Annotated in this window: 54 protein-coding genes; 32 read left to right on the top strand and 22 right to left on the bottom strand. The window is 74.9% G+C overall.

All coding sequences use genetic code 11. The features are described 5' to 3' along the window. The first annotated feature begins 225 nt into the window (after positions 1-225). Complete coding sequence (locus tag ACGFZL_RS31025; protein ID WP_393696756.1) at positions 226-756, top strand: GNAT family N-acetyltransferase; 531 nt, start codon at positions 226-228, stop codon at positions 754-756. A 5-nt stretch (positions 757-761) separates the two neighbouring features. On the opposite strand, the gene ACGFZL_RS31020 is transcribed toward ACGFZL_RS31025, so the two are convergent. From ACGFZL_RS31020 to ACGFZL_RS31000, 5 genes are all read right to left on the bottom strand, one after another. Beyond that, entirely contained in the window at positions 762-1,205 is a 444-nt protein-coding gene (locus ACGFZL_RS31020; RefSeq protein WP_393696754.1) for an ATP-binding protein, read from the bottom strand. A gap of 115 nt (positions 1,206-1,320) precedes the next feature. Next, complete coding sequence (gene pgm, locus ACGFZL_RS31015; protein WP_393696752.1) at positions 1,321-2,961, bottom strand: phosphoglucomutase (alpha-D-glucose-1,6-bisphosphate-dependent); 1,641 nt, start codon at positions 2,959-2,961, stop codon at positions 1,321-1,323. A 251-nt stretch (positions 2,962-3,212) separates the two neighbouring features. Further along, positions 3,213-3,638 carry a hypothetical protein gene (locus ACGFZL_RS31010; protein ID WP_393696750.1) on the bottom strand — a complete coding sequence of 142 codons (426 nt, stop codon included), beginning with the start codon at positions 3,636-3,638 and terminating at the stop codon, positions 3,213-3,215. A 121-nt stretch (positions 3,639-3,759) separates the two neighbouring features. After that, positions 3,760-4,509: a PepSY domain-containing protein gene (locus ACGFZL_RS31005; RefSeq protein ID WP_355171962.1), complete on the bottom strand. Its 750-nt coding sequence runs from the start codon at positions 4,507-4,509 to the stop codon at positions 3,760-3,762. Between the two features lie 30 nt (positions 4,510-4,539). Beyond that, complete coding sequence (locus ACGFZL_RS31000) at positions 4,540-5,532, bottom strand: LysR substrate-binding domain-containing protein (protein ID WP_393696748.1); 993 nt, start codon at positions 5,530-5,532, stop codon at positions 4,540-4,542. A gap of 203 nt (positions 5,533-5,735) precedes the next feature. On the opposite strand from ACGFZL_RS31000, the gene snpA reads away from it, so the two are divergent. The 6 genes from snpA to ACGFZL_RS30970 all read left to right on the top strand — a co-directional run bounded on the left by snpA (position 5,736) and on the right by ACGFZL_RS30970 (position 9,491). Further along, on the top strand, positions 5,736-6,422 hold the full coding sequence (snpA, locus tag ACGFZL_RS30995; RefSeq protein ID WP_355171966.1) for a snapalysin: 687 nt from the start codon (positions 5,736-5,738) through the stop codon (positions 6,420-6,422). 123 nt (positions 6,423-6,545) lie between these two features. Then, complete coding sequence (locus tag ACGFZL_RS30990) at positions 6,546-6,803, top strand: hypothetical protein (RefSeq protein ID WP_393696746.1); 258 nt, start codon at positions 6,546-6,548, stop codon at positions 6,801-6,803. Between the two features lie 107 nt (positions 6,804-6,910). Next, positions 6,911-7,261, top strand: a complete 351-nt coding sequence (locus tag ACGFZL_RS30985; protein WP_355171970.1) for a hypothetical protein — start codon at positions 6,911-6,913, stop codon at positions 7,259-7,261. 96 nt (positions 7,262-7,357) lie between these two features. Continuing rightward, positions 7,358-7,759 carry a hypothetical protein gene (locus tag ACGFZL_RS30980; protein WP_393696744.1) on the top strand — a complete coding sequence of 134 codons (402 nt, stop codon included), beginning with the start codon at positions 7,358-7,360 and terminating at the stop codon, positions 7,757-7,759. A 19-nt stretch (positions 7,760-7,778) separates the two neighbouring features. After that, positions 7,779-8,576: a ribonuclease BN gene (locus ACGFZL_RS30975; protein ID WP_355171974.1), complete on the top strand. Its 798-nt coding sequence runs from the start codon at positions 7,779-7,781 to the stop codon at positions 8,574-8,576. 123 nt (positions 8,577-8,699) lie between these two features. Further along, on the top strand, positions 8,700-9,491 hold the full coding sequence (locus tag ACGFZL_RS30970) for an SAM-dependent methyltransferase (RefSeq protein ID WP_355171976.1): 792 nt from the start codon (positions 8,700-8,702) through the stop codon (positions 9,489-9,491). A 25-nt stretch (positions 9,492-9,516) separates the two neighbouring features. Here the strand turns inward: ACGFZL_RS30970 and ACGFZL_RS30965 are convergent, their stop codons facing one another. Then, positions 9,517-9,693 carry a hypothetical protein gene (locus ACGFZL_RS30965; protein WP_355171978.1) on the bottom strand — a complete coding sequence of 59 codons (177 nt, stop codon included), beginning with the start codon at positions 9,691-9,693 and terminating at the stop codon, positions 9,517-9,519. Positions 9,694-9,849: 156 nt separating this feature from the next. Between ACGFZL_RS30965 and ACGFZL_RS30960 the strand changes: the two genes are divergently transcribed. The 6 genes from ACGFZL_RS30960 (at position 9,850) to ACGFZL_RS30935 (ending at position 17,390) form a co-directional block, all read left to right on the top strand. After that, positions 9,850-11,046: a spore photoproduct lyase family protein gene (locus ACGFZL_RS30960; protein WP_393696741.1), complete on the top strand. Its 1,197-nt coding sequence runs from the start codon at positions 9,850-9,852 to the stop codon at positions 11,044-11,046. Positions 11,047-11,158: 112 nt separating this feature from the next. Then, positions 11,159-11,683 carry an MSMEG_1061 family FMN-dependent PPOX-type flavoprotein gene (locus ACGFZL_RS30955; protein WP_393696739.1) on the top strand — a complete coding sequence of 175 codons (525 nt, stop codon included), beginning with the start codon at positions 11,159-11,161 and terminating at the stop codon, positions 11,681-11,683. Positions 11,684-11,730: 47 nt separating this feature from the next. Beyond that, positions 11,731-12,600 carry an ABC transporter ATP-binding protein gene (locus tag ACGFZL_RS30950; protein WP_393696737.1) on the top strand — a complete coding sequence of 290 codons (870 nt, stop codon included), beginning with the start codon at positions 11,731-11,733 and terminating at the stop codon, positions 12,598-12,600. Then, a complete protein-coding gene (locus ACGFZL_RS30945; protein ID WP_355171986.1) occupies positions 12,597-13,583 on the top strand; it encodes an iron-siderophore ABC transporter substrate-binding protein in 987 nt (328 codons plus the stop codon). The genes ACGFZL_RS30950 and ACGFZL_RS30945 overlap by 4 nt, the downstream gene beginning before the upstream one ends. Before the next feature lie 8 nt (positions 13,584-13,591). Next, positions 13,592-15,661 (top strand): iron ABC transporter permease, encoded by a 2,070-nt coding sequence (locus tag ACGFZL_RS30940; RefSeq protein WP_393696735.1) that lies wholly within the window; start codon positions 13,592-13,594, stop codon positions 15,659-15,661. A 220-nt stretch (positions 15,662-15,881) separates the two neighbouring features. Beyond that, complete coding sequence (locus tag ACGFZL_RS30935; RefSeq protein ID WP_355172148.1) at positions 15,882-17,390, top strand: MFS transporter; 1,509 nt, start codon at positions 15,882-15,884, stop codon at positions 17,388-17,390. Here ACGFZL_RS30935 and ACGFZL_RS30930 read toward each other — a convergent pair. Next, a complete protein-coding gene (locus ACGFZL_RS30930; RefSeq protein WP_393696733.1) occupies positions 17,333-18,289 on the bottom strand; it encodes a DMT family transporter in 957 nt (318 codons plus the stop codon). The two genes, ACGFZL_RS30935 and ACGFZL_RS30930, sit on opposite strands and share 58 nt — an antisense overlap. A 205-nt stretch (positions 18,290-18,494) precedes the next feature. On the opposite strand from ACGFZL_RS30930, the gene ACGFZL_RS30925 reads away from it, so the two are divergent. Next, positions 18,495-19,241 carry a hypothetical protein gene (locus tag ACGFZL_RS30925; protein ID WP_393696731.1) on the top strand — a complete coding sequence of 249 codons (747 nt, stop codon included), beginning with the start codon at positions 18,495-18,497 and terminating at the stop codon, positions 19,239-19,241. A 4-nt stretch (positions 19,242-19,245) separates the two neighbouring features. Here ACGFZL_RS30925 and ACGFZL_RS30920 read toward each other — a convergent pair whose 3' ends face one another. Genes ACGFZL_RS30920 through crtI form a run of 4 tightly spaced genes read right to left on the bottom strand, consistent with a single transcriptional unit; the run spans position 19,246 to position 23,258 of the window. Beyond that, complete coding sequence (locus ACGFZL_RS30920; protein WP_393696729.1) at positions 19,246-19,725, bottom strand: MSMEG_6728 family protein; 480 nt, start codon at positions 19,723-19,725, stop codon at positions 19,246-19,248. Between the two features lie 16 nt (positions 19,726-19,741). Further along, positions 19,742-20,764, bottom strand: a complete 1,023-nt coding sequence (locus tag ACGFZL_RS30915) for a DUF5914 domain-containing protein (RefSeq protein ID WP_393696727.1) — start codon at positions 20,762-20,764, stop codon at positions 19,742-19,744. Then, on the bottom strand, positions 20,761-21,771 hold the full coding sequence (locus tag ACGFZL_RS30910; protein WP_393696725.1) for a phytoene/squalene synthase family protein: 1,011 nt from the start codon (positions 21,769-21,771) through the stop codon (positions 20,761-20,763). Before ACGFZL_RS30910 ends, ACGFZL_RS30915 begins: the two co-directional genes overlap by 4 nt. Beyond that, the gene (gene crtI / locus ACGFZL_RS30905; protein ID WP_393696723.1) at positions 21,768-23,258 is read right to left on the bottom strand and encodes a phytoene desaturase family protein; all 1,491 of its coding nucleotides are present in this window, start codon (positions 23,256-23,258) and stop codon (positions 21,768-21,770) included. The genes ACGFZL_RS30910 and crtI overlap by 4 nt, the downstream gene beginning before the upstream one ends. Before the next feature lie 369 nt (positions 23,259-23,627). Here crtI and ACGFZL_RS30900 point away from each other — a divergent pair, with 369 nt between their 5' ends. From ACGFZL_RS30900 to ACGFZL_RS30890, 3 genes are read left to right on the top strand one after another with little or no spacing between them, the layout of a single operon-like run. Continuing rightward, entirely contained in the window at positions 23,628-24,830 is a 1,203-nt protein-coding gene (locus ACGFZL_RS30900) for a lycopene cyclase family protein (protein WP_393696721.1), read from the top strand. Positions 24,831-24,875: 45 nt separating this feature from the next. After that, positions 24,876-25,598: a methyltransferase domain-containing protein gene (locus ACGFZL_RS30895; RefSeq protein WP_393696719.1), complete on the top strand. Its 723-nt coding sequence runs from the start codon at positions 24,876-24,878 to the stop codon at positions 25,596-25,598. Positions 25,599-25,621: 23 nt separating this feature from the next. Beyond that, the gene (locus tag ACGFZL_RS30890) at positions 25,622-27,166 is read left to right on the top strand and encodes an FAD-dependent oxidoreductase (RefSeq protein WP_393696758.1); all 1,545 of its coding nucleotides are present in this window, start codon (positions 25,622-25,624) and stop codon (positions 27,164-27,166) included. 172 nt (positions 27,167-27,338) lie between these two features. Here ACGFZL_RS30890 and ACGFZL_RS30885 read toward each other — a convergent pair whose 3' ends face one another. The 3 genes from ACGFZL_RS30885 to ACGFZL_RS30875 all read right to left on the bottom strand — a co-directional run bounded on the left by ACGFZL_RS30885 (position 27,339) and on the right by ACGFZL_RS30875 (position 30,424). Next, entirely contained in the window at positions 27,339-28,232 is an 894-nt protein-coding gene (locus ACGFZL_RS30885; protein WP_393696717.1) for an SDR family oxidoreductase, read from the bottom strand. A gap of 79 nt (positions 28,233-28,311) precedes the next feature. Further along, positions 28,312-29,931, bottom strand: coding sequence for a phytoene desaturase family protein (locus ACGFZL_RS30880; RefSeq protein WP_393696715.1), 1,620 nt, complete (start codon positions 29,929-29,931; stop codon positions 28,312-28,314). Next, positions 29,924-30,424, bottom strand: a complete 501-nt coding sequence (locus ACGFZL_RS30875) for an SRPBCC domain-containing protein (RefSeq protein WP_393696713.1) — start codon at positions 30,422-30,424, stop codon at positions 29,924-29,926. Before ACGFZL_RS30875 ends, ACGFZL_RS30880 begins: the two co-directional genes overlap by 8 nt. 213 nt (positions 30,425-30,637) lie before the next feature. Here ACGFZL_RS30875 and ACGFZL_RS30870 point away from each other — a divergent pair, with 213 nt between their 5' ends. Further along, a complete protein-coding gene (locus tag ACGFZL_RS30870) occupies positions 30,638-31,819 on the top strand; it encodes a S1 family peptidase (protein WP_355172013.1) in 1,182 nt (393 codons plus the stop codon). A gap of 42 nt (positions 31,820-31,861) precedes the next feature. Here the strand turns inward: ACGFZL_RS30870 and ACGFZL_RS30865 are convergent, their stop codons facing one another. Together ACGFZL_RS30865 and ACGFZL_RS30860 are read right to left on the bottom strand one after the other, a co-directional pair. Beyond that, a complete protein-coding gene (locus tag ACGFZL_RS30865; RefSeq protein ID WP_393696711.1) occupies positions 31,862-32,290 on the bottom strand; it encodes a hypothetical protein in 429 nt (142 codons plus the stop codon). Positions 32,291-32,392: 102 nt separating this feature from the next. Further along, on the bottom strand, positions 32,393-33,217 hold the full coding sequence (locus ACGFZL_RS30860; protein WP_355172017.1) for an HAD family acid phosphatase: 825 nt from the start codon (positions 33,215-33,217) through the stop codon (positions 32,393-32,395). A 241-nt stretch (positions 33,218-33,458) separates the two neighbouring features. Between ACGFZL_RS30860 and ACGFZL_RS30855 the strand changes: the two genes are divergently transcribed. After that, on the top strand, positions 33,459-34,415 hold the full coding sequence (locus ACGFZL_RS30855) for a hypothetical protein (protein WP_393696709.1): 957 nt from the start codon (positions 33,459-33,461) through the stop codon (positions 34,413-34,415). A 247-nt stretch (positions 34,416-34,662) separates the two neighbouring features. Here the strand turns inward: ACGFZL_RS30855 and ACGFZL_RS30850 are convergent, their stop codons facing one another. Next, positions 34,663-35,706, bottom strand: a complete 1,044-nt coding sequence (locus ACGFZL_RS30850) for a polyprenyl synthetase family protein (protein ID WP_393696707.1) — start codon at positions 35,704-35,706, stop codon at positions 34,663-34,665. 184 nt (positions 35,707-35,890) lie between these two features. Further along, entirely contained in the window at positions 35,891-36,085 is a 195-nt protein-coding gene (locus ACGFZL_RS30845; RefSeq protein ID WP_355172023.1) for a hypothetical protein, read from the bottom strand. 231 nt (positions 36,086-36,316) lie between these two features. Between ACGFZL_RS30845 and ctaD the strand changes: the two genes are divergently transcribed. Beyond that, positions 36,317-38,032 carry a cytochrome c oxidase subunit I gene (gene ctaD, locus ACGFZL_RS30840; RefSeq protein WP_393696705.1) on the top strand — a complete coding sequence of 572 codons (1,716 nt, stop codon included), beginning with the start codon at positions 36,317-36,319 and terminating at the stop codon, positions 38,030-38,032. A gap of 83 nt (positions 38,033-38,115) precedes the next feature. Next, entirely contained in the window at positions 38,116-39,327 is a 1,212-nt protein-coding gene (locus ACGFZL_RS30835) for a SpoIIE family protein phosphatase (RefSeq protein WP_355172027.1), read from the top strand. Between the two features lie 178 nt (positions 39,328-39,505). On the opposite strand, the gene ACGFZL_RS30830 is transcribed toward ACGFZL_RS30835, so the two are convergent. Further along, the gene (locus ACGFZL_RS30830) at positions 39,506-39,685 is read right to left on the bottom strand and encodes a hypothetical protein (RefSeq protein ID WP_393696702.1); all 180 of its coding nucleotides are present in this window, start codon (positions 39,683-39,685) and stop codon (positions 39,506-39,508) included. A 182-nt stretch (positions 39,686-39,867) separates the two neighbouring features. On the opposite strand from ACGFZL_RS30830, the gene ACGFZL_RS30825 reads away from it, so the two are divergent. Genes ACGFZL_RS30825 through ACGFZL_RS30815 form a run of 3 tightly spaced genes read left to right on the top strand, consistent with a single transcriptional unit; the run spans position 39,868 to position 41,563 of the window. Continuing rightward, positions 39,868-40,587 (top strand): nucleotidyltransferase domain-containing protein, encoded by a 720-nt coding sequence (locus ACGFZL_RS30825; protein ID WP_393696700.1) that lies wholly within the window; start codon positions 39,868-39,870, stop codon positions 40,585-40,587. Beyond that, positions 40,584-40,838 (top strand): BON domain-containing protein, encoded by a 255-nt coding sequence (locus ACGFZL_RS30820; protein ID WP_393696698.1) that lies wholly within the window; start codon positions 40,584-40,586, stop codon positions 40,836-40,838. Before ACGFZL_RS30825 ends, ACGFZL_RS30820 begins: the two co-directional genes overlap by 4 nt. Further along, positions 40,838-41,563 (top strand): metallophosphoesterase, encoded by a 726-nt coding sequence (locus ACGFZL_RS30815; protein ID WP_355172035.1) that lies wholly within the window; start codon positions 40,838-40,840, stop codon positions 41,561-41,563. The genes ACGFZL_RS30820 and ACGFZL_RS30815 overlap by 1 nt, the downstream gene beginning before the upstream one ends. Here the strand turns inward: ACGFZL_RS30815 and ACGFZL_RS30810 are convergent. Continuing rightward, on the bottom strand, positions 41,553-42,230 hold the full coding sequence (locus tag ACGFZL_RS30810) for a GNAT family N-acetyltransferase (RefSeq protein ID WP_393696696.1): 678 nt from the start codon (positions 42,228-42,230) through the stop codon (positions 41,553-41,555). The two genes, ACGFZL_RS30815 and ACGFZL_RS30810, sit on opposite strands and share 11 nt — an antisense overlap. Positions 42,231-42,373: 143 nt before the next feature. On the opposite strand from ACGFZL_RS30810, the gene ACGFZL_RS30805 reads away from it, so the two are divergent. Together ACGFZL_RS30805 and ACGFZL_RS30800 are read left to right on the top strand one after the other, a co-directional pair. Continuing rightward, entirely contained in the window at positions 42,374-42,907 is a 534-nt protein-coding gene (locus ACGFZL_RS30805) for a DoxX family protein (protein WP_393696694.1), read from the top strand. A gap of 323 nt (positions 42,908-43,230) precedes the next feature. Beyond that, entirely contained in the window at positions 43,231-44,514 is a 1,284-nt protein-coding gene (locus tag ACGFZL_RS30800; protein ID WP_393696692.1) for an MFS transporter, read from the top strand. Positions 44,515-44,552: 38 nt separating this feature from the next. Here the strand turns inward: ACGFZL_RS30800 and ACGFZL_RS30795 are convergent, their stop codons facing one another. Next, the gene (locus ACGFZL_RS30795; RefSeq protein ID WP_393696690.1) at positions 44,553-44,870 is read right to left on the bottom strand and encodes a hypothetical protein; all 318 of its coding nucleotides are present in this window, start codon (positions 44,868-44,870) and stop codon (positions 44,553-44,555) included. 102 nt (positions 44,871-44,972) lie between these two features. On the opposite strand from ACGFZL_RS30795, the gene ACGFZL_RS30790 reads away from it, so the two are divergent. The 4 genes from ACGFZL_RS30790 (at position 44,973) to ACGFZL_RS30775 (ending at position 48,472) form a co-directional block, all read left to right on the top strand. Continuing rightward, positions 44,973-45,854 (top strand): fructosamine kinase family protein, encoded by an 882-nt coding sequence (locus tag ACGFZL_RS30790; protein WP_393696688.1) that lies wholly within the window; start codon positions 44,973-44,975, stop codon positions 45,852-45,854. A 92-nt stretch (positions 45,855-45,946) separates the two neighbouring features. Next, positions 45,947-46,624 carry a TetR/AcrR family transcriptional regulator gene (locus ACGFZL_RS30785; RefSeq protein ID WP_393696686.1) on the top strand — a complete coding sequence of 226 codons (678 nt, stop codon included), beginning with the start codon at positions 45,947-45,949 and terminating at the stop codon, positions 46,622-46,624. A gap of 7 nt (positions 46,625-46,631) precedes the next feature. Further along, complete coding sequence (locus tag ACGFZL_RS30780; protein WP_393696684.1) at positions 46,632-47,423, top strand: SDR family NAD(P)-dependent oxidoreductase; 792 nt, start codon at positions 46,632-46,634, stop codon at positions 47,421-47,423. Between the two features lie 11 nt (positions 47,424-47,434). After that, entirely contained in the window at positions 47,435-48,472 is a 1,038-nt protein-coding gene (locus ACGFZL_RS30775; RefSeq protein WP_393696682.1) for an NAD(P)-dependent alcohol dehydrogenase, read from the top strand. A 133-nt stretch (positions 48,473-48,605) separates the two neighbouring features. Here the strand turns inward: ACGFZL_RS30775 and ACGFZL_RS30770 are convergent, their stop codons facing one another. Next, a complete protein-coding gene (locus tag ACGFZL_RS30770; protein WP_393696680.1) occupies positions 48,606-50,132 on the bottom strand; it encodes a helix-turn-helix domain-containing protein in 1,527 nt (508 codons plus the stop codon). 115 nt (positions 50,133-50,247) lie between these two features. On the opposite strand from ACGFZL_RS30770, the gene ACGFZL_RS30765 reads away from it, so the two are divergent. Continuing rightward, positions 50,248-50,868 (top strand): L-threonylcarbamoyladenylate synthase, encoded by a 621-nt coding sequence (locus ACGFZL_RS30765; protein WP_393696678.1) that lies wholly within the window; start codon positions 50,248-50,250, stop codon positions 50,866-50,868. A gap of 100 nt (positions 50,869-50,968) precedes the next feature. Then, positions 50,969-51,724 carry a dienelactone hydrolase family protein gene (locus ACGFZL_RS30760; protein ID WP_355172057.1) on the top strand — a complete coding sequence of 252 codons (756 nt, stop codon included), beginning with the start codon at positions 50,969-50,971 and terminating at the stop codon, positions 51,722-51,724. Positions 51,725-51,897 lie beyond the last annotated feature (173 nt).

Genomic DNA, 51,897 nt, shown 5'->3' with positions numbered 1-51,897 from the left:
CCCGCCCACGACCGGGCATCAGACAGTTCCCCACCCATGACCAGACCAACGAACCACCTGCCCAACCGTCACGACAAAGACCGTTGCAGTACTAGCGGGGTGCGGGGCCGCAGGAGCCGTGGGCGGCAGGGGCGGCGGCGCCGGGGGCCGCCGGCGTCGGCGGAGCCGGGCTCACCGGGGGAAACGCGGTCGACCGGGGGCGGGGAGGCGGCCTACGTTGACGCGATGACGGAGATACGTACCGAACGGCTGCTGCTGCGCTCCTGGCGGGACTCCGACCTGGCTCCGTGGGCGGCCCTGAACGCCGACCCGGTGGTGCGCGAGTACTTCCCGGGAGTACTCACCCGGGAGCAGAGCGATGCCTCGGCGGCCCGCTTCCAGGCGGACCTGGACCGGCGGGGCTGGGGGTGGTGGGCGGTGGAGGTGCGCGACACCGGGACGTTCGTCGGGTTCGCCGGGCTCGATCCCGTCGAGCCGGGCATGCCGTTCACCGGGGTGGAGGCCGGCTGGCGGCTTGCCCGGGCGGCCTGGGGCCGCGGCTACGCCACCGAGGCCGGGCGCGCCGCGGTCGGCCACGCCTTCGGGGAGCTGGACCTGCCTGAGGTGCTGGCGGTGACGGCGGCCGGCAACCTCCGTTCGCAGGCGGTGATGCGCCGCCTCGGCATGACCCGCGACCCGGCCGACGACTTCGACGACCCGACGGTGCCGGCGGGGCCCCTGCGCCTCAGCGTGCTCTTCCGGCTGCGGGCCGAGTGACGCGCTCAGGCGTCGTCGGCCAGGCGGATCCGGGCGGTCGTGCGCTTGCCGACCGCCTCCCGGCGCACCTCGAAGTGGTGGCAGACGGCCTTGACGATCTCCAGACCGTGCCGGCCGATCCGGGCCGGGTCCGCGGGCTGGGCCACCGGCAGCGCCGGCGCGGTGTCCCAGACCGTCACCTCCACCTGGCCCCCGGAAAGCTCCAGGTCGACCAGGGCGGGGCCCGGCGCGTACTTGCAGGCGTTGGTCAGCAGCTCGCTGACCACCAGCTGCACCAGGTCTCCCGCCCGGCGCGACACCGGCGTGCCCTGCCGCGCGCCCACGCGCGCGAGGAAGTCACGGGCCAGTTCCCGGCCCCTGGCGATGTCACCGGGTCGCCCCTCGTACTGCGCCGACGTCCTGATCAGCGCCATTTCCAGTCGGTACCCGTTGCGGGCAGCCTCGTTCATCCGATCCGCCCTCTTCCTGAGCCTCGACCGTCACGCCAGCCCGTCTACCCCGTTTGGCACGAAAACACCAGCGGGGCACCCCCGGGCCTCATCGAGGGTGCCCCCGCTCGGCAGGTCAGCCGCCGAGGGCCGCCAGGACGACGCCCTTGGCCTCCTCCTGGACCTGCCTGAGGTGGTCCGGGCCCCGGAAGGACTCGCCGTAGATCTTGTAGACGTCCTCGGTGCCGGACGGCCGCGCCGCGAACCAGGCGTTCTCCGTGCTCACCTTGATGCCGCCGATGGCCGCGCCGTTGCCCGGGGCCTCGGTGAGCACGCCGGTGACGGGCTCGCCGGCGAGCGTGTCGGCGGTGACCTGGGCCGGGGAGAGCTTCGCCAGGCGGGCCTTCTCCTCGCGGGTGGCCGGCGCGTCGATGCGGGCGTAGGCGGGCTCGCCGAAGCGGGCGGTGAGGTCGGCGTAGTGCTCGGAGGGCGTGCGGTCGGTGACGGCGGTGATCTCGGAGGCCAGCAGGGCCAGCAGGATGCCGTCCTTGTCGGTGGTCCACACCGAGCCGTCCCGGCGCAGGAAGGACGCGCCGGCGGACTCCTCGCCGCCGAAGCCGATCGTGCCGCCGATCAGGCCGTCCACGAACCACTTGAAGCCGACGGGCACCTCCACGAGCGGGCGCCCGAGGTCGGCGGCGACCCGGTCGATCATGCCGGAGGACACCAGTGTCTTGCCCACGCCCGCGTCGGCGGGCCACTCGGTGCGGTGGGCGTACAGGTAGGCGATGGCGGTGGCCAGGTAGTGGTTGGGGTTCATCAGGCCGGCGTCCGGGGTGACGATGCCGTGCCGGTCGGCGTCGGCGTCGTTGCCCGTGGCGATCTGGAAACGGTCGCGCTGGGCGATGAGCGAGGCCATGGCGTGCGGGGAGGAGCAGTCCATGCGGATCTTGCCGTCCCAGTCCAGCGTCATGAACCGCCAGGTGGGGTCGGCCAGCGGATTGACCACGGTGAGGTCGAGGCGGTGCTGCTCGGCGATCCGGCCCCAGTACCCCACCGAGGCGCCGCCCAGCGGGTCCGCGCCGATCCGCACGCCGGCCGCGCGGACGGCGTCGAGGTCGAGGACGTTCGGCAGGTCGGCGACGTACGCGCCGAGGAAGTCGTGGCGGCCGGTGCCGGGGGCGGCGAGGGCGCGCGCGTAGGGCACGCGGCGGACGTCCTTCAGGCCGGCGGCGATGATCTCGTTGGCCCGGTCCTGGATCCAGGAGGTGGCCTCGGAGCCGGCCGGGCCGCCGCTGGGCGGGTTGTACTTGAAGCCGCCGTCGGCCGGCGGGTTGTGCGAGGGGGTGACGACCACGCCGTCCGCGAGGCCGGTGGTGCGGCCGCGGTTGTGCGTGAGGATGGCGAGCGAGACCGCCGGGGTGGGGGTGTAGCCGTCGGCGCTGTCGATGAGGACGGCCACGTCGTTGGCCGCGAACACCTCCAGCGCGGTGACGCGCGCTGGCTCGGACAGGGCGTGGGTGTCCGCGCCGAGGAAGAGCGGCCCGTCGGTGCCCTGGGCGGCGCGATACTCGCAGATGGCCTGGCTGGTCGCGGCGATGTGGTCCTCGTTGAACGCCGCCGCCAGGGCCGAGCCGCGGTGTCCTGAGGTGCCGAAGGCCACGCGCTGCCCGGGCTCGGCGGGGTCCGGGTGCAGCGCGTAGTACGCCGTCACCAGCCGGGCGACGTCGATCAGGTCCTCGGGGCCGGCCGGCTCGCCGGCTCGGTCATGCTGCATGCGCGCACTCCTCCACTTGGGTCAGGCATGGACTCGCGGTCCCATCTTCCCCCGTCGGGGGGAGTGCTACCTGGAGATCCGTGCGGGGTCGTGGAGGAGGTGCGGGACGGGGTGCTCGCGGGTGACCGGGCTTCAGGCGGCCCGGACGTGGCCCGTACGCGCCCGGGCCCGACCGCGCGCGACGTGGTGCGGTCGGCGTGCCGGGCCCGGGGGCGTGGCGGGTGCGCGCGGTGCGGGCACCGCGGCGGTACTCAGATGCGGCCGCTGGTCAGCCGGGTCAGGGGACCCTGCGCCTGGCGGCCCGAGCGGCGTCCCACCGCGTAGGACGCGGCGGTCAGTCCGGCGAGGCCGGCGGCCGCGCCCGCGGCGACGAGCTTGCGGTTCGCGATGATGGTCCAGGCCGTCTTGGCGGTGGCCGCGACATGGCCCGAGGCGGTGATGACCGCCTGGCGGCCCGCCTCGACGCCCTGAGCCGCAGACTGCACGGCTCCCGTGGCGACCTGGGCCGAGCGCTCCACGCCGGACTTGGCGGCCGACGCCGCGTCACCGGCCTTGTCCGCAGCGGCCTGTCCGGCCTTGGAGGCCGGCGCGGTCGCCTTGGCGGCGGTCTCGCGGGCCTTGGTCTCGGCCGCCCGCGTGCCGGCGGCCTTCTTCGTGTCGTTGTTCGGATCGCTCATGGACACCGCTTTGCCCCTCGCTCCGCCGCCAAACACGCGCCGGACCGCCGGACTTCACCCGGACGTACGGCGGGAGCGGCGGGGTCGTGGCGCCCGCCGCTCCCGGGGTCCGCACGCGGTGTCAGTCGGTGTCGACGTCCTCGCGGAGCACCTTGCCGTTGGTGGCGTCGACGTCGACGGTCGCCTTGTCCCAGGTGTCGGTGGAGACGATGTCCACGGCCCACATGAGCTGCTGGTCGTCCTCGTCGAGCTTGGCCGCCGTGACGGTGCCCTTGGCCCGGCCCATGGCGGCCTGCACGGCCTGCTGGGGCGTCTGCTTGGCCTTGGACAGCCGGTCGGACCACTCGCTCTTGTCGTCGGCGTCCTGGTCGGGGTCGGTCTGGCTGCGCAGGACCTTGCCGCTGACCGCGTCCACCCAGACCAGGTGCAGGGTGCCGTCGGAGGTGGCGACCTTGTTCTCCCAGACCGGGGAGCCCTGGCTCGGCATGGGGCTCGCCATGGAGGGGCTGGCGGAACCGGCCGACGCGCTGGCCATGGCGGGGGCGCGCTTCAGCTCCATCTCCACGAGCTTGCCGCCCGACACCTCCTTCACGGCGGTGCCGGCGGCCTTGTCCCAGCTCACCTTCGCCATCGGGACCAGGGCCTTGCGGTCGGCCTGGTCCTCGGTCAGCGACTGGGACGCCGAGGGCGAGGTGGAGCCGGAGGGGGAGGCGGACGCGGATCCCGAGGGGGACTCGGTCTGCGCGGCCTCGGCGACACTGGAGCGTGTCGTGTCGGCGTTGGTGCAGGCGGTCAGCAGCAGCGCGGAGCTGCCCAGGGCGCAGGACACCGCCAGCGAACGAAGAGTCGTAAGACGTCGCACAGAGCTCATGGTGCTCTCGTTAACCCTGCAAGCCTTTTGTCATACCGGATGCGCGGACACATCATCCCGATGGCCGACAAAACGGGCGACGGGGGCGGGGGCTGCGGCGGGTTGCGGTGCGGTGCCCTCCAGCCAGATCCGGTACGCGGGCGACTGGCGGGCCGCCTCCCAGTACGCCTCGGCCAGCGCCGGGTACACGGCGTCCAGTTCGGCCCGGGTCCGCGCGGCCAGCAGCAGGCGGACGCCGAGCGGGTCCCCGGACAGGCGCCGTACGGCCGTGTCGGGGCGGGAGGGGGAGCTGGGCTGGCAGACGGTCACGACCTCGCCGGTGGCGACCAGCGAGGCGGCCGTGTGGTAGTCGCCGTGCAGCACCCGGGGGTCGAGGCCGGCGGCGCGCAGCATGCGGTGCACGCCGTCCCACTCGCCGTCCACGGTGGGGTCGACCATCCAGCGGTCCTCGGCCAGGTCGGCGAGGCGGACGACCGGGCGGGCGGCGGCCGGGTGGTCGGCGGGCACCATGACGAACTGCGGCTCCCGCTCCAGGAGCACCCGCAGCCGCAACCCCTCCGGGACGTGCAGCGCCGAGCCCTCGACCTCGTGCACGAAGGCGACGTCGAGCTGGCCGTCACCCACCCGGCGCAGCAGCGCGTTGGCGGAGACGTCCATCTGGAGGGCGGGCTCCAGGCCCGGCCGTCTGAGCCGGCGCAGCCAGCCGGCCAGGGCCCGGCTCGCGGTGGAACCGATGCGCAGCCGGCTGTCGCCGCCGGACGCGGCGGCGCGGGCCTCGCGGACCAGGGTGCGCATGTCGGCGAGGAGCGGACGGGCCCGGCCGAGGACGGTGCGGCCGAGCGGGGTGGGCCGGCAGCCGGTGCGCTCCCGTACGAACAGGGGCCCGCCCAGGGTCTGTTCGATGCGGGCCAGCTGGGTGCTCAAGGTGGGCTGGGTGACGCCGAGTTGGCGGGCGGCGCGGTGCAGGCTGCCGGCGTCCGCGATGGCGCACAGCGCGCGTAGGTGCCTCACCTCTAGCTCCATGGCGGGAGCGTAGGACGGAACAGTTGGTTGCGCCAGGTGAACAAATGGCGTCGGAACAGGGCGAGTTCTGCTCCCCCGAGAAGGTGCTTCCAGGCGGTGATAGCCCGGGCCTATCCCCCGTTGCCATCATCACAGCGCGCGCACAGCCGCCGCACACTCACCGGTGACGACTTCTCCCCACTCCCCCACACAAGGAGTCATCGATGCGCATCACCCTGCCCATGCTCTCCGCCACGGTCGGTCTCGGCCTGACCGCGGCCGTGCTCGGCGGCGCCCCGGCCGCCACGGCCGCGGCTCCGTCGGCGCAGGCGGCCCCCACCGCGCGTGCCGGCTACCTGCCGGGCGCCGGTTCGGGCGAACAGGCCCAGGACAACCAGGCGTTCTTCCAGGCGGTCCTCAAGTCCGTCGCCGAGCGGCAGGCCGCCTCGCCGTCCGCGGCGGCGGCCGTCACGGTGTACTACAGCACCGCGAACGCGCCCAGCTTCCGCTCGCAGATATCGCGCAGCGCGCAGATCTGGAACAGCTCGGTCACCAACGTGCGGCTCCAGGAGCGGAGTTCGGGCGCGGACTTCCAGTACTACGAGGGCAACGACTCGCGCGGCTCGTACGCCTCGACCAACGGGCACGGGCGGGGGTACGTCTTCCTCGACTACCGGCAGAACCAGCAGTACGACTCGACCCGGGTGACGGCGCACGAGACCGGGCACGTGCTCGGGCTGCCCGACCACTACTCCGGGCCGTGCAGTGAGCTGATGTCGGGCGGGGGGCCGGGGCCGTCCTGCACCAACCCCAACCCGAACGCCGCGGAGCGCAGCCGGGTGAACCAGCTGTGGGCGAACGGGCTGGCCGCCGCGATGGACAAGGCGCTGGCGAAGTCCGGGCAGCGCTGAGCGTTCGTGTCCGGCGTGCGCGGGAGTGGCCCCGAGGGTCTCTCCCGCGCACGTGTGCGTTCCGGCGGGGTATGCGCGTACCGAACTTTGCGGGTCTCTCTCGAGGAGTCGGAGGTGTCGGGCGTGGACGAGCAGAACGTGGCCGATGGGGGTCTCGGCGAGCTGGAGCGGGGGACGCGGCAGCGGGCGCAGTTGCGGACGCGGCTGTCGGACATCGCGTGGACGGCGCTGTGCGTGGTGCTGGCGTTGTGGGCGGTGTGGAGTGCGGTCGGGGTGGTACGGGGGTCCTCGGCCTGGGCGTACAGCCTGGTGGCGTGGGTGCTGCTCGCGGCGGCGCTGACGTTGCGGGTGGCGGCGGTGCGCAGGCGGGGGCCGGTGTGAGCTGAGTGTGCCCGGGGCCCGGGGCGGGGGGCGTGCATTGCAAGGGGCGGTTTGGGCACTTTGACTGGAGTCGGCCTCGCCGTCGGGCGAGGGAAACGGAGGGCGTCATGCTGTCGCACAGCCTGGAGCACGGAGTGCTGGTCGTCACGGTTGACCAGGACCCGGGGGTCGACGGGCGGGCCGCGCTGGCCGCGCACATCAACGACCTGGTGGACGCCCACCGGCCGACCCCCGTCGTCGTGGTCCTCGGTGAGCGGGCGGCCTGCGCCGCCGCGGCCGGCGCCGTGCTCCGGGCCCACCGGCGGTGCGCCCGCCTCGGTGTCCTGATGTGCGCGGTCACGCACAGTGCTCCCGTGCGGCGGCTGCTCGAGGACAACGCCGACACCTCCGTACCCCGACTGGTCGTGCACGCCCGGATCGACACCGCCATCACCACCGCCTTCGCCGCGGCGGCCTGACCCCGGGGCGAGTGGCGCCGCGTTTGCGCCCGGCCCAGCGGGTAACTCCGAAAGCTCCGATTCCCGACGCCGCCCAGCGGCACCCCGGGAGGCGCCATGTGGTGGAAGCGCAAGGTCAGGAAGGGGTCGCCGACGGGCGCCGGCCCCGTGGAACTGTGCGACCTGTGTGCCGCCGTCTTCCCCGAGTCCCTGGCCGTGCGCGGCTGGGTGCCGGACTCCTCCGCGGTGCACGCGGGCGAGGACCGCTTCGACGGGCTACGGCTCGTCACCGCGTGTTGCTACGACCACTTCGACCTGATCGGCGAGGGTTACCGGTACCGGCCCTACGTCGAGGAGGAACTCTGGGCGGCCAAGCTCACCCGGGCGCTGACCGCGGGACCCCCGGCGCTCTCCGTCGAGCAGCTCGCCCGCCGCACCGGCCTGCTCGACGCGCAGATCCGCGCGGCCATCGCCTGGCACAACCAGCGCCTGCGGGAGCAGCCGCACACCGATCCCTGAGCACGGCGGGAGCGCTCGTGTGAACCGGTTCCTGCGCCCGTTCCTCCGCGCCTGGGACCGGTTGGCCGCCTCGGCGCTGGTGCGGCGCGGCCGGGAGCTGGAGCTGATGCACCGGGCGATGGGGTTCGCCACCATCGCCCTGGTCACCCTGGCGCCGCTGCTCATCGTGGTGGCCGCCGCCGACCCGCTGGGGCGCGGCGGCTTCGCGTCGTGGCTGGCGGACGGCATGGGGCTCTCGGGCCGCTCCGCCAAGGCGCTGACCGACATCATCAGCCCGCCCACCGAGGTGATCGGCACCACCAGCATCTGGGGTGGCCTGCTGCTCGCCGTGTTCGGGGTGTCCTTCGCCGGCAGCGTGCAGAACGGTTACGAACGGATCTGGGGCCTGCCCTCCGGCCCCTGGCACCGGGTGTGGCGGCAGCTGACGTGGATCATCGCGCTCACCGCCTACCTCTACCAGGAGGTGCAGACCCGCACCGCGCTGCACGGCTCGGCGCGCATCGCGCTGTCCACGGCGACCGGGCTGCTGTTCTTCTGGTGGGGACAGCACTTCCTGCTCGGCAGCCAGGTCCGCTGGCGCGACCTGGTGCCCGGGGCGGTGGCCACCATGGTCGGCCTGGTCGGGCTGCGCGGCTTCTCCTACCTGGTCTTCACCCCGCTGATCCTGGACAACGCCATCAGCTACGGCACGGTGGGCATCGTGCTGGTGGTGGAGTCCTGGCTGATCGGGGTGGGGTTCGTGGTGTTCGGGGGCGCGATGGTCGGCCACTGGTTCTGCGAGCACCACTGGTGGGTGCGGGCCATCGACCGGGAGTGAGGGCCACGGCGGGGCCCCGTAAGGGCAACTGGGCTTTCTGGTCCGGGACATGGCAGATACCGCGGGGCAGTACGATGATCGCGAAGTACGGCGCTGCTGCCCTCCCGGACCTCGGAGCCTGCCATGACGACGGACCACTCCCAGCCCACTCCGATCGACACCGGCCGGGCGCATCCGGCCCGGGTCTACGACTGGCTGCTGGGCGGCAAGGACAACTACCCGGTCGACGAGGCGGTGGGCCGGACCCTGCCGCCCGAGGCGCCGGTGGGGGCGCGGCAGAACCGGGCCTTCATGCACCGCGCCGCCGCATACCTGGCCGGGCGGGGCGTGGACCAGTTCCTGGACATCGGCACGGGCATACCGACCGAGCCCAACCTCCACCAGATCGTGCAGCGGACCGTGCCGTCCGCCCGGGTCGTCTACGCGGACAACGACCCGATCGTGCTGCGGCACGCCGAGGCGCTGCTGGTGAGCACCCCCGAGGGCGCCACCGACTACATCCAGGCCGATGTGCGGGAGCCCGAGGAGATCGTGCGGCACGCCCGCCGGGTCCTGGACTTCGACCGGCCGATCGCCCTTTCGCTGATCGCGCTGGTGCACTTCCTCCCGGACGAGAAGGAGGCGCACGACATCATCCGCGGTCTGGTGGCCGCCCTGGCGCCGGGCTCCCACCTGGTCTTCTCGCACGCCGCGCGGGACGTCTTCCCGGAGCTGGCGCAGCGGACGATCGACCAGTACGCCAAGGGCGGCATCCACCTCGCCCTGCGCTCCCGCGCCGAGGTGGCCCGCTTCCTGGATGACCTGGAGCTGGTGGAGCCGGGCCTGGTGACGGCGACCGAGTGGTACGGCGCCGGCCAGGAGCGGCCGGCGCCCGAGACGAGCGGGATCTACGCCGCGGTCGCCCGCATCGGCTGATCCCGCCCGTCCGCCGCGGTGCCGGTCAGCGTCTGCGGCCCCGGCCGCCCCAGCCGCTGCCGATGCCGGCCACGTGCAGGGCCAGCAGGGTCAGGCCGACCAGCATGAAGTTGACCGAGGTGAAGGTGTCGTTGGTCGAGATGTCCGCGGCGTTGATCAGGAAGGCGATGAAGAACAGGACTGCCGCGCCGATGGCCAGCATGGGTGTCTCCCGGGGTCGGGTGGAGCCGAACAGGTGACAGCCGTATGCCCTCAACGGACGGTGGAACACCGCCCGTTGAGAACGCCCGACAGCTGATCACCGGGCGTGTGCGTGCGGTGACGGGCCGGGTGCGCGCCCTCGCGTACCGTGGAAGCCATGCACCACCCGTCCCCGCCCCCGGACGACGGCTCCGGCACCCTGTTCGGACTCGACGCCCTCGCCCCGGCGACGCCCGGCCGGCCCGGCGCCGGGGACCCCGAGCCCGACCGGCCCTCCTTCCGCGACTCCCCCGCCGCCCGCCGCCTGCTCCCGGTCCGCGAGATCCACGCCGAACCGGCATCCGCCGCCTCCCCGCGCGGCCGGCAGATCCGCGCCCGGTTCCCCGCGGCCCGGCTGGTGGAGGTGGACTCCCACTGGGGCATCCCCGGCCTGCACGGCAACGAGGGCAACGTCGAGCGCTGGGTGCGGGTCAAGGGCGAGACGCTGGTCCTCGGCGAGCGCAAGACGCTGACCACACGGCCCAACGGGCGGTCCGCCGACTGGATCGCCCCCGGCGCCTCCAACGGCTGCGCCATGGCCTGCGCCTACTGCTACGTGCCGCGCCGCAAGGGGTACGCCAACCCGGTCACCGTCTTCACCAACATCGAGAAGATCGTCGCGCACATCGGCCGGCACGTGGCCCGGCTCGGCCCGAAGACGGAGCCGAACCAGTGCGACCCGGCGTCCTGGGTGTACGACGTCGGCGAGAACGGCGACTGCTCGGTGGACGCGCTGATCTGCGACAACACCGCGGACCTGGTGCACGCCTTCCGGCAGTGGCCGACGGCCAAGGCGTCCTTCGCGACCAAGTTCGTCAACCCCGACCTGCTCGCCCTCGACCCGCGCGGGCGCACCCGGATCCGATTCTCGGTGATGCCGCCGGACGACTCCCGGCTCCTGGACGTGCGCACCTCGCCGGTGGCCGAGCGGATCGCCGCCGCCGGGGACTTCCTGGACGCCGGGTACGAGGTGCACTTCAACCTCTCCCCCGTCGTGCTGCGCCCCGGCTGGGAGGCGGACTGGACCGAATTGCTGCGTCACCTGGACGACGTGCTGCCGGACCGGGTGAAGCGGCAGGCGGCGGCCGAGGTGATCATGCTCACGCACAACCGGGAGCTGCACGAGGTCAACCTGGGCTGGCACCCGCGGGCCGAGGAGGTCCTGTGGCGCCCGGACCTCCAGCAGGGCAAGCGCTCGGAGAACGGGGCGCTCAACGTCCGGTACCGGAACGAGGTCAAGGCGGGGGCCGTGGCGCGGCTGCGGGAGCTGGTGGACGCGCACGCCCCGTGGCTGCGGATCCGGTACGCGTTCTGACCAGCGGAACGATCACCTCCGGAGGCGTTAGGTAAGGCGTACCTAACACCCGGGTAAGGTCATCTCCGGCCCGCCCGCGAACCGCGGAGACACCGAGACCAGGGAGACCGCCGTGCCCGAGACGACCGTCGCCGAGGAGGGCTGGGTCGCGCTCGGCTCACCCGCCGAACTCCGCGAACTGCTGGGCGAGCCCTGGCCCGTCGTGATCGACAAGGTCCACGACCGGCTCACCGACGACGACGTGGACCTGCTGTCCCGGTCCCCCTTCTGCCTGCTGGCCACCTCGGACGACGAGGGCAACTGCGACGTCTCCCCGCGTGGCGACGCCCCGGGCTTCACCCACGTCCTCGGTCCTGGCACCCTCGCCCTGCCGGACCGCCCGGGCAACCGGCGCGGCGACAGCTTCCACAACATCCTGAGCAACCCGCACGCCGGGCTGCTGTACCTGATACCGGGCTCCAAGGAGGTGCTGCGGATCAACGGCCGGGCCCGCCTCCTGACCGACGCGCCCTTCTTCGACGCGCTGGCCCGCGACGGCCGCCGTCCCCAGCTGGCCCTGGTGCTGGACATCGACGAGATCTACCTGCACTGCCCGCAGTCCCTCAACCGGTCCGGACTCTGGAAGTCCGGCTCCTGACGCCCCGGCGCTACCAGCACTTTTTAGGTTAGGCTAACCTTCGCCTCGTGAGATCAGGTGAAGACACAGCCGGCACCTCGCGCCTCGAGGGCCATCAGCTGACGGCCGCGGACGTGACCGTGTCGTACGACGGCGTCGACGTCGTCCATGACGCGGCGCTGGCGCTGCGCCCGGGCGAGGTGACCGTCCTGGTGGGTCCGAACGGCAGCGGGAAGTCGACGCTGCTGCGCACGATCGCCCGGCTCCAGCGGGCCCGCACCGCCACCCTGCGCATCGACGGGGACACCGACGGGCTCGCGCTGACGTCCCGTGAGTTCTCGCGGTGCGTCGCCCTGCTGACCCAGGGCCGGCCCACACCGGGCGGGCTCACCGTCCGGGACGTGGTCGAGTTCGGCCGCTACCCCTACCGGGGGCGCTGGGGCCGGCCCGACCCGGACGGGCCGGCCGCGGTGGAGCGGGCGCTCGCCCTCACCGGCGTGAGCGACCTCGCCGACCGCGGCGCCGACCACCTCTCGGGCGGCCAGCTCCAGCGGGTGTGGCTGGCGAGCTGCCTGGCCCAGGAGACCGGCGTACTGCTCCTGGACGAACCGACCACCTACCTCGACCTGCGCTACCAGGTCGAACTGCTCGACCTGGTCCGCGATCTGGCGGACCACCACCGGATCGCCGTCGGCGTGGTCCTGCACGACCTCGACCAGGCGGCGGCCGTCGCCGACCGGATCACGCTCCTCGAAGCGGGGCGGATCGTCGCCGACGGCCCGCCCGAGGAGGTGCTGACGCCCGAGCGGCTCACCGCCGTCTACGGCATCCGGATCGACGTCGACACCGACCCCCACACCGGCCGGCCGCGCACCCGCGCCATCGGCCGCCACCACATACGAGACACTCGGACCGAAAGGCTCGGCACCACCTCATGAGACGCCTCCTGCTCACCGCGGCCGCCACCACCGCCGCGGCGCTCACCCTCGCCGCCTGCGGCACCACCGAGCCCGCCGAGGACTCCGCGGACAAGAAGCCCGCCGCCGAGGCCATCAGCCTCACCGACGGCACCGGTGCGAAGGTGAAGCTCGACGGCCCCGCGAAGACCGTCGTCGCCACCGAGTGGAACGTGGTGGAGAGCCTGCTGACGCTCGGCGTCGAACCGGCCGGCGTCGCCGACGTCAAGGGCTACAGGACCTGGGACACCGCCGCGCCGCTGAAGGGCACGCCGAAGGACATCGGCACCCGTGGCGAGCCGAGCATGGACACCGTCGCCGCGGTCCACCCCGATCTCATCGTGGCCACCTCCGACCTCAAGCCGGAGGCCGTGAAGCAGCTGCGCAAGGTCGCCCCGGTGCTGTCGGTGACCTCCGCCGACGGCACCGGCCAGATCGAGCAGATGCTGGAGAACCTCGACCTCATCGCCAAGGCCACCGGCACCGAGGACAAGGCGAAGACGGCCCGCGAGGAGTTCGAGGCCAAGCTCGGCGAGGGCAAGAAGGCCCTGGCCGACGCCGACCTGGCGGGGCACCAGTACGCCTTCGCCGACGGCTATGTCGCCTCCAACCAGGTCTCGATCCGCCCCTACACCGCCACCTCCCTGATCGGTGAGGTCAACGAGGCGCTCGGCCTGAAGAACGCCTGGAAGGTGAAGGGCGACCCGGCCTACGGCCTCGGTACCACCGACGTCGAGGGGCTGACCGCCCTGCCGAAGGACACCGAGTTCGCCTACATCGGCAACGACGACGACCCGAGCGCGACCCCCTTCAGCGGCGTGCTCGCCAAGAACGCGGTCTGGAAGAACCTGCCGTTCGTCAAGTCCGGCAACGTGCACCGGCTGCCCGACGGCGTCTGGATGTTCGGCGGCCCCGAGTCGATGAAGGCGTATGTCGACGCCGTCGTCGGCGCGCTGACGAAGTAGCGGCGGTCATGGCCGTCACCGCGACGAAACCCGCCACCCGTCCGCAGGCGGAACCCCGGTCCCGGTCGGGGCCGGCCGCGGTGGCGGCCGCGCTGGTGCTGCTGGTCGCCGTCCTCGCCGTCGTCGACATCACCCAGGGCACCGCCGCCGTCGGCCCCGGCGAGGTGGTCAAGGCCCTGACCGGCCGGGCCGATCCGGGCGACGCCTCGGTGGTGGTCGCCTCCCGGCTGCCGCGGATGGCCGCCGGCGTCCTGGTCGGCGTCGTCCTCGGCTTCGCCGGCGGCGTGCTCCAGGCGGTCAGCCGCAACGTGCTGGCCGCCCCCGACACCCTCGCGGTGAACGCCGGCTCCTACCTGGCCCTCGGGGTGGCCGGCGCCACCGGCCTGACGCTGCCGCTGCTCGCCTCCTCCGGCGTCGCCTTCCTGGGCGGCCTGGCGGCGGCGGCCGTGGTGCTCGGACTCTCCGGCCTCGGCGCCGGCACCGTCCGCCTCGTGCTGGCCGGCACCGCGCTGATGCTGGGCCTGAACTCCATGACGGACGGCCTGCTGCTGCTCTTCCCCGAGCAGACCCACGGCCTGTACCAGTGGAACCAGGGCAGCATCAGCCAGAACGGCTTCGGCGGGGTGCTGCAGATGCTGCCCGTCGCCCTGGTCGGCGTGGTGGGACTGCTGCTGACGGCCCGCCGGGTCGACGCGCTCGCCCTCGGCGACGACGCCGCCCGCGGGCTCGGCGTGCCGGTGCGGGCCACCCGGGTCACCGTGGTCGTGCTCGCGGCGCTGCTGTCCGCGGCGGCGGTCACGCTGGCCGGACCCATCGGGTTCGTCGGCCTGAGCGCCCCGGCCCTGGTGCGCCCGCTGGGACAGTGGCTGCGCGGCTTCGGGCGGTCCCGGACCTTCCTGCCGGTGGCCGGGCTCACCGGCGCGGCCCTGGTGCTCGGCTCGGACGTGCTGCTGCGGGCGCTGGTGCCGGACGATCTGGCGGTGGCGGTGCCCACCGGCGTGGTGACCAGCCTGGTCGGAGCGGTGTTCCTGGTGGTCATGGCGCTGCGGCTGCGGGACTCCGAGCAGTCGGGTCCGCCGGACCGGCTGCGCATCCCGAGCCCCGCGGTGTTCCTCGCGACCCTGGTGGTCCTGGTGGCCGTCGTGGTGGGCCTGACCATCGCCGGCGTGCTGGTCGGCGACAGCAAGCTGCTCCTCGGCGACGTCGCCAACTGGGCTCAGGGCCGGGCCGGGCGCACCGTCTCCTTCGTCCTGGACACCCGGGTGCCCCGGGTGCTCGCCGCCCTCGCGGCGGGTGCGGCCCTCGCCCTGTCCGGCACGCTGACGCAGGCCGTGACCCGCAACCCGCTCGCCGACCCGATGGTCCTCGGCGTCACCGGCGGCGGGGCGCTCGGCGCCGTGCTGCTTGTGACCACCGTGCCCTCGGTGAGCGGCTGGGGCGTGGCCGGCGGGTCGTTCGCCGGCGCGGGCGTCGCGGCGGTCGTGGTCTTCGGCCTCGCCGCCCGGGGCGGCTTCCGGCAGAACCGCCTCGTCCTGGTGGGCATCGGGGTGGCCTCCGCGACGACCGCGCTGATCAGCCTGCTGATCGTGCTGACCGACCCCTTCAACGCGACGAAGGCGCTGACCTGGCTGTCCGGCTCCACGTACGGGCGTACGCTCCCCGACGTCGTGCCGGTGGCGCTCGCGCTTGCGCTGGGCACCTTCGTGGCGGTGGCCCGGCGCGCGGAGCTGGACCTGGTCTCCCTGGACGAGGACACCCCGCGGCTGCTCGGCCTCAGGCCGGCGCCGGCCCGGTTCGGGTTCCTGGTGGTGAGCGTCCTGCTCAGCGCCACGGCGGTGGCCTGCGCGGGCACCATCGGCTTCGTCGGCCTGGTGGCACCGCACGCGGCCCGCGCCCTGGTGGGCCGGCGGCACGTGCGGGTGGTGCCGGTGGCGATGCTGCTCGGCGCCGCGCTGGTGTGCGCCGCCGACCTGCTCGGCCGCACGGTGATCGCGCCGGCCCAGCTGGGCGCGGGGCTGATGACCGCGGTGATCGGGACGCCGTACTTCCTCTACCTGCTGGTCCGCAGCCGCCGGTAGTCACACGGGCAAAGTCACCCGGGTGCCCCATGTCACGAGAGTGAAGAGTGTGACATGCAAGAACCCGGGCAACAGCTCTGGCATGCGCCGAAGGAACGTTACGGCGCACAATTCGCTCAAGCGCATTCTCGGGCGAAGTGTGGCAGAGCAACAGAAAGGCAGCGTGGTGAACGCGAAGCCTGACGGACGGCACGGCTCACTGGGCCGGGGCCGGGTCAAGATGCCGAAGTCGGTCGCGGAGCTGCCGCGGCAGGTGCGGGAGGAGCTGTCCCACCGGCTGCGCCGCAACAAGCGGGCCTTCCGCGAGGACGACGTGCAGGTGGTGGAGGCGCCGCTGCTCAAGCGGGCGGTCGGCGCCTCGGCGCTCGGCAACTGCATGGAGTGGTTCGACTTCGGCGTCTACAGCTACCTGGCGGCCACCATCGGCAAGGTGTTCTTCCCGGGCGCCTCCCCCGCCGCCCAGGTCATCTCCTCCTTCGCCACCTTCGCCGCGGCCTTCGTGGTGCGCCCGCTCGGCGGGCTGGTCTTCGGCCCCCTCGGGGACCGCATCGGCCGGCAGAAGGTGCTCGCCACCACCATGATCATGATGGCCTGCGGCACCTTCGCCATCGGCCTGATCCCGAGTTACGCCACCATCGGCGTGGCCGCGCCGATCCTGCTGCTGCTCGCCCGGATGGTCCAGGGCTTCTCCACCGGCGGCGAGTACGGCGGCGCCACCACCTTCGTGGCCGAGTACTCACCCGACCGGCGGCGCGGCTTCCTCTCCAGCTGGCTCGACTTCGGCACCTTCGTCGGCTACGCGCTGGGCTCGGCCCTGGTCACCCTGCTGAACCTGTGGCTGACCGACGACCAGATGCTCTCCTGGGGCTGGCGCCTGCCGTTCCTGATCGCCGGCCCGCTCGGCGTCATCGGCCTGTACATGCGGCTCAAGCTGGAGGAGTCGCCGGCCTTCCAGCAGCAGCTCGACGAGCACGAGAAGAGCATGGCGCAGGAGTCGGTGGGCGGTGAGTTCAAGACGATCGTCAAGAACCACTGGCGCCCGCTGCTGATCTGCGTGGGCCTGGTGCTGCTGTACAACGTCACCAACTACATGGTCACCGGCTATCTGCCCACCTACCAGACCGAGACCCTGGACCGCTCCAGCAGTTCCGCGGACATCCTGGTGCTGATCGGCATGGTGTGGATCGTGGTGCTGATCACCTTCATGGGCCGGCTCAGCGACCATGTCGGACGACGTCCGATCTACGCCGTCGGGGCCGCCGCGATGATCGTCCTGGCCGTGCCCGCGTTCCTGCTCATCAAGTCGGACGGCACCTGGCCGCCGATCTTCGGGGTGCTCATCCTCTCCACCCTGCTGGCCGCCTTCGCCGCGCCGAGCGCCGCGACGCTGCCCGCCCTCTTCCCGACCGCCGTGCGCTACGCGGCGATGGGCATCGGCTTCAACTTCGCCGTGGCGGCCTTCGGCGGCACCACGCCGCTGGTCACCGAGGCGCTGGTCAGCATCACCGGCGACAAGCTGATGCCCGCCTACTACCTGATGCTGGCCGGCGTCATCGGCCTGGTGACGGTGAAGTTCCTGCCCGAGAGCGCCCAGGTGCCGCTGAACGGCTCGCAGCCGATGGTGGGCTCGGAGGAGGAGCAGCGGGAGCTGATCACCACCTCCAAGGACCTCTACAGCTTCTCCAAGGAGCGCTCCGCGGCGGGCGGCACCGGCACCGGCACCCGCTGACCCGCTCCGCCCCGCCGGCCCCGGCCGGACCTCGGCACGGCTCCCGACCCGACGGCGACCCCCGCGCAGACCAGGGCACTGCCCACGGCCTGCGCGGTGCCGTAGGAGCCGGTGCCGGCCAGCGGGGCGGTGCAGGCGGCGGCGACCGGGATCAGCCCCGAGAAGAGCGTGGCGCGCTCGGCGCCGATCCGCTGCATCCCGATGTACCAGCACACGAAGCCGACGACGGTGACGACCACCGCCTGCCACAGCAGCGCCCCGGCCTCGACCGCGTCGGGCCGGCGCAGCCATCCCGCGCCGTCGGCGAGCAGCCCGGCCGCCGCCGACTCCAGGGCGGCGCACCCGCACACGGTGGCCGACAGCAGCCGCGGGCCCAGCGGGCGCAGCACGGGCACCGCGAGCACGGCGAACCCGACCTCCCCGGCCAGGGCGCCCGCCGAGAAGGCGAGCCCCGCACCGTCCGTGCGCCCCCAGCCCTGCACCGCGAAGGCGCCGAGCGCCACGAACGAGGCGCCGTACAGCACCGTCCGCCGCGGACGGCGCCCTTCGAGGAGCGGCAGGAGGACGGCGACGGCGACGGGCGCGCACCCCACCAGCACCCCCGGCACGGCCGGCTCCGCCGTGCGCTCGGCGGCGAGCACGGCCAGGTTGAAGCCGACCATGCCGACGGCCGCGAGCAGCGCCAGGCGCAGCCAGGAGCCGGCCCCCAGCGCGCGCAACCGGGCCGCCGAGCCGCGGCCGGCGAGCGGGACGAGGAGCAGGAAGGCCAGCCCGTAGCGGAGGAACTGGCCGCCCGCGTACGGGTAGTGGCCGAGCAGGCTGTTGGCCGTGAAGGAGCCGCCGACGAGGACGCAGGCGAGGGCGGCGAGCAGGGCGCCGCGCGCGGTGGTGGCGTTCATGGCGACGACGCTAGGCGGCACCGTGGTCCGCCGAGAGGTCCATTTCGGGGGCCTCATCGGGGACCACTTCGGAGGAGGTACCAGCCACCGGAAGGTCACGAATCCGCCATGGTGTGAAGAGAGACGATCTCGGGGTATGCGGACCGCCCAGCGCCAATTGGCGCGGATAGCAAGGGGATTGACCGTGTACGGGAGGGGATCGACAGTGCGTATCAGCAGTGTGGCGGCGGCCGTGGCGGCAGCGAGCGTGTCCATCGTGCTGGTGGCGGGGTGCGGGGGCGGCTCCGACGACGACGAGGCGTTCGAGGGGCAGAGCGCCGACGCCATCGCGGCCAAGGCGGTCGACGCCACCAAGCAGGCCAAGTCCGTGCACATGAAGGGCGACACCCGCACGGAGGACGGCAGCACGGTCAGCATCGACGTCTCCGCCGACCAGGAGAAGAACTGTCAGGGCACCGTGGGCTCCCAGGGCGCGAAGGCCGACGTCCGGCACGTCGGGAGCACCTTCTACCTGCGCGCGGACGAGAAGTACTGGCAGCAGTCGATGAAGGGGCAGCCCGCGGCGGCGCAGAAGGTGGTGCCGAAGCTGCAGGGCAAGTGGGTGAAGATGCCGGCCACCGACGACCAGCTCGCGGGCATCTGCGACAAGCAGGGCGTCCTGACGGCCATGGACGAGGACAAGTCCGAGCGCAAGGGCATGAAGCGCGGCGAGACCACCGAGGTGGACGGCGAGCAGGCGATCAAGCTGACGAAGCAGGGCTCCGCCGGCGAGACGATGGAGCTGTACGTCGCCACCGAGGGCGAGCCGTACATCCTCAAGACGACCACCCAGGGCGGCAAGAACCCGGGCAGCATCACCTTCGGCGACTACAACGAGCCGGTGAAGCCCGAGCAGCCGCCGGCCGGCGAGACGGTCGACCTGCAGGAACTGGCCGGCGGTCAGCAGACCTGACGGCTCACCGGGGCGCCTCGGGGTCCCGGTCGGAGGGCGGCCACACGTAGGGCAGGTCGTCCGGGACCCCGGGGAACAGAGCGGCGTACGTCTCGGGGTCCTTGCGGAGCAGCGCCGAGCGGTGGCTGCGGTGGAAGGCGGCGTCGCCCAGCCAGGGCGGCAGCTCCCCCGCCGCCGCCAGCCCGGCCTGGTCGCGCACCGGGGTGCCGGGGCGTTCCGCCTCGAAACCGGCGACCAGGGAGGCGGCGCAGCTGTCCTGATGGCCCGCCTCCCGCCAGACCCGGCAGATCTCCAGGCCGTAGCGGACCATCGCCTCCTCGTACCCCCGCCACATGCGCACCGCCGGGTGCCGGCGCCAGCCGTAGCCGGGGACAATCAGGCCGCGCAGCACCTGGAGCGCCTCGACCCGCTGCTTGCCGAGCCGGCGGCGGTCCAGGGCGAGCGCGGACTCCCGGAAGCCGGGGTGGGGCAGGAACGTCTGCACGCCGGTCCCCTCCCGCTCAGCCCGGGAAGCGGCCGGCGTCGCGCAGCCGCCACCGCCGTTCCGCGTAGGCGAGGTCGTCGCGCCACAGCCGCCCCGCGGCGGCCCGCATCAGCGGGCGCAGCGCCGGTGCCAGGCCCCGGGCCACGCCGAAGCCGGCCCGCTCGGAGGTGGCGACGACCGCCTCGACGACCTCGGTGCGGGGTCGGCCCCGCTCGTCGGGTCCGAGCGGCGTGGCGTGGCTCTCCACGACCGAGCCGACGCCCTCGCCCCCGGTGATGCGCATGACCACGGTGCGGGGGCCCGGCGTGGTGAACTCCGCCCGGACCGGCACCACCAGGCGCCCGGCCAGCTTGAAGGAGACGTCCACGACGAAGCGGTCGTCCGCGTCGCCGTCGCCCGGGGTGTCCAGGACGGTGAGGTCCACGAAGGAGTACGGGTGGAACCAGGCGCCGTGCCAGGGGTCGAGGCGGTTGGCCACCACGTCCTCGGGCTCGCAGGTGCCGGTGCCGCGCCAGACGGCGGCCACGGCGGGGCCGAGCGACGGCCGGACCGGCACCAGCGGGGCGTCGGTGGGCTCCTCCGCCCCCACGGCGTCGAGCCGCACCCAGACCAGCAGGCCGTCGTCGTGCACCGGCAGCGGCTCCCAGCCGGCGAACGGGCGGCCGTCCAGGGCGAGTCCGTGCCAGTGGCAGACCAGGGTGCCGCAGCGCACCGGGCTGTCGGCGAGCGGCGCCCCGAGGTGGGGGCAGGTGCCGGGGCCGCCGACGAGCCGGCCGTCGGAGTCCCGCCAGACGACGACCTCGACGCCGGCCGGCGTGCCGGACAGCGGCCGGTCGCTCCGTACGTCGGCGGCGGCGCCCAGGACGTACCAGTTGCCGGAGGGCCGGGCCTGGGCGCGTTTGAGGGCCCCGGCGATCAGCGCGGGGCGGGCCGCGCGCCAGGTCGGGGTCTGCCGCTGCCAGGGGACGGGGTGCCTGCGCAGCCGCAGCGGGTAGCGACCGCGGCGGGGCGGCCGCGGCGGGGGCGGGGTCGGGCTCATCCGGCCTCCTTCGCGTCGTGGACGGGCTTGCCGTACGGCACCGGCAGGGCCGTCGGCGCCGGCGCGGTGCCGCGGGCCCGGAGCCGGGCGGTGAGCACCCGGGCCAGGCCGTCGGCGGCGACCACCGCGCGCCGACTGCGGGAGACGACGGCCCGTCGGTGCAGTACCGCGTACCCGTCCGCGGCGATGGCATCGAGGATGTTCCGGTAGAGGACGAACGCGGCGCGGATGCAGGGCCGGGCGACCGGGTCCAGCATGGCCAGGCCGGGCGCGGCCTCCCGGTAGACGCCCCGGGTGAGGTCCTCGGCGGCCCGCAGCGCGGCGGTGACCCGCGGGTCGGGGCGTCCGGTGCGCCGGCTCCACTCCAGGAGGGCCCGGTCGGCGCCGTGCGCGGCGAGCAGGTCGGCGGGCAGGTAGACCCGGCCCCGGTCCAGGTCCTCGCCGACGTCGCGCAGGAAGTTGGTCAGCTGGAAGGCGACGCCGAGCGCGGCGGCGTGCGGAGCGGCCTCGGCGCGGGGGGTGACGGTGCCGAGGACCGGCAGCATCTGGAGGCCGATGACGGCGGCCGAGCCGTGCATGTAGCCGCGCAGGTCGGCGTAGGTGGGGTAGTCGGTGACGGTGAGGTCGTCGCGCATCGAGGCCATGAAGTCGGTGAAGTGGCCCACGTCGATGGCGTACCGCCGCGCGGTGTCGGCGAGGGCCATCACCACCGGCTCGCCGTCCGCCCCGCCGCCGGCGAGGGCCCGGCGCAGCCGCCCGTCGAGCAGGTCGAGGGCGGCGGCCCGCTCGGCGTCGGTGGCGTCGGCGCCCATGTCGTCCACGATGTCGTCCGCCCAGCGCGCGAACCCGTACAGGGCGTGCACGGCCGGTCTGCGCTCGACGGGCAGCAGGCGGGTGGCGAGGAAGTAGGTGCGGCCGTGGGCGGCGTTGAGCCGGCGGCAGCGGGTGTAGGCGTCGCGCAGCGCCGGGTCGGTGACGCCGGCCGCGTCCAGTTCGCGGCGGGTCACCGGCCACCGCCACCGGTGATCCGGGCGGCGGCCAGCTTCCCGGAGATCAGCACCGTCGGCACGCCGACGCCCGGGGTGGTGCCGCAGCCGGCCAGGACGGCGTTGTCCGTGCCGCGCACCAGGTTGCGGGGGCGGAAGGGACCGGTCTGGGCGAAGGTGTGGGCGACCGAGAAGGGGGTGCCGGCCGCGTGGCCCTGCGCGGTCCAGTCGGCCGGGGTGACCAGGCACTCCTCCTCGATGGCGGCGGCGATGCCGGTCATGCCGCGCCGCTCGAGGGTGGTGAGGAGGCGGTCGCGGTAGCGGGGCCCGAGGTCGGCCCACTCGCGGGCGCCGGGGCCGAGGTCGGTGTTGGGGCAGGGCGCGAGGACGTAGTGGACGTGGCGGCCGTCGGGGGCGAGGCCCGGGTCGGCGGCGGTGGGCCGGGTGATCAGCAGGGACGGGTCGGTCATCAGGGTGCCGGTCCTCGTCAGTTCGTCGAAGGTGCGCCGCCAGGCGGCGCCGAAGGAGAGCGTGTGGTGCGCGAGGTGCGGCCAGGTGCGGGTGGTGCCGGTGTGCAGTACCACGGCGGACGGCGCGTGGGTGAGGGCGAGCGGGCGGCGCGGGCGGCGGCCCAGCAGGCGGTGCACGACGGGCAGGTCCGGGGTGAGGACGACGGCGTCGCAGGGGATGCGCTCCTCGGCGGTGACGACGGCGGTGATCCGGCCGCCGGACCGCTCCAGGCGGGTGACGTCCCGGCCGAGGCGCAGGTCGGCCCCGGCTTCGACGGCCGCGTCGGCCATCGCGCGGGGCAGGGCGTGCATGCCGCCGCGCGGGAAGTACACGCCGGCCACGGTGTCCATGTAGGCGATGACCGCGTAGGCGGCCAGCGCCCGGGCCGGGGCGACGCCGGCGTACAGCGACTGGAAGGAGAAGACCCGCTGGAGCCGTTCGTCACCGAGGAAGCGGCCGATGCGCCCCTCCAGGCGGCCGAAGCCGCCGAGCGCGGCGAGCCGGGCCAGGTCGGGGGTGAGCAGGCCGAGGGGCGAGTCGAAGTTGGCGTCGATGAAGCGGCGCATCTGCACGGCGTACAGCTGCCCCAGCCAGGTGCGCAGCCGCCGGTACCCGGCCGCTTCCCGGGCGCCGGCGAACCGCTCCACCTCGGCGGCCATCCGCTCGGCGTCGGTGTGCACGTCCAGGGTGGAGCCGTCGGCGAAGCACGCCCGGTAGGCGGGGTGCAGCGGCAGCAGCTCCACCCGGCTCTTCAGGCTGTCGCCGACCGCCGCGAACGCCTCGTCGGCCAGCTCGGGCATGGTGAGGACGGTGGGCCCGGTGTCGAAGTGGTAGCCGCCCTGCTCGCGGCGTCCGGCCCGGCCGCCGGGCAGCGCCTCGCGCTCCACGATCGTCACCCGCCGGCCGGCGCCGAGCAGGTGCAGCGCGGCGGACAGGCCGGCCAGTCCCGCGCCGACGACCACGACGTGGTCGGTGCGGCCCGGCAGTGTCCGCGTCACCGGGGCCCCTCCCCCGCCCGCGGCGGGTACCTGCCGTCGTCGGCCCTGCTCAGGCGCATCCCGGGTCCGTCCTCTCCTCGTCGGTGTGCCGTCGGTGTGCCGGTGCCGCGTGCGGCCCGCCGGGCACGTGGACTCATTCCGCCGTACGGGAAGCGGCGGATGCAGCACGGTCCGCCCGGCGGCAGCCCGTGGGTGACACGGCGTCAGCCTTTCCCCGCCGCGGGACCCGAGTCCCCGCTTCGGGCCTCTTCCACGCGTGGGCTCACCCGCCCGGCGGGTACCCGGTCCGGCACGTTCCGCGTGCCGTGCATCCGGGCGCGGCGCCGAGGCGGAATACTCCGCCGAACACGGGGGCGGAAGGAGACGGGCGTGGTCGACGCGGACATCGTCATCGTCGGTGCCGGGGCGGCCGGGCTCTCACTGGCCCACCGGCTGCCGGCCGGCGCGCCGCACACCGCGGACGGCTCGGTGGTCCTGGTCGACCCGCCCCCCGGCCCGCTGCGACCGCCGCGACGCACCTGGTGCTACTGGGAGGCGGGGCCCGGCCGCTTCGACGCGGCGGTGACCGCGTCCTGGGAGTGGGTCCGGGTGCGGGGCCGGGACGGGGCGGTGGTGCGGCGGCACATCGCGCCGGCCCATTACAAGATGATCCGCTCCGACGACTTCGAGGCGCTGGTGGAGCGGGATCTGAAGGACCGCCCGGGGCTGCGGCGCCTGACGGCCACCGTGGGGGCCGTCACCCCGCTCGGGGACGGCACCGCCCGGGTGACGGCCACCGACCCGGCGGGGCGCCGGGCCGACCTGCGGGCCCGCTGGGTCTTCGACTCCCGCCCGCCCGAGCGGACGCCGGCCGCCCGCACCCGGCTGCTCCAGCACTTCCGCGGCTGGTTCGTGCGCGCCGAGCGGCCCGTCTTCGACCCGGCGGTGGTCGACCTGATGGACTTCCGCACCCCCCAGCCCGCCCGCGGCCTGTCCTTCGGCTACGTCCTGCCGACCGGGCGGCACACCGCGCTGGTGGAGTACACCGAGTTCGGCCCGCGGCCGCTCACGGCCGACGCCTACGACGCCGCGCTGGAGGAGTACACGCGCGGCGTGCTCGGCACGGGCGAACTGGCGGTGCTCTCCACCGAGCAGGGTGTGATCCCGATGACGGACGCGGTCTTCCCCCGTCAGGCCCCCGGCGGCGGCCCGGTGTTCCGCATCGGGGCGGCCGGCGGGGCGACACGCGGCTCCACCGGGTACACCTTCGCCGCCGTGCAGCGCCAGTCCGACGCCGTCGCCCGCGCCGTGCGGGCCGGGCGGCCTCCGGTGCCGCCGGCCCCGCACCCGGCGCGGGCCCGGTTGATGGACGCGGTGCTGCTGCGCGCCCTCGACACCGGCCGCGTCGACGGGCCCGAGCTGTTCTTCCGGCTGTTCGAGCGGGTGCCCGCCGGGCGGCTGCTGCGCTTCCTCGACGGGCGCTCCCGGCTCGCCGAGGACCTGGCGGTCGGCGTGCGCACCCCGGTGCTGCCGATGCTGCGGACGGCGGCGGAGCTGCCGTGGCTGCGGCGCCGGGCGCTGCCAGAGCACTGATCGCATCTCACACCCACCCCCCTCACCACCTTCAGGAGTTCGCCGATGCCCCTGCTGCACGACGACGCGCTCGCCGCCGCCTTCGACCGCGGTGCCGACCGCTACGACCGGCTGGTCGGGCTCAGTCCGAGCTACCACGCCCATCTGCGGCGCTCCGCCCGGCGCCTGGGCCTGCCGGACGGCGGCGCGGGGCACCGGGTCCTGGACCTGGGGTGCGGGACCGGCGCGTCGACGGCGGCACTGGCCGCGGCCTTCCCGGCGGCGGAGATCACCGGGGTGGACGCGTCGGCGGGCATGCTGCGGCGGGCCCGGTCCAAGCCGTGGTCGTCGCGGGTGCGTTTCGTCCACTCGCCGGCGGAGGCGCTGCACCGGGCGGGGGTGGAGGGGCCGTTCGACGCGGTGTTCGCCGCCTACCTGTTCCGCAACCTGGCCGACCCCGACGCCACGCTGGCCGCGGTGCGCGGGCTGCTGGTGCCGGGCGGGCGCCTCGCGGTGCACGAGTACGCGCTCAGCGGGCGGCGGGCCGACCGGGTGCTGTGGTCGGCGGTGTGCCGGGGTGTGGTGCTGCCGCTGGGCACGGCGACCGGGAACGGGGACCTCTACCGGCATCTGTGGCACAGCGTGGCCTCGTTCGACGCGGCGCCGGCCTTCGGCGAACGGCTGCGCCGGGCCGGGTTCACGGGGGTGCGGGTGCTGCCGCTGCCGGGCTGGCAGACGGGCATCACCCACACCTTCACCGGCCGCCGCGCCACCGGGGACGCGCGGTGAGCCCGCGGCGCGGGACGGCGGATGTGCCGGGGCGGGACCGGCTCGCGCAGGCAGTGCGTCCCCGGCCGGGGCGGGAGCGGGTCGCGGGCGAGCCGCCGTCCGTGGCAGTAGTGGGCGGCGGCATCGCGGGGCTCGCCGCGGCCACCGTGCTCGCCGAGCGCGGGGTGCGGGTGGTGCTGTACGAGCGCGAGCCGGTGCTCGGCGGCCGGGTATCCGGGTGGGCGGCCCCGCTGCCCGACGGGACGCCGGCCACGATGAGCCGGGGCTTCCACGCCTTCTTCCGCCAGTACTACAACCTGCGCGCGCTGCTGCGCCGGGTCGACCCGGAGCTGGGCATGCTGACCGGGCTGCCCGACTACCCGCTGCGGCACAGCGGCGGCCTGCACGACAGCTTCCGCCGGGTGCCGCGCACCCCGCCGTGGAGCGCGGCCGGCTTCGTCGCGCTCAGCCCCAGCTTCGGCCTGCGCGACCTGCTGGCGCTGCGGCCGGCCGCGGCGCTGCCGCTGCTCGACGTGCGCACCCGCGAGGTGCACGAGCGGCTGGACGGCGTCAGCGCGCACGACTTCCTGGACGCCCTGCGGTTCCCGGCGGCGGCCCGGCACCTGGCCTTCGAGGTGTTCTCCCGCAGCTTCTTCGCCGACCCGCGGGAGCTGTCGGCCGCCGAGATGGCGCTGATGTTCCACATCTACTTCCTGGGCTCCAGCGAGGGCCTGCTGTTCGACGTGCCCCGCGAGCCGTTCCCGCAGGCGCTGTGGGACCCGTTGGCCGGGCGGCTGGCCGGGCACGGGGTGGAGCTGCGGACGTCGACGCCGGTGGCGGCCGTCCGCCCCGGTCCATCGGGCGGTGCGCTGGTGGCTGACGGGACGGGCGAGCGGCCGTACGACGGTGTCGTGCTGGCCCTGGACACCGGCGGGCTGCGGGCGGTGGTGGGTGCCTCGCCGGAGCTGGGCGACGCCGGGTGGCGGGAGCGGGTGGCCGGGCTGCGGACGGCGCCGCCGTTCCTGGTCTCCCGGCTGTGGCTGGACCGCCCGGTGGCGCCCGGCCGGCCGGGGTTCCTCGGCACCAGCGGCTACGGGTCGCTGGACAACGTCAGCGTGCTGTCCCACTGGGAGGGCGAGGCCGCGCGCTGGGCGGCGCGGGCCGGCGGGTCCGTGGTGGAGCTGCACGCCTACGCGGTGCCCGAGTCGGCGGTGCGGGACGTCGAGGAGAAGCGGCTGGTGGAGCAGTTGTACCGGGTGTACCCGGAGACGCGGGCCGCGCGGGTGGTCGCGGTGCGGCACGAGTGGCGGGCGGACTGCCCGCTGTTCACCGTCGGCGGCCACCGCGACCGGCCCACCGTGCGCACCCCCGACCCGTCGGTGGTCCTCGCCGGCGACCTCGTCCGCACCGATCTGCCGGTGGCCCTGATGGAGCGGGCCGCCACCTCCGGCTTCCTCGCGGCCAACGCGCTGCTCGAGCGGTGGGGGGTGCGGGGCGAGACGGTGTGGACGGTCCCGGACCGGGGCAGGTCGGCGCCGCTGCGGGCGCTGGCGCGACGGTTCGGGGACGGCCGGCCCCGGGCGTCCTAGGGCCTGTCTGACAATTCCCGTCGTCCGCCCGAAGGGCGGGCCCGGCGGCGTCTGGTGCGTGCGATCGCAAGGCGCCGGAGCGCCCTCGTGGCGGAGCCACGTGGGCGGTTCGGCAACGCGGCGAGCGTGCGTGCCAGGCGTCGCCGGGCAGGCGGGAATTGTCAGACAGGCCCTAGGTTCGTACCTCGTCCGCCGGCAGCCCGGCCGGGTGGTCGGCCTGGCCGCCGGCGCCGAGCGGGCCGGTGGGGCGCAGGCCGCCGAGGGCCTCCAGGCGGGGCAGGTCGCGGCGGGAGACGCGCAGGACGACGGAGGGCAGGGCGGCGCGGGTCGCCTGGACCAGGCGCAGCCAGCCGGGGACGTAGACGGCGGTGCGGCGGCGTTCCACGGCGCGGGCCAGGCGGTCGGCGACGACCTCGGCGGGGTAGGTGCGGCGGGCCGGCGGGGGCATGTGGGCGCGCAGTTCGCGCAGCACCGTGTGGCGCTCCGCGTCGCGGATCATGTCGGTGTCGGTCCAGTTGATGTACGCGACGCCGACGGCCACCCCGTGGTGCGCCACCTCGGCGCGCAGGGAGTGGGCGAAAGCCTCGACGCCGGACTTGGAGGCGCAGTACGCGCTCATCATCGGGGCGGCGCCGAAGGAGGCGAGGGAGGCGACCTGGAGGTGGTAGCCGGCGGTCTCCATCAGGTCCGGCAGGAAGGCGCGGGCCGTGTGGGCGCTGCCGGTCAGGTTGACCTCGATGACCCGGGCCCATTCGGCGGGGTCGGAGGTGGCGAAGGGGCCGCCCTCGGCGATGCCCGCGTTGGCGATCACCACCGACGGCGGCCCGAGCCGGGCGCGCACGGCGCCGGCCGCCTCCTCCAGGGCGGGCGGGTCGGTGACGTCGGCCTCGATCGCCAGCGCCGGGGTGGGCAGCTCGTCCGCCAGGGCGTCGAGGAGCGGTTTCTCGTGGCCAAGGAGGGCGATCCGGGCGCCGCGGCGGGCGCAGGCGCGGGCGAGGGCGGCACCGAGGCCGCGTGCGGCGCCGGTCACCACGACGGTGCGGTGCTGGAGGGGACTGGCGGTCACGGGTCGCCCCTTTCCTCGGGGTCGGGGTCGGTGTGCTGAGGTCGTCCTCAGGTCATCTTCGGTGCGCGGCGCGATGCCGTCATCTCTTGGTGCCGGTCCGGTCACGCCGGGTGAGGGCGCGCTGCACGCGGGTGAGGCCCTCGATGCGGTGCCGGCGCAGCGCGGCGCGGGCCGCGTTGGCGCCGGGGGCGCCGTGCACGCCGCCGCCCGGATGGGCGCCGGCGGAGGCGAGGTAGAGGCCGGCCACCGGGGTCTCGGGGCGGCCGGTGCCGGGCACGGGACGGAAGACCAGCTGCTGGTGCATGGCGGTGGTGCCGCCGTTGATCGCGCCGCCGCGCAGGTTGGCGTCCAGGGACTGCAGGGTCGGCGGGGCGAGCACGCGCCGGGCGCGGACCAGCGCGCGGAAGCCGGGTGCGAACCGCTCGACCTGCTGCTCCACCCGGTCGGCCATGAGCCGCTGCTCGCGCTCGTCCCAGCTGCCGGTGATGCCCTGGTCGCCCGCGTCGGCCCGGACGTCGTGCGGGACGTGGGTGTAGGCCCAGGCCGACTCGGTGCCGCGCGGTGAGCGGGTCGGGTCGGTGGTGGTCATCTGGCCGAACAGGGCGAACGGGCGGTCGGGCACCTCCCGCATGGCGAGCTGCGCGGCGAACCGGGTCAGCTCGTCGACCCCGTCGGCCAGGTGCACGGTGCCGGCCAGGGAGGCCGGTTCGCACCGCCAGGGCACGGGTCCGTCCAGCGCCCAGTCGACCTTGAAGGTGGCGAAGTCCCACTGGAAGCGCCGCAGGTCGGCGAGGACCTGGTCGGGCACGTGGGCCGGTTCGATCAGGTCGCCGTACAGGGCGGGCACGGACACGTCGGCCAGCACGGCCCGCTGGGCGGCGACCGTCTCGCCGTCGGCGGTGCGCACGCCGACGGCGCGCCCGTCGCGGACGGCGATCCGGTCCACCCGGCGCCCGCAGTGCAGGGTGCCGCCGCGCGAGCGCAGCCGGGCCACCAGGGCCGTGGTGAGGGCGCCGGCGCCGCCGACCGGCACCGGGAAGCCGTAGGTCTGGCCGAGCATCGACATCAGCCAGCCGAAGCCGCCGCTGCCGGCCGCCTCGGGCGCGAGGTCGGCGTGCAGGGCGTTGCCGGCCAGGAGCAGCCGGCCGCCCGCGCCGCGGAACTCCTCCTCGCCCAGGCGGCGCACCGGCAGCACCAGGGTGCGGGCCAGGCGCAGCCCGCCGCCGGCCCGGAGCCGCAGGGCGAGGCGGGCGGTGGCCCGGACCGGCGGGAAGGGGGTGAAGAGGGCGTCGAGGATGTCGGCCCGGTAGGAGTCCCACACGTCGTGCAGTCGCCGCCAGGCGTCGCCGTCGCCCTCGGCGAACCGGTCGAGGGAGGCGGCCGTGGTGCCCACGTCGCGGTCGAGCACCGCGCAGGTGCCGTCGGTGAGCGGGTGGGCGAGCACGTGCGGGGCGTGCGCCCAGCGCAGCCCGTGGTCCTGCAGCCGCAGACCGGCGAGGACCGGGGAGGCGGCGGCGAGCGGGTAGAAGGAGCTGAACAGGTCGTTGGCGAAGCCGGGGGCGACGCCCTCGTCGTGGCGCACCGCGCCGCCCGGCTCGGGCTGCTCCTCCAGGACGGTGACGCTCCAGCCGGCGTCGGCCAGCAGGTTGGCCGCCACCAGGCCGTTGGGTCCGGCCCCGACGACGACGGCGTCAGGCACGGCCGGCCTCCGGCGAGCGGTGCGCGGTGCGGGCCCGTTCGGGCCGGTGCCCGGACGTGGCGCCGCCGGTCTCGCAGAGCCGCGCGAGGCGGGCCAGCATGGCGCGGTGGCGGAGCTGGATCAGCACTTCGACGCCGACGTTGTGCAGCGTGCCGCCGACGCCGCGCAGGGGGTGCTCGTCCACGACGACCAGGGTCTGGTCGCCCCAGGGGCGCAGTTCGATGGCGATCCGGTCGGTGCCGAGCGGGCCCGCCTTCGCCTCCAGTTCCAGCACGCTGCCCTCCTCGCAGCGCCGGACCACCGTCTCGTTGCCCAGCCGCAGCGGCCCGAGCCCCACCTCGTAGGCGATCGTCGCGCCGACCCGCGGCCAGTGTCCGCGGCGCGGGGTGACGTCCGCGGCGCCCACGACCCAGGCCGCGTAGCTGTCGCCGTCGGCGAGGACCTCCCACACCCGCGCGGGGCTCGCGTTGATGACCCGATGCCGTACGGCCACGTCTGCTCCCGGTGCCTCGAAGTGTCGGACTGAGCACTGGGTGCCCCTTGCGGGGGCGGCCAACCCGGTGGGCCGATCCGGCCGGAAAGCATCGCTGCATTGGCATGGACCTGACCGCTCCGCCACCGCTACGCTCGGCGCAACCCGGTGAGAGCGCTCTCAACCTCCGGTTGTTCCACCCCCACCTTGCTGGAACGACGAAGGGCAACCCCCATGAGACGCAGCAGACTCAGGCACGCCTGTCTGGCCGCACTCCTCGTGCTCGGCGGCTGGGGCGCGACCGGCGCCCTGCCGGCCGCGGCGGCCGACGCCGGCTCCCCCACCGCCGGCTCCGCCACCGCCGCCGACCGCGCTCCCGCCTCCGCGGGACTCCTCGCCGCCATGCAGCGCGACCTCGGCCTCGGCCCCGCGCAGGCCGAGGCCCGGCTCGCGGCCGAACAGCGCGCCACGAAGCTCGCGCCCACCGCGCAGCGGGCCGCGGGCGCCGCCTTCGGCGGCTCCTGGTTCGACGCCGCCCGGGGCCGGCTGACCGTGGCCGTCACCGCGGACGCCGCGCCCGCGACGGCCGCCGCCGTCCGTGCCACCGGCGCCGAGGTGCGCACCGTCGCGCACAGCGCACGACGGCTCGACGCCGCCAAGACCCGCATCGACGCGCTCGACGCGCCGGCGGGCGTGCGCGGCTGGCACGTCGACCCGGCCGCCTCCACGGTGGTCGTGGACGTGGTCGAGGCCCGGCGGGCCGACAACGATGTCCGGGCCTTCGTGTCCCGGGCCCGCGCGACCGGCCCGGTCACCGTGCGCGCGGTGCCGTCGGCGCCGCAGACCTTCGCCGCCGGCACGGTGGGCGGCGACCCGTACTACACGGGCAACGTCCGCTGCTCCATCGGCTTCTCGGTCTACGGCGGCTTCATCACCGCCGGGCACTGCGGGCAGCCGGGCGCCGGGGTGAGCGGCTGGGACCGGTCCTACATCGGCACGTTCCAGGGGTCGAGCTTCCCCGACAACGACTACGCCTGGGTGAGCGTCGGCAGCGGCTGGTGGACGGTGCCGGTGGTGCTGGGCTGGGGCCAGGTCCCGGACCAGCTGGTCCGGGGCTCGGCCGAGGCGCCGGTCGGGGCGTCGGTGTGCCGGTCGGGATCGACCACCCACTGGCACTGCGGCACCGTGCTGGCCAAGAACGAGACGGTCAACTACGCCCAGGGCGCGGTGCACCAGATGACGAAGACCAACGTGTGCGCCGAGGGCGGCGACTCGGGCGGCTCGTTCATCAGCGGCGACCAGGCGCAGGGCACCACCTCCGGCGGCTGGGGCAACTGCTCCAGCGGCGGGGAGACCTGGTTCCAGCCCGTCAACGAGGTCCTGAACCGCTACGGGCTGCGGTTGCACACGGCCTGACGGCCCCACAGACCCGTCAGGTAGGCCCGTCAGGCAGGACCGTCAGAGGCCCGGCTCCCCCGCCCCGGAGCCGGGCCCCGCGCCCAGCCGGCGGTAGGCGGCGCGGGCGTGCGCCACGCGGGCCAGCGCGGTGCCGACGAGTGCCGCGCCGAGCAGGCAGGTCAGCCAGAGGGCGTCGCGCCGGCCGGCCCAGGTCAGGGTGCCGGCCGGCGGGATCGCGAAGCCGTTCAGGGAGAGCCAGCACAGCAGCGCCGTGCCGGGCGCGGCGGCGAAGCGGGCGCAGAGGCCGAGCAGGGCGGCCAGCAGGGAGAGCGCGGTCAGCGCGAACGCCGGACGGCCCGCGCCCACGGTGCCGTTGAGCACGGCGACCAGGGTCAGCGCGCCGGCGAAAGCGGCGGCCCAGACCAACGGATCGGCCACCGGCCGGGGAACGGGCCGGGCCCCGCTGCCCAGGGGCACCCACTCGACCATGCTGACGACTCCCTCCGCTCGCGGGGGGCGCCGGTCTCGGCACCCGCCCCCGGGCAGATTGTCCCACCGCGACCCGTCGAGCCGGCCGCCGGTTCCGGTCGCTCAGCCCACGTAGTAGGTGGGGTTCGGCAGCTTGTAGGTCTTGTCGGCGTAGCCGCCCTCCAGGTCGGAGTACTGGTCCCCGAAGCTGCCGATGATGTCGTAGCCGGTCGACTCGATGTGCTTGCGGGTGCCCTCCTTGTACTGCACCGTGGTGCACTTCCACGCGCCGACGGTGGCGCAGCCCCGCAGGTAGGCCGGGGGGTCGGCCTTGTCCTTGAGGAACAGGTGCGCGGCGTCGAGTTCGGTACGGACACCGACCTTCGCCAGGTTCTCGGCCGCGGCGGCACGCCGCTCCGCACCCAGGCCGGTGACGAAGAAGACCTCGACGCCGTGGCGCCGGGCGTACTCGATCAGCTGGGGGACGCCGAAGACGGCGGGGCGGTCGGCGCGGTCGACGTAGGCGTTCCAGGTCGCGTCGTTGTAGGTGTAGTTGGTCCGCTTCTCGTAGTCGAGGCTGAGCAGGACCGTGTCGTCGATGTCGAGGACGACGGCGGGCCTGGTGTGCCGCGAGGAGTGGGAGGCGGCGGCCCGGTGCCTGATGTCCCGCTCGGCCCGGGCCAGGACGTCGGCGACGTCCTTGGCGTAGTCGCTGTCCGCGGACGCCCGGTAGACGCCGTCGGCGCCCTGGGTGGTGCCGTAGTACTGGTCGATCTCGCCGACGAGCTGCCCGATGTTGTGGGGCTCGTGCCCGCTGCGCGCCTCCGTGACCGTGGTGGTGCGCACGTGCGGGTCGGTGCCGGCCCCGGCGACGCCGCCGCCCCACAGGGCTCCGCCGGCGAGGGCACAGGCGGTCACGGTGCCGGCCGCTTTCAGGGACTTGCGCATGGATGACGCCTCCGGTTCCGGTCTCGGCCGGGGCGGGGGCGCCTCGGCAAGAGCCTCATGTCTACGCGCGTCACTCGGCGCTGACAAGACCCTTTGCCCATCCGTGTCGTGACGGGGTGTCGGCTTCGCGGGGCCGGTCGTCCCCCCTCTTGCCCGGCGGGCGGCGGGAGGGTTACGGTCCCGGCGATCGTGATCTACGCGCGTCGCGACCGCCGGAACGACCAGGAAGAGGTGCATCCCCATGCCCAAGGCCACGCTGGCCGCAGTCGCCCTGCTCGGTGCGGTGAGTGCCATGGCGTCCATGACGGGCGCGACGGCGGACCGGCCGGACGGGGCACGCCCGGCCGCGGCGTCGGCCACCGGCTGGCAGCAGGTGGGGCGGGACATGAAGAGCGGCGTGAGCGGTATCGCCGTCGACCCGGGCCCGGGTGGCGCACGCCGGTTCCTGGTCGTTCGCGACAACAAGCGGCCCGGGGAGAACCGGCTGGCCCGCGTCACCCCCGCCGCCGGCCGGGGGCGGACTCCGGCCGTGGAGCCGCTCGACTGGCGGGGCGGCGCGGAGCCGGTCGACCTGGAGGCACTCGCCGCGGTGCCGGGTGCGCCGGACGAGTACCTGGCCCTGGCCAGTCGCGGCCTCGTCTATCACCTGAAGGTCGGCGAGGCGGGGGCGGTCGAGGTCCTGGACCTCTCGCCGCTGCCGGCGATCGCCGCCGGCGACAACTTCGAGAGCCTCGCGCTCGTCTCCCGGCACGGCAGGACGGCGGCCGTCTGGGCCGACCGGGGCGCGGGCGCCGGCCGCCCGGCGACGCTGTCCGCGGCGCCGCTGGCGTTCGACGCGTACGGCGCGCCGGTGTTCGGGACCGTGACCCATGCCGTCTTCCGTGCGTCCTCTCCGCGCGGGAACATCCGGCACGCCTCCGACATCACCGTCACCGGCACGGGGCGGCTGCTGATCGCCTCGGCGGCGGACGAGGGGGACGACGGGCCGTTCGCCTCGTCGGTGAGCGACGCGGGCCGGGTGTCCGTCGACCGCTCGGGCCGGGTGCGGCTGTCCACGGCGTCTCCGCGGCTCCTGAAGACGTACCCGGCCGACAAGATCGAGGCCCTGAGCTGCATGGCCGGATCCGGCACGGCGGTGCTCGGCACGGACAACGAGAACGCGGGCGGTGGGGTGGGGATCGCGCGCCTCTGCGACTGAGCCGGTGACGAGCCACCGCGCACGGGGTGCGCCGCGGCCGACTCGGGGATACCGGCCGCGGCACAGCCACCGCGTACGACTTCCCAAGGGGGTCACCGCGACACTGCGCCGGTCGGGTGAACGGGCGCGGACCCGGCGGACGCGTCTCGGCTGCGGGGGCGTACCGATCCGGGCGCCGGGTCGAGCGCTCGGGCTCGCGGGAGCGTCTCCGCGATCCGCGCGGCCAGGCCCTGGGGTCCGGGCTGGATCAGGAGTCGCGGCGGGTCATCGCCAGGGCGATGTCGCGCAGTTGGCGGGCGGCGTCGTGGGAGGGGTGGGCGCGTTCCAGCGAGCGCAGGGCGGCGGTCAGGTGGCGCTGGGCCTCCGCCTCGGCGGCCCGGCGCCCGCCGGCCTCCGCGACCAGGCGGCCGGCCAGCTCGACGTCGGCCTCCGTCGGCGGGTGCGGCGCCCGGTACAGCTCACGCAGCCGGGCGGCGGACGCGCCCGGGGCGGCGAGGGCCGCGACCACGGGCAGCGACTTCTTGCGCGCGGCCAGGTCGGCGCCGACGGGCTTGCCGCTGCGGGCGGTGCGGCCCCAGATGCCCAGGACGTCGTCCGCACACTGGAAGGCCACGCCGAGCCGCCGGCCGAACTCCCGGAGGCCGGCCACCCGGTCCGCGCCGGCCCCGGCCAGGACGCCGCCGAGCGCGCAGGCGCAGCCGAACAGGGCACCGGTCTTGCCGGCCGCCATGCCCAGGTAGTCGGCGACGCTGACCTCGGGCGTCCGTTCGAAGGCCACGTCACGGCTCTGGCCCTCCACCAGTTCCCGCAGGGCGCCGACGAGTTCGCACACCGCCGAGCCGGTCCCCCCGACGGGGGCCTCCGCCAGGGCGCGCAGCGCGGCGACGAGCAGCGCGTCGCCGGTCAGCACGGCCGCCGGGGTCCCGAACCGCGACCAGGCGGCGGGCCGGTGCCGGCGCAGCGCGTCGCCGTCGATGACGTCGTCGTGCAGCAGCGTGAAGTCGTGCACCAGCTCGACCGCGACGGCGCCGGGCACCGCCACCGACGGAGCCGCCCCCACGGCGACCGCGGACAGCAGGGTGAGCGCCGGACGGACCGCCTTGCCGCCACCGGACGCCGCGGCGCGCGGCGTGCCGTCGGCCTCGCACCAGCCCCGGTGATACCCGGCGACCAGGCGCTCGGCGGCGGGCAGCGTCGCGACCGCCGCGCGCAGCGCGGGCGCCAGCTCGGCCTCGACCCAGTCGAGACGGGGGAAGACGCCTGCCGGAGCCGGGTCGGTGGTCTGCGACACGTGCAACTCCTCGCGGTTGACGGACCCCCGCCCAGTCAACCGGTTGCCGGGGCGCGGGCCGGTGGCCGGTGCGCGTCACCGGCCGAAGATCACCGAACCGGCGGAGCCGGATCCCGGCCGGCCGCGGCACGTCGTCCGCCCCGTCGCGGCGGGCGGCGGGGCGGGCGGCGGCGCGGACGGGGCGTCAGCACGGTGTGGTCTCCATCAGCCGCTCGAACGACGCCATGCAGTCCGGGCAGTGCCGCGCCCGTTCTCCGTCGGCCGCCGCGCGGCGCTGCCGCAGGGCCTGTCCGCACAGGGTGGCCTCGGCCCGCTTGGCCATCACGTGCCACACCAACGCCTCACCCGTCTTCTCCGGTCCCACGCACATCTCGTACATGATCGGCCTCCCAGCCTGGACGCCGCTGACACCCTCCAGGAGACACCGGATCGGGTGTCACCCCCTACCGCGCGGGGGCCATTCGGGTGACGGCGGCGAGGGCGGCGGCGGGCGCCCGTGGCGGGGGCGCGGCACCCGGACGACTGGTATCGCTCAGCCAACCGGCCGCACCTGACCGGGTGCCTGACGTGGCATCGCCACCCCGGGACGGCTTTCGTATGCTCTGGCCCGATGGTGACTCAGACCGAACCGGCCACCCCGGTCCCGGCGCGCACCGCCCGCGGCGGGCGGGTGGTCGTCTCCTGGCTGACCACGACCGACCACAAGCAGATCGGCCGCCTCTACCTCGTCACGTCGTTCGGCTTCTTCCTGGTCGCCGGGGCGCTGGCGATGCTGATCCGGGCGGAGCTGGCCCGGCCGGGTCTGCAGGTCCTCTCGCACGAGCAGTACAACCAGGCGTTCACCATGCACGGCACGATCATGCTGCTGCTCTTCGCCACACCCACCTTCGCGGGCTTCGCCAACGCGATCATGCCGCTCCAGATCGGGGCGCCCGACGTGGCGTTCCCGCGGCTGAACATGCTGGCGTACTGGCTCTTCCTGTTCGGCGGCCTGATCGTGCTCGGCAGCTTCCTCACCCCGGACGGGGCGGCCGACTTCGGCTGGACCGCGTACACCCCGCTGAGCGGCCCGGTCCGCTCGCCCGGTCTCGGCGGCGACCTGTGGATCATGGGTCTCGCGCTGTCCGGGTTCGGCACCATCCTCGGGGCGGTCAACTTCATCACCACCATCATCGGCATGCGCGCCCCCGGCATGACCATCTTCCGGATGCCGATCTTCGTGTGGAACGTGCTGCTGACCTCGGTGCTCGTGCTGCTCGCCTTTCCGGTCCTCGCCGCCTCGCTGCTGGTCCTGGAGGCCGACCGGCGGTTCGGCTCGCACGTGTTCGAGCCGCAGAACGGCGGGGCGCTGCTGTGGCAGCACCTGTTCTGGTTCTTCGGCCACCCCGAGGTGTACATCCTGGCGCTGCCGTTCTTCGGGGTGATCACCGAGATCATCCCGGTCTTCGCCCGCAAGCCGGTCTTCGGGTACATCGGCCTGGTGGGCGCGACCATCGCCATCACCGGTCTGTCGGCGGTGGTGTGGGCGCACCACATGTTCGCCACCGGGGCGGTGCTGCTGCCCTTCTTCTCCTTCCTGACCTACCTCATCGCGGTGCCCACCGGGGTGAAGTTCTTCAACTGGATCGGCACGCTGTGGAAGGGCTCGCTCTCCTTCGAGCCGCCGATGCTGTGGGCGGCGGGCTTCCTGGTCACGTTCCTCTTCGGCGGTCTGACCGGGGTGGTCCTCGGCTCGCCGCCGCTGGACTGGCATGTGACGGACTCGTACTTCGTCGTCGCGCACTTCCACTACGTGCTGTTCGGCACCATCGTCTTCGCGATGTTCGGCGGGTTCAGCTTCTGGTGGCCGAAGATGACGGGCCGGATGCTCGACCACCGGTTGGAGAAGGTGCACTTCTGGACGCTGTTCGTCGGCTTCCACACCACGTTCCTGGTGCAGCACTGGCTCGGCGCGGAGGGCATGCCGCGCCGGTACGCCGACTACCTGGCCGCCGACGGCTTCACGGCCCTGAACACGGTGTCGTCCATCGGGGCCTTCCTGCTCGGCCTGTCCACGCTGCCGTTCCTGTACAACGTCTGGAAGACCGCCCGCCACGGGCGCCCCGTCGAGGAGGACGACCCCTGGGGGTACGGCCGCTCCCTGGAGTGGGCCACCTCCTGTCCCCCGCCCCGCCACAACTTCCACGCGCTGCCCCGGGTGCGCTCGGAGTCCCCGGCCTTCGACCTGCACCATCCGCAGCTGGTCCAGCTCGACCAGGCGGAGTCGTCCGGGCAGCGCGACGCCCTGGAGCCGTCCGGCGGCCACAAGGGCGAACGCGCTCCGTAGGGCATGCGGGGTGCCGGTGGCGGTGCCAGACTGCTGACCGAGGCGTCCGGTGGGGACGGGCGCGGCCACAGGAGGGAGTGAGGGTGTCGACGTCGGAGGCGTCCGATTCACTGCTGCAGGACTTCCTGGCCGATCCCGCCCATCTGACGCTGGACCTCGGCACCGCCGTCTCCCGCTGCGCCAAGGCGCTGGAGCTGCGGCACGCCGTGGTCTACCTGGTCGACATCCAGCAGCGCAGCCTGGTCCCGCAGACCGACGTGGCCTCGGTCATCCCGGTGGACGACTCGCTGGCGGGGTGGGCGTACCGCACGCAGTCGCTGCGGGTGGAGGAGTCGGACACCGGCGGGGTCACCGCGTGGCTGCCGCTGCTGGACGGCGCCGAGCGGCTCGGCGTGCTCGCGGTGCACACCGGGACGCTCACGGCCGCCACGCTGGCCCGCAGCCGGGCCCTGGCCTCGCTGCTCGCCATGATGATCACCTCCAAGCGGGCCTTCGAGGACTCCTTCGTCCGGCACACCCGCACCGAGCCGATGCACCTGCCCTCGGAGATGCTCCGGGCCTTCCTGCCGCCGCGCACCATCGGCAACGCCGCGGTCGTCTCCACGGCGGTCCTGGAACCGGCCTACGAGATCGGCGGCGACGCCTTCGACCACTCGCTCACCCCGAGCACGCTGCACGTCGCCGTGATCGACTCCATGGGGCACGACCTCGCCTCGGGGCTGACCAGCGCGGTGGCGCTGGCGGCCTGCCGCAACGCCCGGCGCAACGGGGCGGACCTGCCCTCCCTGGTGGAGTGCGTGGACGACGCGCTGGCGCGCTGGCTGCCCGACCAGTACTGCACCGCGGTCTTCGCCCAGCTCGACTTCGAGTCCGGCCGGCTGCGCTGGAGCAACTGCGGCCATCCCGCGCCGCTGCTGATCCGGCGCGAGCAGGTGCTGATGGACGCCCTGGAGCGGGAGTCCGATCCGCCGCTCGGGGTGCCGGGCCGGCTGGCCGGCCAGCCGCGGCAGATCCACGAGACGAACCTGGAGCACGGTGACCGGGTGCTGATGTACACCGACGGGGTCACCGAGGCGCGCACCCAGGAGGAGAAGCTGTTCGGGCTGGAGCGCTTCGCGGACTACGTCATCCGGGCCACGGCCGGCGGGGAGCTGGCCCCGGAGACGCTGCGGCGCCTCATCCACTCGATCCTGGACGGCCAGGCCGGCCGGCTCCGGGACGACGTGACGATCCTGATGTTCGAGTGGCGGCCCCCGACCCAGCCGCCGCCGGTGTCCAGCGGACGGCCCGGTTAGGGCCGGGCCAGGCCCCCGAAGACCTCGGAAGACCCTCGGACGGCCCTCAGACGGCGTGGCCCCGGTCGCGCAGCCAGTGGTGGACGGTCTCCTTGTCCGCCGGGGTGATCCGCACCGGGGCCTCGGTGTAGGGGCCCTCGTCCTCGGTGAAGGCGGTGTCGGTGATCCGGGCCGTGGTTCAGGTGGCCAGATCCTGGGCGGCCCGCTCGGACAGGGCGCCGCGCTCCCAGCCCGCGCGGGCCTCGCGGGCGGCTCCGGCGTCGTGGCGTTCGGTCTCCGCCAGCCACGCCGCCACGAGCCGTTCCACGGTCCGGCGGTCCTCGGACTCGCTGTGCTGATGCCGCTGGTGGTGGTTCATGCCGCCCGGGTGCCCAACCGGACGGCTGCGATCCGCATGTCCCGTCCCGGCGCTCCCCCGACCGTCGCGCGCGGTGGGCGGCTGTGTCGGCGCGGGTACTCCGGGTACCCGGACGCGGGGACGGCCGGCGCGGATCGCGGCCCGGCCGCTGCAGGGGATCAGCCCGTGAGAAGGGGACAGTGATGACCGAGCCCGCCGACGACCGCACGCTCGACCAGGGTGCCGGGGTGTCCGAGCTTCGTCTGGCGGCGGGGGATCCTTCGCTGGTCCCCCAGAACGAGATACTCCGCGACGACCTGCCGCTCGACCGCAACCAGGCGATCCTGGAGGCCGCCAAGCAGGTGGGCGCGATCCTCAAGCGCGCGGAGCATCCCTTCGCGCTGGCCGGCAGCGTCGCCGTGTACGCGCAGGGGGGCACCCAGAACCTCCAGCACGACGTCGACTTCTGCATCCGGCCCGAGGACGCGGACGCCGTCGCAGGGACGCTGCGGGAGTCGGGCCTCGCGGTCTACACGCCGCCCGAGGACTGGCTGTTGAAGGCCACCTGCCTGGGGCAGCAGGTCGACCTCATCTTCGAGCTCGCGCACCGGCCGGTGAGCACCGCGCTCCTGGAGCGGGCGCAGCGGCTGTCCGTCGACTCGGTGCTGATGCCGGTGCTCTCGCCGACCGACCTGCTGCGCGGCCGGCTGGCCGCCTTCTCCGAGCACCACTGCGACTTCGGGGCGGTGCTGCCCATCGCGCGCATCCTGCGGGAGAAGATCGACTGGGACGAGCTGCGCCGGGACCTCGGCGAGGCGCCGCTGCCGGCCGCGTTCTTCTTCGTGCTCGAACGCCTGGAGATCGTCCCCCCGGCCGCCGCGTCTGCCCCGTCCGCCGCGTCCGTGAAGGAGGAGTCCCGATGAGCGAGGCCGCCGAGAACGTCGAGTACCGCGTGGCCCATCTGCACGACCGGTTCGCCGCGGAGGAGCTGGGCGAACTGGGCGTACGGGCCGAGATCCGGGCCGGTGCGATCGTGCTGAGCGGCACCGTGCCCTCCGCGCATTGCCGCGAGAGCGTGCTGCGCGTCGCCCGCGAGGAGCTGTCCGGACTCACCGTGCACAGCGACCTCGTGGTGGCGGAGACCACCCGTCCCGACCACGCCGAGGAGCTGTGATGATCCGCGTCGCCGCCGTCGGGGACATCCACATGGGCCTCGACAGCCAGGGGCTGCTGCGGCCCGCCTTCGAGACCCTGCCGGACTGCGCCGACCTGCTGCTGCTCGCCGGTGACCTGACCCGGCACGGCACGCCCGAGGAGGCCCGGGTGGTCGCCCAGGAGGTGCGCGACCTGCCGGTGCCGGTGGTCGCCGTGCTCGGCAACCACGACCACCACGACGAGCAGCCCGAGAAGGTCACCGCGATCCTCCAGGACGCCGACGTGACGGTCCTGGAGGGCGAGTGCACCGTCGTGGAGTGCGCCGGCACCCGGGTCGGCATCGCCGGCGCCAAGGGCTTCGGCGGCGGGTTCGTCGGCCGCAGCGCCGGGGAGTTCGGCGAGCCGGTGATGAAGGAGTTCGTCCGCACCACCCGGCGCTCGGCGGACAGTCTGCGGGCCGCCCTGGAGGAGCTGGCCGGCCGGGACTGCGCAGCGCGGGTCGCGCTGACCCACTTCTCGCCGGTGGCCGACACCCTGGCCGGCGAGCCGCCGGAGATCCACCCCTTCCTCGGCAGCTACCTGCTGGCCGAGGCGATCGACACGGCCGGCGCCGACCTCGCCGTCCACGGCCACGCCCACCTGGGCTCGGAGCACGGCATGACGGCGGGCGGGGTACGGGTGCGCAACGTGGCCCAGCCGGTGATCCGCCGGGCGTTCAACGTCTACCAGCTCACTACGGAGTGACGACGGTGTCCGTGTCCGGTGCCGTGCCGCGGCCGAGGCAAGTGGAGTCCGTGAACCCCGGCACCTCGATCTCGTGGAAGCCCATCCGGTCGTAGAAGGCCCGCGCCGGGGTGTTGGCCGTCGCCATGACCAGGTGCACGGCCGGCACCCCCCGCGCGTGCAGGGCGTCCAGGAACGTCCGCATCAGCTCCCGTCCGTGCCCCCGGCCCTGCCACTCGGGCAACAGGTCGATGTGCAGGTGGGCGGGGTAGGCGGCGAGCCGCGGGACGATCATGCGTTCCGGGTCGTGCAGCAGCCGGGCCATGTGGGCGTCCGGCGTGGCGGGCGCGCCGTCGGACGGCGCCGGGTACCGGTCGGCGACCCGGGGCAGCCAGCGGGTGCGGAAGTCGGCGGCGAAGCGCGCGGTGTCCGCGGTGCCCAGGACGTAGCCGACCGCCCGGCCCGCGCCGTCGTCCAGCACGAAGGCCAGCTCCGGGTCCAGGTGGACGTAGGGCGCGGCGAAGATCGCGGGCAGCACGGCCGGGTCGGCGTACACGGGCCGGCTGTCCCCGCCGTTGTGGCCGGTGCGGACGCAGATGTCGTCGAGGTCGGCGGCGTCGGCGGGGCGGTACGGGCGTACGGCTGCCGCGGCCGGGGCCGTGCGGGCGGTCTTGGCGGTCTCGGTCACCGGAGCATCCTGCCGCCCCGGGGAGCGCTCTCACAAGAGGTCCGTGACGTCCGCACCGAATGGCGGCGACCGTGCGGGGCACCTGATGATCCCAGTAGGCACCACACCCTGGCACCCCCTGGCACCCGTGGAGAGAGAGCGCCATGAGTCTTCTGCGTACCGTCGGCCGCCCCATGCTCGCCTCGATGTTCATCGCCGGCGGCCTGCACTCCCTGCGCCGGCCCGGGGACGTGGCCCCCGCGGCGGAGCCCATCGTGCGGCCCGTGACCGAGCGCGTGACGGCGCTGCCGGACGGCACCGAGCAACTCGTCCGGCTCAACGGCGCCGTGCAGGTGGCGGGCGGCGTGCTGCTCGGCCTCGGGCGCTTCCCGCGGCTGGCCGCGCTGGCCGTCGCCACGACGCTGGTGCCGACCACGCTGGCCGGGCACCGCTTCTGGGAGGCCGAGGACCCGGCCGAGCGGGCCCAGCAGCGCATCCACTTCCTGAAGAACCTCTCCATGCTGGGCGGCCTGCTGATCGCCGCCGACGACACGGGCAGCGCCCCCTCGCTGCTGTGGCGGAGCCGGCACGCGGCGCGGGGCGTGCGGCACGACGCGCGTCTGGTGCGCCGCTCGGTGCGCGCGACGGCCCGCCCGGCGGCGACGGCGGGGGGCGTGCGGGCCAAGCTCGGCCGGTGACGCCCGCGGGACTCGGACCCAGGCCCGCCCCGGTGCCGTCGGCACCGGGGCGGGCCGGTCATGTCTGATTCACCCTCGTAAGTCCTTTACGGGGTTCTTGTGATCAACCCCACTCGCAGGCCCAACCAGCTTGCACGTACGGGAACTTGCCCTGCTCGCAGGTCCCTCGGCGGGATGTGCCACTACGGACCGGCGGGGCCGCTCTGCCACGATGGTCGCCGCCGCAACCCCGGCCCCCGGGGCGGTCGCGCAGCGCTGCCGGCCTCTCGCCCCCGTTCCCCGTACCCCCCGGGTCCCCGCGACCCGCGTTCGAGTGGCGCACCATGTCTTCTCCCTCCCCCGCCGCCCCGTGGCGGTCCCTGCGCCACCGCGGCATGCGGTGGTGGTCGGTGGCGAACTTCGTGTCGAACGCCGGTACGTGGATGCAGCTCACGGTGCAGAACCTGCTGGTGCTCCAGCTCACCGGGTCCGCCGCCACGACCGGCCTGTCGATGTCCGTGCAGGCCGCGCCGGCGCTGCTGATCAGCGTGTTCGGCGGGGCGGCCGTCGACCACTGGCCGCGCAGGCTGACGGCCTCGGTCAGCCAGGCGCTGCTCGGCGCGGTCGCCTTCACGACGGCCGTCCTGGTGGCACTCGGGCGGCTGGACGTGCCGACGCTCATGGCGCTCGCGGCCGTGACCGGTGTGATCGCCACGGTGGACGGCCCGGCCTGTGCTCTGCTGGGCAACGACCTGGTCCCGCCGGAGGACGTGCCCTCCGCCATCGGGGTGGGCGCGCTGGTGCACCAGGCGGGCCGGCTCACGGGCGCCGCGCTCGCGGGGGTGACGGTGGGCTTCCTCGGCACGGCCGCGGCGTACGCCGCCAACGGGCTGTCGTTCCTCTTCGTGGCCTCGGTGATCCCCTTCCTGCGCCCGGCGCGGGACGCGGTCCGCGCGGCCGGGCCGGCGGTGCGGGGCGTGTCCCGGCGCCGGGACGCGGAGGACGGCATGACCGTCCGGGAGGGGCTGGCCTTCTTCGTCCGCCGCCCCCGGCTGCTCGCGCTGGCCGGTGTCAACGGGATCAGCGCCGTCTTCGGGCGCAACTACCAGCTGACCCTGGCCGTGCTGGTCACCGGGCCGCTGGCGGGCGGGGCCGGTTCGTTCGGCACGGTCTCCACGGTGCTGGCGGCCGGCGGCATCCTCGGGGCGGTCCTCGGGGCGCGGCTGCGCCGGCCGTCGGTGCGGATGGTGGGCGTGCTGGCGGCGGCCGGCGGGCTGCTCCAGGCGGTGGCGGGGCTGTCGCCCTCCCTTGGCGTCCTGCTGGTGATGGTGCTGCCGATGGCCGTGGTGGAGTCGGTCTCCGACACGGCGGGCACAGCGGTGCTCCAGACCGACCCGCCCACCCATCTGCGGGGCCGGGTCCTCGGCGTGTGGGGCAGCGTGGGCACGGTGTGGAGCCTGGGTGGCCCGCCCGCGCTCGGCCTCCTGATGGAACTGGCCGGCACCCGCGGCGCCCTGATCGTCGGCGGCCTCCTGATAGCCGCCTCGATCACCGCCGGCCACCTGCTGCACACCCGCCGCCGCGCCGCCCCCGCGCTGAGCCGCGCGGCGCTGCAGACGGCCGCGTGAGCGGGGCGGGCGGCGCGGCGGCGGGCCGCGCAACGGCGCTACCAGGCCGTGCTGAGCACCGGGCGGCGGACGGCTTCGGCGGCGTCTCTGAGGTGCAGGGCGACGGTGATCAGGGCGCGCAGGGCCGAGGGGCGCAGGCTCTGGGCGCTCTCGGCGGCCAGGACGAGCAGGCATCCGGCGGCCTGCTCGACCACCGACACCGGGAACGCGTGATCGTCGTCCGCCCGGCGGAATGCCTGCCAGGGGGCCGCGGCTCCGTCGATGGCCTTCTGGACTGCCTGCTCCAGATGGTGTGCGGCCTGCTCGCACACGGCGGCGGGCAGCATGATCGTGCGATGGAAGGCTGAACTGGTCATAGTCCCACTGCTCCCCCGTCCGCCGGGTCTTCCCTCGGCGCCGGGGGCGGATTTCACCGGGTCGGCGGCGCGCGGGGCGATCGCACGCCCTAGGCTGCCGCCATGAGCCGCGGCCCCCTCCCCGCCGTCTCCCCCGCCGCCTCGGCCGCGGCCCGGTTCAGCGGACGGGCGGTGGCCGGTGAGCGCCGGCTGTCCGGCTCCCTCGCGGAGGTCACGCTGGACGACGGCCGGACGGTGATGGCCAAGCGCGCGGAGGGCGACGGCGCCACCCCGGCGGAGGCGGCGGGACTGCGCTGGCTGGCCGCCGCCGGGGCGGTGCGAATCCCGGCGGTGCTCGGCCACGACGCGCACTGGCTGGTCACCGACCGGGTGCCGGAGGGGCCCCCGGAGCGGGGCGCGGCGGCCCGGTTCGGGCGGGAGCTGGCCGCGCTGCACGCCGCCGGGGCGCCCGCGTTCGGCGCCCCGCCGCCCGGCGGACCCGAGGAGGCGTTCATCGGCCTGGCCCCGATGCGCAACGCCACCGGCGGCGGCTGGCCGAGCTGGTACGCCGAGCACCGGGTGCTGCCGTACCTGCGCCGCGCGGTGGACGACGGCACCGTGCGGGCGGCGGAGGCCGCCGACGTGGAGGGGGTCTGCGACCGGCTCCCCGAGCTGGCCGGCCCCGCCGAGCCCCCGGCGCGGCTGCACGGCGACCTGTGGAACGGCAACGTCCTGTGGGGCGCCGACGGCCGCGTCCACCTGATCGACCCGGCCGCGCACGGCGGGCACCGGGAGACCGACCTGGCCATGCTGCGCCTCTTCGGCTGCCCGCACCTGGAGGACGTCCTGGACGCGTACGAACGGGCCGCGCCGCTCGCGCCCGGCTGGGAGGCGCGCGTCGGCGTGCACCAGCTCTTCCCGCTGCTGGTGCACGCCGTGCTCTTCGGGCGTGGCTACGCGGAGCAGGCCGTCGCGGCGGCCCGGGCGGCCCTGCGACAGGACTGAGTTCCACCCCGCCGAGCGTCGCGTCCCACTGAGTCACATGTCTCGCCGGGTCACATGTCCCCATGGGACATTACAGGTGTACTCTCGGAGGCATGACGGCAGCGAACCCCTCCCCGGCTCCCTCCCCGGCCCCCGAGGACCGGCGCCGGCGGCAGGCGCGGCGGACACGTGACGCGCTCGCCGAGGCCGCCTGCGACCTGCTCCTGGAGCGCGGGATCGCGGCGACCACCGTGGAGGCCATCGCCGAGCGCGCGGACGTCACCCGCCGCACCTTCAGCCGGCACTTCACCGGCAAGGAGGAGGCAGCACTCGACTTCGTCCGGCGCGACGCCGACCGCATCAACGCCCTGCTGCGGGCCCGCCCCGCCGGCGAGCCGCCGCTGCTCGCCTACCGCAGGGCCGTGCGCGCCTGGCTGGTCGACCCCGTCGACCCGGCCTGGCACGCGCGTCCCCGGATGCGCCGGCTGCTGGCCCTGGCCGACAGCGAGCCGGCCCTGTTCGCCGCCTACCAGCGCATCCGGGTCGACGCCCAGGAGGAGTCGATCCGCATCGTCGCCGCCCGGCTCGGCGCCGACGGTGTCCGGGACGTGCGCCCGGCCGCCGTCGTCGACGCCGCCGCCGGTGTCCTGCTCGCCGCCCTGCGCCTGTGGGCGCGCGGCGGCGAGCGGGACGCGGGAGCCGCAGACCTCGCCGCCCTCGTGGAGCGGGCCTACGACGCCCTGACCACGGAGGTCGCAGCCGCGGCCCCCGAGAGCACCACCGAAGAGTGAGAGCACCATGAGCACCACCCCTGCCCTGCCCGTCCTTCCCGACCCGGCCGCCGAGTTCGCCGGCCGCACCGCGCTGGTCACCGGCGCCGCCTCCGGCATCGGCCTGGCCACCGCCCGCCGCCTCGCCGCGGGCGGCGCGCAGGTCGCCGTCGCCGACTTCGACACCGAGCGCGCCGAGCGGGCCGCCGCGGAGCTGCGGGAGGCCGGCGCGCGGGCCGTGGCCGTCGAGGTCGACGTCACCCTGCCGGAGTCCGTCGCGGAAGCCGTACGCGTCGCCGTCGACACCTTCGGCGGCCTGGACCTCGCCGTGAACAACGCCGGCGTCGGCGGCCCGAGCGCGCCGACCGGCGAGTACGACCTGGAGGGCTACCACCGCGTGGTCCGCACCAACCTGGACGGCGTCTTCTACTCGCTGCGCCACGAACTGCCCGCCATGCTGGCCGGCGGCCGGGGCGGCGCCGTCGTCAACGTGGCCTCGATCCTCGGCTCGGTCGGCCTCGCCGGCTCGCCCGCCTACGTGGCGGCCAAGCACGGCGTGGTGGGGCTGACCAAGTCGGCCGGCGCCGAGTACGCCGCCCGCGGCATCCGCGTCAACGCGGTGGGCCCGGGCTTCATCGACACCCCGCTGCTGAAGGACATGGACCGCGCCGCCTACGACGGCCTGGTCGCGCTGCACCCGGCCGGGCGGCTCGGCCGCGCCGAGGAGGTCGCCGAGCTGATCGCCTTCCTGCTGTCGGACCGCGCGTCCTTCGTCACCGGCAGCTACCACCTCGTCGACGGCGCCTACACGGCCGTCTAAGGAGTACGACCATGAAGGCATTGCAGTACCGCACCGTCGGCGCCCCGCCCGAGGTGGTCACCGTCCCCGATCCGGAGCCGGGTCCCGGGCAGGTGCTCCTGAAGGTCACCGCCGCCGGCGTGTGCCACTCCGACATCGGGGTGATGAGCCGCCCCGCCGAGGACTTCCCGTTCCCGCTGCCGCTCACCCTCGGCCACGAGGGCGTCGGCACGGTGGCCGCGCTCGGCGCCGGGGTGCGCGGGGTCGCGGAGGGCGACCAGGTGGCGGTGTACGGGCCCTGGGGCTGCGGCACCTGCCCCAAGTGCGCCGAGGGCAAGGAGAACTACTGCCTGCGCGCCGCCGAGCTGGGCATCTTCCCGCCCGGCCTCGGCCGGCCCGGGGCGATGGCGGAGTACCTGCTCGTCGACGACCCGCGGCACCTGGTGCCGCTGGACGGGCTCGACCCGGTCGCGGCGGTGCCGCTGACGGACGCCGGGCTGACGCCGTACCACGCGGTGAAGCGGTCGCTGCCCAAGCTGGTGCCGGGGTCCACGGCGGTGGTCATCGGCGCGGGCGGCCTCGGGCACGTCGCGATCCAGCTGCTGCGCGCCCTGACCCCGGCGCGGGTGGTCGCCCTGGACGTGAGCGCGGAGAAGCTGCGCCTGGCCCGGGCGGTGGGCGCGCACGAGGCCGTGGTCTCGGACGCGAAGGCCGCGGAGGCGGTGCGGGAGCTGACCGGCGGTCGTGGCGCCGAGGCCGTGTTCGACTTCGTCGGCGCGGCGCCCACCGTGCGGACGGCGGGCGCCGTCGCCGCCGTGGAGGCCGACGTCACGCTCGTCGGCATCGGCGGCGCGGGGCTCCCGGTCGGCTTCGGCCTGCTGCCGTACGAGGTGTCGGTCAACGCGCCGTACTGGGGCACCCGGAGCGAGCTGATCGAGGTGCTGGAGCTGGCCCGCGCGGGAGCGGTGTCGGTGCACACCGAGACGTACTCCCTGGACGAGGCCCCGCTCGCCTACGAGCGGCTGCACGCCGGCCAGGTGAACGGGCGGGCGGTGATCGTGCCGGGCTGAGCCCGCCCGGGCGCGGGCCGCGGGAACGCGACCGGTCCCCCGTTCCGGTCGTGCCCCCGCGGCGCGTCGAAACCTATGCGGGCCACGGCCGTCCTGTGAACCGTGGTCGTGCCCGTTGCCGGGCCGTCCGGACTCACCCGTGCACAGGTGCGTCCGGATGGCCCGGTTTCGTCCCCTCCAGGTCCGGCCGGCCGAGGTCGCCGACGGCCAGGTGGGCGAGGACCACCTCGTACAGGTCGCCGCCGCCGGCCAGGAGCTGGCGGGCCAGCACGGGCTCCGCGCCGCGGACGTGCTCACGGACGGTCTGCGCGTGCAGGCCGAGGATTCCGGCGGCCCGCTCGGCGTTGCCGCCGGCGGCGATCCAGGTGCGCAGGGTGCGCCTGAGGTCCCGGGCGTCCGGGTCGAGGCGGCCCAGCAGGTCGGCCCCCCAGCCGCGCAGGGCGGGCGTGTCCAGGAGGTCGGTCAGGCAGACCCGGGGCACCCCGGGCGGCGCCTGGCCGGGGCGCTCGGCGAAGGCGGCCTCCGCGTTCAGGGCGAGGTGCACGGCGGCCCGGACGGGCAGGTGCGTGAAGTCGGTGCCGAGCAGCTGCTCGACCCGGTCCATGCGGGCCCTGACGGTGTTGCGGCTGACGCCGAGCACCTTGGCGGCGCTGACGGCGGTGAACTCCAGACCGAGGCGGGTGGTGGCGAGCAGTTCGGCCCGGGTGTGCGGCGGCAGCGCGTCCAGCGGGCGCAGCACGCGCGCCGTCCAGCCGTGCAGGGCGGCCGGGTCCATCAGCCGCTCGGGGCGGGTCCGTTCGGCGTACACGGCGGCCCGCTCCGGGCGGAACCGGGCGACGGCCAGGGCGCTCACCGCCTGGCCGTAGGCGGTGGCGGTGCGCACCAGGCTCTGCCGGGCGCTGCCGCCGAGCGTGGCGCCGGGGAAGCGGCCGACCAGGGAGCGCAGCGACTCCTCGGCCCCCTCGCCGGGGGTGACGACGATGACGTGCCCGTCCATCGCCGGGCAGCGCACGACCAGCGCCCTCTCCCGAGTGGCCGCGAGGCACTCCTCGGCGAGGTGATCGCGTTCGGCGGGGCGGCACTCGGCGACGTAGACGCAGGCGGTGTCGGTGTCGAGCAGGCCCGGCCAGAGTCCGGCGGCCACCCGGCGGGCGGAGACGATGTCCTCGACCATCAGCAGCTGCAGGATGGCCAGCCGCAGGTCGGCGGTGGCCCGTCGCAGCCGGTGCCCGGCGACCGCCGACTCCCGCCCGGCGAGCAGGAGTTCGAGGACCCGGGCGGTGTGCGCCACGATGTCGGAGTCACGGCGGTCGAACGGGGCGGTGCGCACCACCGCGAGCACGGCGGCCGGTGCCGGGTGCGGCCGGTCCACCCGCACCAGGCAGAGGTGGCGCCCGTCGTCCTCGCGGGCGGCGGAGGCGACCCGCCCGGCGGCGAGGTCCGCGACGAGCCCCTCGTCCAGCGGGGTGCGGAAGCCGGCCAGTACCCGGCCGCCGACCTCCCGCAGCGAGACGGCCGCGTGCACGGTGGCGGCGAGCCAGCTCACCACCCGGCCGGCGTCCCGCCCGGAGGGCCGCAGGTGGCCGAGGAGTTCCCGGGCCCACTCGGCGTGTCCGCCGGGTTCGCCGCCCTGCCGCATCCCGTCCGCTCCGCCGGCCATCTCGGCCATCTCCTCGTTGCTCTCGTCCCATCCGTTCCGGCTCCGACCTGCGACGTTACCTCACCGGCCGCCGGGGGTGCCGGGTGTGCGGCCACGGGCGGCATAAGCTCGACGGATGGCGAAGTACTACGACGTGCACCCCGACAACCCGCAGCCCCGCAGCATCGCCCAGGTCGCCGAGAGCATCCGCTCGGGCGCCCTGGTCGCCTACCCGACGGACTCCTGCTACGCCCTCGGCTGCCAGCTCGGCAGCCGCGACGGCGTCGACCGCATCCGGTCGATCCGCGCCCTGGACGCCCGGCACCACTTCACACTGGTCTGCCAGGACTTCGCGCAGCTCGGGCAGTTCGTGCAGATCGACAACGACGTGTTCCGGGCGATCAAGGCGTCCACGCCCGGCAGTTACACCTTCATCCTGCCCGCGACGCGCGAGGTGCCGCGCATGCTCCAGCACCCGAAGAAGAAGACCGTCGGCGTGCGCATCCCCGACCACGTCGTCACCCAGGCGCTCCTCGCGGAGCTGGGCGAGCCGCTGCTGTCCAGCACGCTGCTGCTGCCGGGCGAGGAGGAGCCGCTGACCCAGGGCTGGGAGATCAAGGACCGCCTGGAGCACCAGGTGGACGCGGTGATCGACTCCGGGGAGTGCGGCACCGAGCCGACCACGGTGGTGGACTTCTCCGGCGGGGAGGCGGAGATCGTGCGGTACGGGGCGGGCGACCCCACCCGCTTCGAGTGACCCGGCCGGGGCGGGGCAGGATGCGGGGTGACCGACGTCGATCCGCGGCCGCACCCCGTGGACCCGTCCGATCGGACCCGACTGGAAGGCGCACCACGTCATGACCGCCGTACAGGGCATCACCGTCGACGTCGACACCGACGACGGCATCGCCGACTCCTACCTCGTGCACCCCGCCGAGGGCGGACCGTACCCCGGGGTCCTGCTCTACATGGACGGCTTCGGGCTGCGGCCCGCGCTGCGGGACCTGGCCGACCGGCTGGCGGGCGCCGGCTACACCGTCCTGGTGCCGAACGTCCTCTACCGGCACGGCCGCGCCCCTGTGGTGCCGCTGCCGCCGTTCATCGACCACGAGTCGCGCCCGGAGATCTTCGAGGACCTGGGCCCGATCATGCGGTCCCTCACGCCCGACCAGGTGGTCCAGGACGCCCGCGTCTACCTGGACCGGCTGGCGGACTGCCCGGCGGCCGCGGACGGACCGGCCGCGGTCACCGGCTACTGCCTGGGCGCCGGGCTCGCGCTGCGTACCGCCGGCGCCTACCCGGACCGGGTGGCCGCGGCGGCCGGCTTCCACGGCGGAGGGCTGGCCACCGAGGACCCGGACAGCCCGCACCTGGTGGCCGGGGACGTGACCGCGGAGCTGTACTTCGGTCACGCCGACCAGGACGCGGCGATGCCGCCGGAGCAGCAGGAGCGCCTGGAGGCGGCGCTGACCGAGGCGGGCGTGCGCCACCGCTGCGAGGTGTACGCGGGCGCGGAGCACGGCTACACGCAGGCGGACACGTCCTCGTACGACGAGGCGGCGGCCGAGCGGCACTGGGCGGCGCTGCTCGACCTGCTGAAGCGGACCTTCTGAGTCAACGCGGCAGATGTGGCGGGGGGGGGGGGGGGGGGGGGGCCCCCCGCCCCCCCCCCCGGGGGGGGGGGGGGGGGGGGGGGGGGGGGGGGGGGCGGCCCCCCCCCCCCCCCCCCCCCCGGCCGCCCCCCCCCCCCCCCCCGCGGGGGGGGGGGGGGGGGGGGGGCGGGGGT

It is taken from the genome of Streptomyces sp. NPDC048182, assembly GCF_043202555.1.
Classification (GTDB): Bacteria; Actinomycetota; Actinomycetes; order Streptomycetales; family Streptomycetaceae; genus Streptomyces.
The sequence above is the reverse complement of the archived record's forward strand: the minus strand, read 5'-3'. Positions and strand labels throughout refer to the sequence as shown.

Coding starts and splice junctions, on each gene's coding strand:
- ACGFZL_RS31025 (WP_393696756.1), top strand. CDS start 226: ATGACGGAGATACGTACCGAACGGCTGCTGCTGCGCTCCTGGCGGGAC.
- ACGFZL_RS31020 (WP_393696754.1), bottom strand. CDS start 1,205: ATGAACGAGGCTGCCCGCAACGGGTACCGACTGGAAATGGCGCTGATC.
- pgm (WP_393696752.1), bottom strand. CDS start 2,961: ATGCAGCATGACCGAGCCGGCGAGCCGGCCGGCCCCGAGGACCTGATC.
- ACGFZL_RS31010 (WP_393696750.1), bottom strand. CDS start 3,638: ATGAGCGATCCGAACAACGACACGAAGAAGGCCGCCGGCACGCGGGCG.
- ACGFZL_RS31005 (WP_355171962.1), bottom strand. CDS start 4,509: ATGAGCTCTGTGCGACGTCTTACGACTCTTCGTTCGCTGGCGGTGTCC.
- ACGFZL_RS31000 (WP_393696748.1), bottom strand. CDS start 5,532: ATGGAGCTAGAGGTGAGGCACCTACGCGCGCTGTGCGCCATCGCGGAC.
- snpA (WP_355171966.1), top strand. CDS start 5,736: ATGCGCATCACCCTGCCCATGCTCTCCGCCACGGTCGGTCTCGGCCTG.
- ACGFZL_RS30985 (WP_355171970.1), top strand. CDS start 6,911: ATGCTGTCGCACAGCCTGGAGCACGGAGTGCTGGTCGTCACGGTTGAC.
- ACGFZL_RS30980 (WP_393696744.1), top strand. CDS start 7,358: ATGTGGTGGAAGCGCAAGGTCAGGAAGGGGTCGCCGACGGGCGCCGGC.
- ACGFZL_RS30970 (WP_355171976.1), top strand. CDS start 8,700: ATGACGACGGACCACTCCCAGCCCACTCCGATCGACACCGGCCGGGCG.
- ACGFZL_RS30965 (WP_355171978.1), bottom strand. CDS start 9,693: ATGCTGGCCATCGGCGCGGCAGTCCTGTTCTTCATCGCCTTCCTGATC.
- ACGFZL_RS30960 (WP_393696741.1), top strand. CDS start 9,850: ATGCACCACCCGTCCCCGCCCCCGGACGACGGCTCCGGCACCCTGTTC.
- ACGFZL_RS30945 (WP_355171986.1), top strand. CDS start 12,597: ATGAGACGCCTCCTGCTCACCGCGGCCGCCACCACCGCCGCGGCGCTC.
- ACGFZL_RS30940 (WP_393696735.1), top strand. CDS start 13,592: ATGGCCGTCACCGCGACGAAACCCGCCACCCGTCCGCAGGCGGAACCC.
- ACGFZL_RS30935 (WP_355172148.1), top strand. CDS start 15,882: ATGCCGAAGTCGGTCGCGGAGCTGCCGCGGCAGGTGCGGGAGGAGCTG.
- ACGFZL_RS30930 (WP_393696733.1), bottom strand. CDS start 18,289: ATGAACGCCACCACCGCGCGCGGCGCCCTGCTCGCCGCCCTCGCCTGC.
- ACGFZL_RS30915 (WP_393696727.1), bottom strand. CDS start 20,764: ATGAGCCCGACCCCGCCCCCGCCGCGGCCGCCCCGCCGCGGTCGCTAC.
- ACGFZL_RS30895 (WP_393696719.1), top strand. CDS start 24,876: ATGCCCCTGCTGCACGACGACGCGCTCGCCGCCGCCTTCGACCGCGGT.
- ACGFZL_RS30870 (WP_355172013.1), top strand. CDS start 30,638: ATGAGACGCAGCAGACTCAGGCACGCCTGTCTGGCCGCACTCCTCGTG.
- ACGFZL_RS30865 (WP_393696711.1), bottom strand. CDS start 32,290: ATGGTCGAGTGGGTGCCCCTGGGCAGCGGGGCCCGGCCCGTTCCCCGG.
- ACGFZL_RS30860 (WP_355172017.1), bottom strand. CDS start 33,217: ATGCGCAAGTCCCTGAAAGCGGCCGGCACCGTGACCGCCTGTGCCCTC.
- ACGFZL_RS30855 (WP_393696709.1), top strand. CDS start 33,459: ATGCCCAAGGCCACGCTGGCCGCAGTCGCCCTGCTCGGTGCGGTGAGT.
- ACGFZL_RS30845 (WP_355172023.1), bottom strand. CDS start 36,085: ATGTACGAGATGTGCGTGGGACCGGAGAAGACGGGTGAGGCGTTGGTG.
- ctaD (WP_393696705.1), top strand. CDS start 36,317: ATGGTGACTCAGACCGAACCGGCCACCCCGGTCCCGGCGCGCACCGCC.
- ACGFZL_RS30830 (WP_393696702.1), bottom strand. CDS start 39,685: ATGAACCACCACCAGCGGCATCAGCACAGCGAGTCCGAGGACCGCCGG.
- ACGFZL_RS30825 (WP_393696700.1), top strand. CDS start 39,868: ATGACCGAGCCCGCCGACGACCGCACGCTCGACCAGGGTGCCGGGGTG.
- ACGFZL_RS30820 (WP_393696698.1), top strand. CDS start 40,584: ATGAGCGAGGCCGCCGAGAACGTCGAGTACCGCGTGGCCCATCTGCAC.
- ACGFZL_RS30815 (WP_355172035.1), top strand. CDS start 40,838: ATGATCCGCGTCGCCGCCGTCGGGGACATCCACATGGGCCTCGACAGC.
- ACGFZL_RS30805 (WP_393696694.1), top strand. CDS start 42,374: ATGAGTCTTCTGCGTACCGTCGGCCGCCCCATGCTCGCCTCGATGTTC.
- ACGFZL_RS30800 (WP_393696692.1), top strand. CDS start 43,231: ATGTCTTCTCCCTCCCCCGCCGCCCCGTGGCGGTCCCTGCGCCACCGC.
- ACGFZL_RS30795 (WP_393696690.1), bottom strand. CDS start 44,870: ATGACCAGTTCAGCCTTCCATCGCACGATCATGCTGCCCGCCGCCGTG.
- ACGFZL_RS30790 (WP_393696688.1), top strand. CDS start 44,973: ATGAGCCGCGGCCCCCTCCCCGCCGTCTCCCCCGCCGCCTCGGCCGCG.
- ACGFZL_RS30785 (WP_393696686.1), top strand. CDS start 45,947: ATGACGGCAGCGAACCCCTCCCCGGCTCCCTCCCCGGCCCCCGAGGAC.
- ACGFZL_RS30780 (WP_393696684.1), top strand. CDS start 46,632: ATGAGCACCACCCCTGCCCTGCCCGTCCTTCCCGACCCGGCCGCCGAG.
- ACGFZL_RS30775 (WP_393696682.1), top strand. CDS start 47,435: ATGAAGGCATTGCAGTACCGCACCGTCGGCGCCCCGCCCGAGGTGGTC.
- ACGFZL_RS30770 (WP_393696680.1), bottom strand. CDS start 50,132: ATGGCCGGCGGAGCGGACGGGATGCGGCAGGGCGGCGAACCCGGCGGA.
- ACGFZL_RS30765 (WP_393696678.1), top strand. CDS start 50,248: ATGGCGAAGTACTACGACGTGCACCCCGACAACCCGCAGCCCCGCAGC.
- ACGFZL_RS30760 (WP_355172057.1), top strand. CDS start 50,969: ATGACCGCCGTACAGGGCATCACCGTCGACGTCGACACCGACGACGGC.